Annotated in this window: 41 protein-coding genes; 19 read left to right on the top strand and 22 right to left on the bottom strand. The window is 38.0% G+C overall.

Annotated features, from left to right (window positions below; genetic code table 11):
* Positions 1-455 precede the first annotated feature (455 nt).
* The 7 genes from AC0L7T_RS27425 (at position 456) to AC0L7T_RS27395 (ending at position 9,340) form a co-directional block, all read left to right on the top strand.
* The gene (locus tag AC0L7T_RS27425; protein WP_473339976.1) at positions 456-923 is read left to right on the top strand and encodes a hypothetical protein; all 468 of its coding nucleotides are present in this window, start codon (positions 456-458) and stop codon (positions 921-923) included.
* Between the two features lie 693 nt (positions 924-1,616).
* A complete protein-coding gene (locus tag AC0L7T_RS27420; RefSeq protein ID WP_473339974.1) occupies positions 1,617-2,000 on the top strand; it encodes a hypothetical protein in 384 nt (127 codons plus the stop codon).
* Positions 2,001-2,015: 15 nt separating this feature from the next.
* On the top strand, positions 2,016-4,604 hold the full coding sequence (locus AC0L7T_RS27415) for a DUF4132 domain-containing protein (RefSeq protein WP_473339973.1): 2,589 nt from the start codon (positions 2,016-2,018) through the stop codon (positions 4,602-4,604).
* 610 nt (positions 4,605-5,214) lie between these two features.
* Entirely contained in the window at positions 5,215-6,438 is a 1,224-nt protein-coding gene (locus AC0L7T_RS27410; protein WP_473339971.1) for an Ntn hydrolase family protein, read from the top strand.
* Positions 6,439-7,037: 599 nt separating this feature from the next.
* On the top strand, positions 7,038-7,505 hold the full coding sequence (locus AC0L7T_RS27405; protein WP_473339970.1) for an N-acetyltransferase: 468 nt from the start codon (positions 7,038-7,040) through the stop codon (positions 7,503-7,505).
* Positions 7,498-8,031, top strand: coding sequence for a hypothetical protein (locus AC0L7T_RS27400; protein ID WP_473339968.1), 534 nt, complete (start codon positions 7,498-7,500; stop codon positions 8,029-8,031). The genes AC0L7T_RS27405 and AC0L7T_RS27400 overlap by 8 nt, the downstream gene beginning before the upstream one ends.
* A 580-nt stretch (positions 8,032-8,611) precedes the next feature.
* Complete coding sequence (locus AC0L7T_RS27395) at positions 8,612-9,340, top strand: carbon-nitrogen hydrolase family protein (protein WP_473339966.1); 729 nt, start codon at positions 8,612-8,614, stop codon at positions 9,338-9,340.
* Between the two features lie 150 nt (positions 9,341-9,490).
* On the opposite strand, the gene AC0L7T_RS27390 is transcribed toward AC0L7T_RS27395, so the two are convergent.
* Entirely contained in the window at positions 9,491-10,120 is a 630-nt protein-coding gene (locus tag AC0L7T_RS27390; protein ID WP_473339964.1) for a hypothetical protein, read from the bottom strand.
* Between the two features lie 406 nt (positions 10,121-10,526).
* On the opposite strand from AC0L7T_RS27390, the gene AC0L7T_RS27385 reads away from it, so the two are divergent.
* Positions 10,527-11,984, top strand: coding sequence for a sialate O-acetylesterase (locus tag AC0L7T_RS27385; RefSeq protein ID WP_473339963.1), 1,458 nt, complete (start codon positions 10,527-10,529; stop codon positions 11,982-11,984).
* A gap of 98 nt (positions 11,985-12,082) precedes the next feature.
* Here AC0L7T_RS27385 and phnW read toward each other — a convergent pair whose 3' ends face one another.
* From phnW to AC0L7T_RS27350, 7 genes are all read right to left on the bottom strand, one after another.
* The gene (phnW, locus tag AC0L7T_RS27380; RefSeq protein ID WP_473339962.1) at positions 12,083-13,213 is read right to left on the bottom strand and encodes a 2-aminoethylphosphonate--pyruvate transaminase; all 1,131 of its coding nucleotides are present in this window, start codon (positions 13,211-13,213) and stop codon (positions 12,083-12,085) included.
* A 146-nt stretch (positions 13,214-13,359) separates the two neighbouring features.
* The gene (gene egtD / locus AC0L7T_RS27375) at positions 13,360-14,292 is read right to left on the bottom strand and encodes an L-histidine N(alpha)-methyltransferase (protein WP_473339960.1); all 933 of its coding nucleotides are present in this window, start codon (positions 14,290-14,292) and stop codon (positions 13,360-13,362) included.
* A complete protein-coding gene (egtB, locus tag AC0L7T_RS27370) occupies positions 14,289-15,479 on the bottom strand; it encodes an ergothioneine biosynthesis protein EgtB (protein WP_473339958.1) in 1,191 nt (396 codons plus the stop codon). The genes egtD and egtB overlap by 4 nt, the downstream gene beginning before the upstream one ends.
* Before the next feature lie 113 nt (positions 15,480-15,592).
* A complete protein-coding gene (locus tag AC0L7T_RS27365; protein ID WP_473339956.1) occupies positions 15,593-16,165 on the bottom strand; it encodes a RidA family protein in 573 nt (190 codons plus the stop codon).
* 59 nt (positions 16,166-16,224) lie between these two features.
* Positions 16,225-17,844 carry an aminotransferase class V-fold PLP-dependent enzyme gene (locus AC0L7T_RS27360; protein ID WP_473339954.1) on the bottom strand — a complete coding sequence of 540 codons (1,620 nt, stop codon included), beginning with the start codon at positions 17,842-17,844 and terminating at the stop codon, positions 16,225-16,227.
* Between the two features lie 4 nt (positions 17,845-17,848).
* Positions 17,849-19,069 carry an amidohydrolase/deacetylase family metallohydrolase gene (locus tag AC0L7T_RS27355; RefSeq protein WP_473339952.1) on the bottom strand — a complete coding sequence of 407 codons (1,221 nt, stop codon included), beginning with the start codon at positions 19,067-19,069 and terminating at the stop codon, positions 17,849-17,851.
* Positions 19,070-19,092: 23 nt separating this feature from the next.
* Positions 19,093-20,364, bottom strand: coding sequence for an amidohydrolase/deacetylase family metallohydrolase (locus AC0L7T_RS27350; protein ID WP_473339951.1), 1,272 nt, complete (start codon positions 20,362-20,364; stop codon positions 19,093-19,095).
* A gap of 202 nt (positions 20,365-20,566) precedes the next feature.
* Here AC0L7T_RS27350 and AC0L7T_RS27345 point away from each other — a divergent pair, with 202 nt between their 5' ends.
* A complete protein-coding gene (locus tag AC0L7T_RS27345; protein WP_473339949.1) occupies positions 20,567-21,850 on the top strand; it encodes an Nramp family divalent metal transporter in 1,284 nt (427 codons plus the stop codon).
* Positions 21,851-21,934: 84 nt separating this feature from the next.
* Here the strand turns inward: AC0L7T_RS27345 and AC0L7T_RS27340 are convergent, their stop codons facing one another.
* Together AC0L7T_RS27340 and AC0L7T_RS27335 are read right to left on the bottom strand one after the other, a co-directional pair.
* A complete protein-coding gene (locus AC0L7T_RS27340; RefSeq protein WP_473339948.1) occupies positions 21,935-23,113 on the bottom strand; it encodes a hypothetical protein in 1,179 nt (392 codons plus the stop codon).
* 606 nt (positions 23,114-23,719) lie between these two features.
* Complete coding sequence (locus AC0L7T_RS27335) at positions 23,720-25,474, bottom strand: PQQ-dependent sugar dehydrogenase (RefSeq protein WP_473339946.1); 1,755 nt, start codon at positions 25,472-25,474, stop codon at positions 23,720-23,722.
* Between the two features lie 573 nt (positions 25,475-26,047).
* On the opposite strand from AC0L7T_RS27335, the gene AC0L7T_RS27330 reads away from it, so the two are divergent.
* The 3 genes from AC0L7T_RS27330 (at position 26,048) to AC0L7T_RS27320 (ending at position 34,126) form a co-directional block, all read left to right on the top strand.
* Complete coding sequence (locus AC0L7T_RS27330; protein ID WP_473339944.1) at positions 26,048-29,116, top strand: SusC/RagA family TonB-linked outer membrane protein; 3,069 nt, start codon at positions 26,048-26,050, stop codon at positions 29,114-29,116.
* 11 nt (positions 29,117-29,127) lie between these two features.
* Positions 29,128-30,741 carry a SusD/RagB family nutrient-binding outer membrane lipoprotein gene (locus tag AC0L7T_RS27325; protein WP_473339942.1) on the top strand — a complete coding sequence of 538 codons (1,614 nt, stop codon included), beginning with the start codon at positions 29,128-29,130 and terminating at the stop codon, positions 30,739-30,741.
* Between the two features lie 121 nt (positions 30,742-30,862).
* A complete protein-coding gene (locus tag AC0L7T_RS27320) occupies positions 30,863-34,126 on the top strand; it encodes a VCBS repeat-containing protein (protein WP_473339940.1) in 3,264 nt (1,087 codons plus the stop codon).
* A gap of 89 nt (positions 34,127-34,215) precedes the next feature.
* On the opposite strand, the gene AC0L7T_RS27315 is transcribed toward AC0L7T_RS27320, so the two are convergent.
* From AC0L7T_RS27315 to AC0L7T_RS27305, 3 genes are read right to left on the bottom strand one after another with little or no spacing between them, the layout of a single operon-like run.
* A complete protein-coding gene (locus AC0L7T_RS27315; RefSeq protein WP_473339938.1) occupies positions 34,216-35,316 on the bottom strand; it encodes a bile acid:sodium symporter family protein in 1,101 nt (366 codons plus the stop codon).
* Between the two features lie 6 nt (positions 35,317-35,322).
* Complete coding sequence (locus AC0L7T_RS27310) at positions 35,323-36,405, bottom strand: bile acid:sodium symporter family protein (RefSeq protein WP_473339936.1); 1,083 nt, start codon at positions 36,403-36,405, stop codon at positions 35,323-35,325.
* A 39-nt stretch (positions 36,406-36,444) separates the two neighbouring features.
* On the bottom strand, positions 36,445-36,912 hold the full coding sequence (locus tag AC0L7T_RS27305; RefSeq protein ID WP_473339934.1) for a RidA family protein: 468 nt from the start codon (positions 36,910-36,912) through the stop codon (positions 36,445-36,447).
* Between the two features lie 555 nt (positions 36,913-37,467).
* On the opposite strand from AC0L7T_RS27305, the gene AC0L7T_RS27300 reads away from it, so the two are divergent.
* From AC0L7T_RS27300 to AC0L7T_RS27290, 3 genes are all read left to right on the top strand, one after another.
* Positions 37,468-38,304 (top strand): SMP-30/gluconolactonase/LRE family protein, encoded by an 837-nt coding sequence (locus tag AC0L7T_RS27300; protein WP_473339932.1) that lies wholly within the window; start codon positions 37,468-37,470, stop codon positions 38,302-38,304.
* 30 nt (positions 38,305-38,334) lie between these two features.
* Positions 38,335-40,599, top strand: a complete 2,265-nt coding sequence (locus tag AC0L7T_RS27295) for a PAS domain-containing sensor histidine kinase (RefSeq protein ID WP_473339930.1) — start codon at positions 38,335-38,337, stop codon at positions 40,597-40,599.
* A 168-nt stretch (positions 40,600-40,767) separates the two neighbouring features.
* Positions 40,768-41,808, top strand: coding sequence for a PAS domain S-box protein (locus AC0L7T_RS27290; RefSeq protein WP_473339928.1), 1,041 nt, complete (start codon positions 40,768-40,770; stop codon positions 41,806-41,808).
* A gap of 70 nt (positions 41,809-41,878) precedes the next feature.
* Here the strand turns inward: AC0L7T_RS27290 and rffA are convergent, their stop codons facing one another.
* The 9 genes from rffA to cmk all read right to left on the bottom strand — a co-directional run bounded on the left by rffA (position 41,879) and on the right by cmk (position 50,109).
* Positions 41,879-43,009, bottom strand: a complete 1,131-nt coding sequence (gene rffA / locus AC0L7T_RS27285) for a dTDP-4-amino-4,6-dideoxygalactose transaminase (protein ID WP_473339926.1) — start codon at positions 43,007-43,009, stop codon at positions 41,879-41,881.
* Between the two features lies 1 nt (position 43,010).
* A complete protein-coding gene (locus tag AC0L7T_RS27280) occupies positions 43,011-43,631 on the bottom strand; it encodes a DUF502 domain-containing protein (protein ID WP_473339924.1) in 621 nt (206 codons plus the stop codon).
* A 104-nt stretch (positions 43,632-43,735) separates the two neighbouring features.
* Complete coding sequence (gene nqrE, locus AC0L7T_RS27275) at positions 43,736-44,347, bottom strand: NADH:ubiquinone reductase (Na(+)-transporting) subunit E (RefSeq protein WP_473339922.1); 612 nt, start codon at positions 44,345-44,347, stop codon at positions 43,736-43,738.
* 13 nt (positions 44,348-44,360) lie between these two features.
* On the bottom strand, positions 44,361-45,044 hold the full coding sequence (locus tag AC0L7T_RS27270; protein WP_473339920.1) for an NADH:ubiquinone reductase (Na(+)-transporting) subunit D: 684 nt from the start codon (positions 45,042-45,044) through the stop codon (positions 44,361-44,363).
* A 27-nt stretch (positions 45,045-45,071) separates the two neighbouring features.
* Entirely contained in the window at positions 45,072-45,839 is a 768-nt protein-coding gene (gene nqrC / locus AC0L7T_RS27265) for an NADH:ubiquinone reductase (Na(+)-transporting) subunit C (RefSeq protein ID WP_473339919.1), read from the bottom strand.
* Positions 45,826-47,028: an NADH:ubiquinone reductase (Na(+)-transporting) subunit B gene (locus AC0L7T_RS27260; RefSeq protein WP_473339917.1), complete on the bottom strand. Its 1,203-nt coding sequence runs from the start codon at positions 47,026-47,028 to the stop codon at positions 45,826-45,828. The genes nqrC and AC0L7T_RS27260 overlap by 14 nt, the downstream gene beginning before the upstream one ends.
* A 3-nt stretch (positions 47,029-47,031) precedes the next feature.
* The gene (locus AC0L7T_RS27255; RefSeq protein ID WP_473339915.1) at positions 47,032-48,393 is read right to left on the bottom strand and encodes a Na(+)-translocating NADH-quinone reductase subunit A; all 1,362 of its coding nucleotides are present in this window, start codon (positions 48,391-48,393) and stop codon (positions 47,032-47,034) included.
* A 131-nt stretch (positions 48,394-48,524) separates the two neighbouring features.
* Complete coding sequence (locus AC0L7T_RS27250) at positions 48,525-49,427, bottom strand: 4-hydroxy-3-methylbut-2-enyl diphosphate reductase (RefSeq protein ID WP_473339913.1); 903 nt, start codon at positions 49,425-49,427, stop codon at positions 48,525-48,527.
* Between the two features lie 4 nt (positions 49,428-49,431).
* Positions 49,432-50,109: a (d)CMP kinase gene (gene cmk, locus AC0L7T_RS27245; RefSeq protein ID WP_473339912.1), complete on the bottom strand. Its 678-nt coding sequence runs from the start codon at positions 50,107-50,109 to the stop codon at positions 49,432-49,434.
* Positions 50,110-50,268: 159 nt separating this feature from the next.
* On the opposite strand from cmk, the gene ade reads away from it, so the two are divergent.
* The 4 genes from ade to AC0L7T_RS27225 all read left to right on the top strand — a co-directional run bounded on the left by ade (position 50,269) and on the right by AC0L7T_RS27225 (position 56,913).
* Positions 50,269-51,903 (top strand): adenine deaminase, encoded by a 1,635-nt coding sequence (gene ade, locus AC0L7T_RS27240; protein WP_473339910.1) that lies wholly within the window; start codon positions 50,269-50,271, stop codon positions 51,901-51,903.
* A gap of 73 nt (positions 51,904-51,976) precedes the next feature.
* Positions 51,977-53,257, top strand: a complete 1,281-nt coding sequence (locus AC0L7T_RS27235; protein WP_473339909.1) for a sensor histidine kinase — start codon at positions 51,977-51,979, stop codon at positions 53,255-53,257.
* Positions 53,258-54,227: 970 nt separating this feature from the next.
* On the top strand, positions 54,228-55,151 hold the full coding sequence (locus tag AC0L7T_RS27230) for a sensor histidine kinase (protein WP_473339908.1): 924 nt from the start codon (positions 54,228-54,230) through the stop codon (positions 55,149-55,151).
* Positions 55,152-55,593: 442 nt separating this feature from the next.
* Positions 55,594-56,913, top strand: coding sequence for a sensor histidine kinase (locus tag AC0L7T_RS27225; RefSeq protein ID WP_473339906.1), 1,320 nt, complete (start codon positions 55,594-55,596; stop codon positions 56,911-56,913).
* The last annotated feature ends 758 nt before the right edge of the window (positions 56,914-57,671 follow it).

Genomic DNA, 57,671 nt, shown 5'->3' with positions numbered 1-57,671 from the left:
AATAAATAAAACGGACCATATTGACCCCCTTAAATAAAATAATTGCAGTCCTCTTTCCTTTGGCAAAGTTCAATTTCCTATTAATCCTTTTGTTAGCTAAATTTTGGCTAAAGCCGGATGCTGAGTAACCATCTTTAAAAATGGGCTAAAGCCCATTCCAATTGAGTAGCTATTTTTTGGAATATGGCTTAGTTTCTATCTGGGAAGACTAAGGGGCTTCAACTACAATAAGTAAGGGTGGCAACCCTTGGACAGGTAAGCATTCATCAAATCTCCAAGCCCAAAGTGGTTGAACAAGTGCCTATATTAGTTGGGAAGCTACTTTTTGTTTTAGATTAGGACTTAAGGTTATTATTCATTATCTGTCAGTGGCTGCTAGTTTACTTCATATTATTATCTTTATAGGTATTATTAATGTAGGTTGTCAGGATCTATTTTATGCGTTAATTATAAAAATGAAGAAAGTCACCAGTATAATATTGACCTATAGAGGTGCATTAATGCATATCTGGAACACATATTATGTAATTGACCAATCGGTTGCAGGTGATTTTATTTTCGAGGTTGATAAAGCATTTTCACTTGTAGAAAAAGGACTTTTTGACTCATTAGTTCAGGCAAAAATATTTGACTATGCCCAAGAACCAGATTTTAAGGATTGTTGGGATATTTATGTAGTCCCTAGAAAACGAATAACTCAAACGAAAGCTGGCATAAAAAAAGGGCTTTATTGCGAATGGAAGGACTACGAATTTCAAAATGATAAAACGATATTCAAATTCAACAGGCTTTTCGACTGGGACCAAGAAGGTGAAATGAAAGGAGAATTTGTGAGGGTAAAACCATACAATTCTCAAAACGAAAGACCCTTTACAGATTATTTGTTCAAAATAGACGATGTAGAATTCTATATAAAAAACTAACGCCAACAATTAAGCTACAATGATGCGATTTAAGGCTTCGGTTTATTGTAGTCCTGAGCAGCCAAGATTGGGACTCTGCCTCAGGTAGTCTTCTGCTATGGGGGTTGGATAGGTTTTTTTACTTGGTTAAGGGAATTAGCTGGCATTAAAATTATTAAAATTAGACGAATTGATTGTCTAGTAGCACTTTTAAGTCCTTGGTTCATGATTTTTGAGGGCTCAGATAACCGGAGGCATAGGTGTCACAGTGCTTTTATTTAAGCTTTTTTGATAAATTTGGGGTTAATGTTTAGGATGGGTTTTGTAAATAAAACGGAGCATATTGACCCCCTAAATAGAATAATTTGCAGCCCTCTTCCCCTTGAGTAGCTATTTTTTGGAATCTGGCTTATTAGATATTCAAGACACCTGAGGGGCTTCAATAACAATATCCACGGGTGGCATCCGCGGATAGGTAATATTCCCTGAATTCTCCAACCCCAGTGGGTTGAACAATTGCCTATATAACCTGGAAAGACACTTTTTGTCTTGATTAAGAACACGGGAAATATTACATATCTGTCAGAGGATGATAGTTTGCTTCTTCTTATTATCTTTATAGGTATTAATAAAGTAGGCTATCAGGACAGTTTGATGAAAGTAGTGTGCTATCCTAAAATCGGTTAGATTAGTTTAAAATTTTAAATAAATAAAATGAATACATTGAAAGTCACAGATGAAAGTGCGGCTGGTCATATTTTGCATGAAATATCCTTGCAATTTGAATCGGAATATATAACTGTGTTAGAGCTTATCGAAGCTCGAATAAATTCGGAGATACTGCGATATGAGCAAGATGTAAATAATTATCAGAAAGGCCTTGTTTTGCCACATGACATGGAAAAACGTTTAAACAGGAAAAAAGACATTAAATTGGATCGGGAAAAACAGTTATATGTTGCACTCGAAGCTTTTAGAAATAATGGGTTTTTCATATTGGTAGATGACGAACAAGTAGATAGTCTGGAACAGAGATTTCTAGTTGACGAGTCAACTCATGTTTCATTTATTAAATTAACTCCTATGGTTGGAGGGTAATAAAAATAGAATTAGATGTTCAATTTTTTTAAAAGAATTATAAAATCAAAAAATGATGATAATGAGCTTAAAAAGCTTATTTCCGCTATTCATAATAAAGTTAATTATGTTTATAGTGCCAATGATTTATCAAGAATTGAAGAATATGAAAATTTAAAAAAAATATCAGAAGAGGAACAAAAAGTACTTATTAATAAACTCACGGATATCATCTGTTGTTTTTCTATAAAATTTGCTGAATCTAAGGGTAGGAATTCATTTAACAGTGATGATATAAACTATTTTGGCAGGCCTATTGCATTTGCTATACAAAGTGGCTTACTGCGTAGAAAATTAAATTATAATGAACATGAGTGGATTGAACTTTTGAGAAGCTTTAAAGATAGTTCAGATAAAATATCAAGGAATAATAATGGCTATTTTCATGATTTTCCCATTAATCATGCGATAAAACAAATTGAATATTATTTAAAGAATAATGAGCGATCCAAGACCCTTACTTCGTTTATAAATGAAGCATTGGAATGGGAAGAGTTTAAAAATACCTCAAATAAACAATACTTTGGTAGTGATATGGGAAAGGCCACTAAAAAATTAAGAGCCTTGTTGGTAAAGGAAGGAAATATTCCAGTATTTAGTTTAAAAACCAATGATATCGGAAATGAAGTAAATGAAATTATAAATTCTGTCAAAGAAAATAGAGATGCAATTGATCAAATCTTCTATTTAGCCTCGAATGTTACCAGTTCTAAACCGTCAAAGAAATTTAGTCAAGAAGTAGCCAAACTTCAAGACAAAATAGGCCTAGAGTCATTCAAAAAAATAGCACACAGAGTGCTAGAAACTCCATTAAATCATAATCCCTTTAATGAAAGTACCACACATGAATACAATGGTCAGGTTTATAATTATGTTGAGACCGTTTTCTTGTGTAATCCCAGCCAACAATTTATTAAGGGGATGGTTTGGACAGTAGAACGGTTCTCTGATAAGGAAACCATACGAATACTCAGTAAACTATGTGAAAAGACGTACTTAAAAATCCCAGGAAAAGGGCCAGCCGCGGCATCCATTGGAAATGCATGTGTTTACGTTTTAGGAAATATGAGAGGTAAAGATGGATTAGGAGCTTTGTCTCGGCTTAAACTTAAAATTCGACAAAACAATGTAAAAAAGACGATTGACAATCATTTAACAGAAGGGGCCAAGAAATATAATGTTTCGGTTGAGGAATTAAAGGAGATGGCTGTGCCCGATTTTAATCTTGTAAAAGGGGAAAAAATAATTCAGTTTGATAGCTATTCACTAAAGATATTTAATGAAGGAAGGAAAGTAAGCCAACAGTGGCTCAAGCCGGATGGTCTACCAATTAAAAGTGTGCCCAGTATAGTTAAAAAGAGTACTTCTTTATCTAAAAAACTTAGTGATATCCGAAAGGAAATTAAAGAAATTCAGAAGGTATACAGTGCACAGAAACAAAGAATAGATAATCAATTTATTTTAGATAGGACCTGGGATTTTGTATCATTTGAGAAGTATTATTTAGAGCATGGCTTAGTTGCTCCAATAGCCGAAAAGTTAATATGGACTTTTACAAAAGGAAATATGGTTGCCGATGCCATAACCCTTAATGGTAAATGGTATTCTAAAGAGCATAAATCAATAAATTGGATTGATGAAGAAACAACTGTAAAACTCTGGCATCCGGTAAATTCTGATGAAGAAACCATTATTGCCTGGCGGGAAAAAATGATGGAACTGGAATGGAAACAGCCTATAAAACAAGCATTCAGGGAAATTTATATACTTACAGATGCAGAAGTCAATACACGTACCTATTCCAATAGAATGGCAGCTCATATTTTAAAGCAACATCAATTTAGTTCCTTGGCTAATCTGAGAGGGTGGAAATATTCACTATTAGGTGCTTTTGATGATGGCAGAGATAATGAAATATGCGAAAAGAATTTACCAGAATTTAAGATAACAGCCCAGTTTTGGATTGATGAATTAAGTCAAGACGAGAGTTGGAATGATACGGGTATTTGGCTCTATATATCAACTGACCAAGTAAAATTTACTAAAGAAATCGGTGAGGTAATGGAGTTGGTTGATGTCCCAAAAATCATTTTCACGGAAATAATGCGTGATGTAGATATGTTTGTAGGAGTATGTAGTGTAGGGAATGATCCACAATGGATGGATAATAACGGAGAAAGACAAACAAACCGGGACTACTGGACGTCATACTCTTTCGGAGACTTAACGGAAATTGCAAAAACTAGAAAAGCTATTTTGGAAAGATTGCTTCCTCGCCTAAAAAAAATACGTGATAAAGCGGAAATTGATGGCAAATTCTTGATAATTAAAGGTGAACTTAGAACTTATAAAATCCATATTGGTAGTGGTAATATTTTAATGGAACCAAATGATCAATATTTATGTATTGTCCCATCACGATCTGCAGAAAATTCTACTGATAAAGTTTTTATTCCATTTGAAGGTGATAGAGGCTTATCCATTGTATTAAGTAAGGCGCTTTTATTAGCAGAGGATAATAAAATAACGGATTCTACAATAATGAGCCAGATAAATCGATCATAGAATCAAATAACGCAAATATTGAAATAACTAAGCATTCTGACGGCAGGAATCCTTCTGCACTCTTCGACACCCTTCGGCAGGCTCAGGGACCGTGCTCAGGGGCAAGTTCGTTGCCTTGGGGTTTAGGGTTAGAATGGGGAATGGTTTTCTTTTTTTGTAAAACGGACCATATTGACCCCCTAAAATAGAATAATTTGTAGCCATCTTCCCTTGGGCAAAACTCTTTTCTATATTAATTCTTTTGTTAGCTAAATTTTGGCTAAAGCCGGATGCTGTGTTATCGTCTTTAAAAATGGGATAAAGCCCATTCCTACTGAGTAGCTACTTTTAGGAATATGGCTCATTTGATATTCAAGAAGCCTGAGGGGCTTCAATAACAATATCCACGGGTGGCATCCGTGGACAGGTAAGAATCCCTAAATTCTCCAACCCCTGAGTGGGTTGAACAAGTGCCTTTATAACCTGGAAAGCCACCTTTTGTCTTGATTAAGAACAAGGGCAATATTACATAACTGTCAGTGGCTACAAGTTTACTTCTTATTATTATCTTTATAAGTATAAATAAAGTAGCCTATTAGGCTCTACTCTACGATTTCATCAAGAAACGCTCATGAATGAATACTTAAAATTTTCAGTGTTTTTTATTCTGACTTTTGCAATTCCAGTACATTCATGGTCGTGTACCATTTTCTGCTCAAAAGATGACCATGGATATATCTGGGCGGGTAATAATGAAGATTTTCACTTTTTTGATTTCACCACTCAGATCACAATTGCTCCTAAATCAGATTCAACCCAAGCTTATTTCTTCTTCCATTACAACAATGGCTTTCCTCAAGGTGGAGTAAATGAATCAGGTTTATTCTACGACGGTAACGCGGTAGAATCTTCTGAAATAAAAGATTTTGATATGAAAGAAACCTTCCCGGGTGAAATTCATAAAATATTAACCTTCGTTTTAGAGCGTTGTAAATCTGTTCCAGAGGTGATCAAAATATTCAATAAGTATAAAATTCCTTGGATGCAAGGAGCTCAACTTCACTTCTCAGATAAGAGGGGCAATTTGGGAATAATTACTGCAGATAGTTCATGGTTATCTAATGGAAATTTTCAGATATCAACAAATTACGATCTTAGTCATGATGATGATGATTACAAAAAGTGCTGGCGCTATCCAATAGCCCAATCAATGCTGAATAATGCCAATCCGGGTTTCGAATTATTTAGCAGCATATGCGAATCGACAAGTCAGAGAAAAGATGCTTTTACTATATATTCAAATATTCATAACTTATCTACCGGCGAAATTTGGTTTTACTATGGATGGGACTATGAAAACCCCTATAAAACTACATTTAATGATTTGATTGCTTTGGGCGATACCACTTTTTTAATTCGAAAGCTCTTTGTTAACCAGCCTCTTGTGAAGGCCTATGAAGCCTTTCTCTTGGAAGGTTTTGGTGTTAGTTTGGAAATAGTGAATTCAATTGCTGGTTCTTCACTTAGAGAGGAAAAACTCAAACTATTCTTATTGGGTATTTTGTTTGAACTAGATCAAGCAGATGGTAACCTGGTTTTTTCTAAAGATGAAAATTTAATTAGTCAGGTTATTGAGACTACTAGAGATGCAAATATTCTTTCCATTATTGCAAATCAGAACATTTCAAAGTCCAATAGAGTATCGATTAACAATAAGCTTCGAAGTATTGATAAATCAGGTATTGAAGCTCCAATTATTTATGGAATATTAGTAGTCGTAATATTCGCAGTATTATTTGCAATTATTTGGATTTGGCGAAATAAACGACATCTAACAGGCGATAAAAATTCATAGACTAACTGGGGTGCTTGCAAAAGTTGATTGGATTAGATACTTTCTAGATATTTACAAATATTAAGCCTACGAAGCTTTTGTAATCCAGTAGGTGTAAATCCTACCTAAATAATTTGCTGTTCATTTAGTAGAGTTCCCGACAGTTAAACCCGTGAGGGTTTCGCTGAAGCTCGATATGCTCAAATGTGCAAGCTAAATACATAAGTGTGAACCCGAAGTAGCTTTGAGAAGTGTATTTGTAGATGGGGAGCGTTTTGACGGTCCCAAGCCCTGGAAACTTGCATGGATTAATAGCAGTTTGAAGAGCAATGGTCTACCGGAGTCATAGGGGTGGCGTGGTTATAGATGGATAAATGCAAAACCCTGATGATTCAGGGCAGGCTGTGAGAGGGAGGTCTCTTGCCGCAAAGGGTGGCAACCATAAAGCCTATGCTTAACCGAAGATCAAAGCATATTAACCCCTATCTGATAGTTATACGAGACCGTTGGCAATAATATTGTATACGTCTTCTATCATTCACTTTGGATATTATTTACGATTACTGCAACTATTATAGTTAATTATATGCGTATTTGGTATACTTTTTGTATTTTTGATTATGAATATCATTGAAATCAACTCGGGAAAAACCTATAAAATTGAAATTATCCCTGTAGTTGAGGAGGATTTTAAATCTATCAATAAAGCTCGTTATTGGTTCAATTGGGAAGAAGAAAAGGACTATGGTTTATATAAAATCCAAATAAAAGAACAAAAGGACATTTTAGGTCTGATTTCTTTAGAGGTTATCGAAAGCGAATCTAGAATTTCAATTAGACTATTGGCCGTATCAAAGGAAAATAGAGGGAAAAATAAAAAGTATGATAATATTGTTGGATGTTTAATCGCATTTGTTGGAAAATTGTCTATAAAATTGTTCGAAGAATGGGCATGTATTTCCCTTATTCCAAAAACAAAATTGAAAGAGTATTACATGAAAGAATTTTTCATGCTTGAAGCAGGACAAAGTTTATTTTTAGATGGAGACGAATTAATTCAATTAATTAGAAAATACGATCATGGGTAAAAAGACAGTAAACAACGAATTGGATGAGTTCAAATATTTAATTGACTCACGTAATTTATCTGATGAGGAAAAATTATTAGAACGTGAGGCTATTTTGCGTGCCCGAGAATTAAGGTTTAGAAAAAGGAAAGAAAAAGACATAATTAAATCCAAGTTATTGCAACTTAAATATCGAATGGAGGAATATTTAGAAAATCCGATTTGCCATCATCAGCCTTATTTTCCTAAATTTCTAGAAAGCTATGTTGATATTCTATATGATAAAAGAAAAAATTTTGCATTTGATATAAACATCGAACCAACTACATTAAGTCACGTGATAAATAATCATCGTGAACCTAAAGACATCTTTATATATAGATTAATAGTTCATTCTGAATCTGTTTATAAGAATGTTTGTGAATTTGAAAAAGAATTATGGCCTAAAGTATATTATCAAGATAAAGTTTGTGATTTTCTTTCTTCATCTGAAAAATGGGATAAAACTGAATCAAAGCATGTTAGAAATAAAGAAATTTTAGAATAATACTATTGCCTAATAACCTAGTTTCCTGACGGCTGGACCCCTTCTCCAGGCTCAGGGACCACAGGCTCAGGGATCAGCTTATTAAGTGAAGATTGAGGATTTTTGATTTATATATTTATAACGGAACCTATTGAATCCTAAAATAAAATAATTTGCAGCCATCTTCCCTATGGCAAAGTTCAATTCAATATTAACACTATTTTTACCTTAATTTTGGCTAAAGCCGGATGCTGTATTGCCATCTTTAAAAATGGGCTAAAGCCCATTCCTATTGAGAAGTTAATTTTTGAAATATGACTTATTTGATATTTAAGAAGCCTAAAGGCTTCAATTAACATAAGCTACAGGTAGCACCCGTGGATAGAAAAGCATCTATCAAATCTGGAAGGGGTTGGACAGGAGCCTAGAGCTGGAATTGATATTTTATGATGGGAGCCTACTTTTTGTGCGGAATTAGGAAACAGGGATATTATTCTTTTCCTGCTAGTTGATATCATTTGCTTCGTTGTATCTTTATAGGGAATGGAGAAATGGCTATGAGGCGAGAGTCTAGGGGCAATTCAACCAAACTATTCATGCGATGAAAATTTGTATTGCCCAAACAAGTTCTGAAAAAGGAAACATTCAATTGAACATCCAAAATCACTTGGAATTAATTCTACGTGCCATAAAGCACAATGCGGACTTGATAATTTTCCCTGAACTGTCTATAACCAACTACGAACCTTCCATTGCCAAAAAACTTGCAACAGCTATAGATAACAGCCTTTTCAATCCATTTCAAGAACTAGCGGATAGAAATAAGATTACGATTGGATTAGGCATGCCTACAAAATCTGCTGAAGGAATAAACATCAGTATGTTGATTTTTCAGCCCAACCATAAGGGAGCTGTGTATTCCAAGCAATTATTACATTCAGACGAGCTACCGTACTTTGTATGTGGAAACAAACAAAATTTACTAAATATTAAAAGAAAAAAGATTGCGGTTGGGATTTGCTATGAAACTTTACAAAGAGAACATTTTAAAAATGCCCACCAACAGGGAATTGATATTTACATTGCCAGTGTAGCAAAATCTAAGGACGGTATTGAAAAGTCCTACAAGTATTTTTCCAAAACCGCAATTGAATACAAAACCCCAATTTTAATGTCGAATTGCATTGGCCCTTGCGACAACTTTATTGGTGTGGGACAAAGTGCAGTTTGGAACAACAAAGGTCAAATAATTGGGAAATTAGATGACAAAAATCAAGGGTTATTAATATTCGATACGGTAAATGAAGTAATAGAAATTGAACAAGTATAAATTGAAAAAAAAGGAATTATTTGGTCGATTTTAGAATTAATACCAATTAATTTCGAGATGGGATATTTGTAGTATTTTATGGCCTAACCTATCGGAAAATTTTAGTCCTAAAATCCTATTTCATAATCCGGGATGATAGAGTTAGCTTTATTAATACCTGGCCACAATGCCTACATTGAAATTCCCCATAGGGCCGTAGCCTCCTTCAAAAAAGAAACCGAAATTTTTGACAGGATAAAAACCGACACCGGTCAATAATCCTGCAGCATAATTGAGGTCCTCATTTGTTTGGTAAAGCATATAGTTGACTTGATCTTCAGGCAGATGACTATTCGATCTGTCAAATTTATCATCTACGGTGTTTAAAGTTACACCAGCATAATACTTAATATATACATCCCACTTTTCGGGCTTAAGATGGACTTGCAATTGATTGCTCAAAAATGAGGTTAGGTGTACGGTAGCTCTTAATCCTATAGGGATGAAATTTTGGTCGTAATATAAAACTTTACTGTCTGACCCCACTACAGATAAAAAGGAGTATTGCCTCTTTTGATAACCAACAAATACTCCCGTACTTATAAATTCGCCAAGGCCATAATCTAAAAACAATTCTTTGTACATACTATTGTTGCCTTGAAAATACCTGGTGTTGTTTAAGGTAGTCCCCAGGCCAAATATTTTTTCACCCTTTACTGAATAATTCTCAACATTAGGTTGGGCAATTGCAGTTAGTCCCGTGGCTATAAAAAAGGCGGCGGCTAATACTATCCTGTTCATAATCAAATCCTTAAAATGTGATTCCCTTGCCTATTGGATCCAACTTTTGGAGTTTTGTGCTACGGCAATTATTTTGCTTACTGTGACGTAGATATTAATACCAGTTAAAGTTAAACTAAGTCTTAAATAATTCAAAATAAATCTGGAAACGAGTTTTCGTAAATATATCAAAAGGGGGGCTAAGTAAATATAGGGTGTAAAAACCGATTGTAATTTCGGTTTTGATTTAAGAGAATAGGGAGGATCAAATGGTTTTACCTTATTTTTTTTCCAACGGCTCTTTTTTTATCACCTTGATTTATGCCTTAATAAAAACCTTTCTTCTCTTATACAATCCGATCACTGAATTTTAGGGCAAAAATCGTATATTATCAATTCTTTTTTAAAATAACCAAATCCAAATACGATGAAAAAAATAGTATTATTTGCTGCTTTATTCCTGATCCTGTTTCAGGTAAAGGCAGAATTAGAATTGCCGAAGGTTTTTGCTGACCATATGGTATTGCAGCGAGGCCAGGAAATACCTGTTTGGGGTAAAGCAGATCCTAAACAGTGGGTCAATGTGACCTTTCAGGGTAAAAAATACCGTGTAAAAGCAGATAAAGAAGGACAGTGGATGTTGAAAATGGACGCTTTTCCTAAAGGAGGACCTTATATTCTTTCCGTCAATACCAAAAAGGAATCCCAAGTTTTGGAAAACGTCATGATGGGCGATGTTTGGTTGCTCGGGGGACAATCCAATATGGAGTGGCCTTTGATAAAGACAATTAGTGGTGAAGACAGTGTCAAGGCGGCAAACCATCCTAATATCCGACTTTTTGAAGTTGGACGAAACCTCAGCCTGGAGGAGATAGAAGAAGTTCCTGAGGCCAAATGGTCTATTTGTTCTCCTGAGACAGTGGCCAACTTTTCAGCCATTGGTTATTATTTTGCCAGAAGGATTGAGTCAGACATGGATGTGGCCGTTGGCCTATTGGACATCAACTGGGGTGGTACACTTTCAGAAGCCTGGACCAGTGCAGATGCTTTGTTGACGCATCCTGATTTCAAAGAAAGGGTAACCACAAATCAGACTGAAGGACCTAAGGATTTTTCTGATCCCAACCTAAAACAAAAAAGTCCAAACAGCTGGCCATCCAGCTTGTTTTATGGCATGCTTGAACCAATCATTCCATTTGGGATCAAAGGTGCTCTTTGGTATCAGGGTGAATCCAATGCGCCAAGAGCTTATCAATACAGGGAAATCTTCCCTTTAATGATTGAAGACTGGAGAGCACAATGGGGTCAGGGAGACTTCCCTTTTCTATGGGTACAACTCGCCAATTACAAACAGCCAAAAGCTGATCCTGAGGACAGTGACTGGGCAGAGTTAAGAGAAGCACAAACCATGACCTTGTCTCTTCCCAATACCGCACAGGCGGTGATCATCGATAAAGGTGAAGCTAAAGACATTCACCCTAGAGACAAATGGACTGTTGGAGAGCGCCTTGCCAAAGGAGCAAAGAAAATCGCTTACGGTATGGATGTGGTTTACAGTGGACCTACCTATAAATCCATGGAAATTCAAGGCAACCAAATCCGTATTAGCTTTGACCATATCGGTTCAGGCTTAATGGTTAATGACAAATACGGTTATGTCAAAGGATTTGCAGTTGCAGGTCCCGACAAGAAATTCCATTGGGTATCAGGTCAGCAAGATGGCGATCAAATCGTTTTGGAAACTGGAGACATCAAAAACCCAGTTGCTGTAAGATACGGTTGGGCGGACAATCCTGATGATGTTAATGTATACAACAAAGAAGGGCTTCCTGCCGATCCATTCAGAACAGATGATTGGAATGGCATTACTTATGGTAAAAAATAAGTTAGCTTAATAAAATAAAACCTCTGGATTGCTGCATTATTAAACACAGCAGTCCGGAGGTTTTTTTTATGGTTAAACAGGATTCGAGATAGGATTAGTTACCAAAATTTGATTTTTTCTATAGCAGCGATTAGCCGCTGTATGTCCTCTGGGAATACATGACCAATATGCCCAATTCTAAAAGTTGCGGCTTTGGACACCTTTCCTGGGTAAATTACAAAACCTTCTTCTTTAAGCAAATGATACAATTTATTGAAAGAGAAGTAAGGACTTGAGGGTTCATGAAAAGCGGTAATAATGGGGGACTGATTTTCTTCAGAAAGGAAGGCTTCTATTCCCAGTTTCTTCATTCCCTTTACCAAAGTCTGGTGGTTATTGACATACCTTTTGTTCCGGGCAGAAATGCCTCCTTCTTCTTTTAATTCTTCGAGGGCTTGTAAAAATGCCCTTACGGTATGGGTAGGAGAAGTAAATCGCCATTTTCCAGGGTCATTTTCCATGGCCTCCCATTGGTCGTAAAGGTCTAAGGAATGGCTTTTTGAATTGCCTTTGCATGCTTGAAGAACCTCTCTTCGGGCAATGATAAAACCGAAACCAGGTACGCCTTGAATGCATTTATTGGCGCTACTGATCAGAAAATCAATTTTAGGAGAACGGATGTCAAGCGGTATTCCCCCAAAGCTACTCATGGCATCTAGAATAAAGCACTTGTTGTATTGCTCGGCCAATAATGCAATTGGCGCATAATCATTTAGCATACCTGTGGTGGTCTCACTGTGAACCATTCCTATATGGGTAATGTCTGGATTTTGCTTTAGCAATTCCTCTACTTTTTCCGGTTCAGGTTGCAAGTGTTCTTCCATTTCCAAAACCTCCAAACCGATGCCCATCAAAGAAACAATCTTAGCCATCCGTTTACCATAAGCACCATTTGAAATTACCAAAATTTTATCTTTTGGTTTTAAACAGGTCCACAAGACGGCTTCTACTGAAAAAGTACCACTTCCCTGCATTAAAACGGTAGTGTAGGAATCGCCTCCCTTGCTTAAGGCAAGTAAAGAACTGCGGATATTTTGTACAATTGTTTTGTAGTCTTCATCCCAGGTACACCAGTCGCGGTTCATGGCCTCTCTAACTGTTTTACTTGTACTCAAAGGGCCTGGAGTAAGCAGCAAATAAGGATTTTCAGGTATCATTTTAAAGTAAATTTCTGTGGATTCTTCAATCAAATATAATTGATCTTGGGATTGGATCCTGTCAAAAAGGTATATTATTAATGAATAAAATCTCAGACAGTTTCGCCATCGCTCACTGTCTGAGATTGTCTAAATATATACTTTATTTCAGTAAAAAGGAATTTAAGTTCTTTCTGTTTTTAGTACTCAAAAAGGCTAATGCTAAAATACCTTTGGCTGTCTGTGAAATGGTGTTCCGTCTTAAACCCTGCTTTTTCACGTAAATAATCGAGGTCCGAAAGGTTGTATTTTTGGGAGATCTCCATGTGTACAGGTTCGTTTCTTTCAAAGGCAATTGTTTGACCTGCCACCTGAACATTTTGCTGAACTTTGCTGATAAGGAAACTTTTGGTGGTACCACTTAAGGGATCGTAACTTGCAAAGTGGTCAAAGTCTTCGGGAACAAAATTCCCCTCCAATTCTCTATTGATACGGTGAAGGAGGTTCAGGTTAAATCTTTTGGTGATTCCTTCAGGGTCGTCATAAGCCATTAAAATGGTATGTGGGTGTTTTTTCAAATCTGCTCCAAGCATGAAAAAATCGCCATCAGTTAAATATTGACGAACAAACTGTAGAAATTCTACCGCTTTTTCCCCTTCAAAATTACCGATATTACTTCCCATAAATAGGACAATTTTCGGGTTTTGCCTGGGTTTGATTTTTTCAAGTGTTTGAAAATAATCCCCAGCTATGGGCAATATGTTTAAATCTGGAAACTTATCACCAATCACTTTCTTATTGAATTCTAGAATATCAGAAGAAATATCAAGGGGTAAGTAATTTATTTCTTTCCCAGCTTTAAGTATTGCTTCAAGGAAAATGGCTGTTTTTGTTCCATCTCCTGCACCCAATTCTACGACATCATAATTGTCGTTTGGAAGAAAGTCTATTATCTCATGGCTTCTATTACGTAAAATTTCAGTTTCACATCCCGGCAGATAATAACTATCCATCTGCATGATTTCCTGAAATATTGCAGAGCCTTTATCGTCATAAAAATACTTAGAGGAAAGCTGTTTGGGTTGTGAGGCAAGACCTTTTAGAATGTCTTTCTCAAAAATTTTGTTGGTCATATTGATTGGGCAAGTCTGATTCCTGAAAAAATCCATTGGGAAGGGGGAGCAAAGAAATTACGGTAAGTTTTTCTGCTATGGTTGGCAGCTGTGGCAGCAGACGCACCTCTGAGCACTTGCTGATTGACCATAAATTTACCGTTGTACTCTCCCAAAGCACCTGGGGCCTTTTTAAAACCTGGGTAGGGTAAATAGGCACTTGCTGTCCATTCCCAAAGTTGACCCCAGCTAAATTGGTCGGCCGCTACCTCCCATTCAAATTCTGTGGGCAATCTCATGCCTTTCCATTCCGCAAAAGCATAAGCTTCATAAAAACTTACGTGTTGAACAGGTAAATCCGGATTAATGGGTTGCAACCCGTTAAAGGTATAGTTCTGCCATTCACCTTTTACTTTGTGCCAATATAGGGGGGCTTTTATTCCATTTTTACTGATATGGTCCCAGCCATCAGAATGCCAAAGGTTAAAGTCTGTATAACCTCCAGACACAATAAATTCCATGTATTCCTGATTGGTAACCAGGTTTTTGGAGATACTATAAGGTTCTAAAAAGACGCGGTGTTTTCCTAATTCATTGTCATAGGAGAAGCCATCACCAGAAAAACCAATTTGTTTTATCCCTTCAGTAATTTCCACCCAACCTGCTTCCTGAATTTCAGGCTTGCTGGAAAAAAGGTCTCCATAAATGGGGAAGGTAGGCTGATTGCCCAAAATGTATTTAATGTCGTAGACAAGTAATTCCTGATGTTGTTGTTCGTGGTTGATCCCAAGTTCAAGAATGTCCAGCATTTCTTTGCTGGGCTCATCACTTTCAAATAATGCAAACACTGCATCAGTAACATACTTTCGATAGGACAATACTTCATTCACAGGTGGCCGACTCATCAGTCCTCTGTTCGGGCGCAAGACCCTGTCGCCAGCATTGTTGTAATAGCTATTGAACAAAAAGGCGAAGTCTTCATCGTATACCGCGTAACTACTGGAGAAAGGGATTAATAAAAACTGTTCAAAAAACCAGGTGCTATGTGCCAGGTGCCATTTGGGTGGAGATACTTCAGCTATTGGTTGAGGAACATAATCTTCCACTTGTAGTGGCGCACATATTTTCTCGGTTTGCATCCGACAAGTTTTAAACCTGTCTAAAAGTATTGGGATTGTTAGTGATTGCTGCTTTAATTCCCTTGCCATGAAAACTAATTTTTGTTGGGTTATTGTTTCTAACAAATAAAGATAGGGATGGTTTTCACCATCCCCATCTTTTTAGCAATTATCGGGCTAAAATTCTTATAACTATATATTGATTAGTCATAAAGCTCTACTATCATCTCTATTTCAACAGAAATATTGGATGGCAATGAACCCATACCAATGGCAGCTCGGGCATGCTTTCCTTTTTCGCCAAATACTTCTACCATCAAATCTGAAAAGCCATTGATGACTTGTGAATGTTGGGTAAAAGAAGGATCTGCGTTGACCATGCCTTTGGCACGAACGATGTTTTTAACTCGATTTAGGTCTCCTATTTCAGCTTTCAAAGAGGAAAGTAGCGAGATACCTGCAAAACGGGCTGCTGCTATGCCTTCTTCCAGACTGATTTCACTGCCCAATTTTCCTGTCACTTGAGAACCATCAGGTCTGTCAGGTCCGGTCCCAGCCAGATAAACCACATTGCCTAAAGTTTTTGCCTTAAGGTAATTGGCTGTCGGCGGTTTCGGGGTGATAAGCTCGATTCCCAAATCTTTGATTCTTTGCTCGGCATCTATTCCATCTGTTTTCTGTTCTGTAGCGGCCTCTTTTTTATTGGAGGATGGTGGTCCACCACATCCGGCTAAACATAAGAAAGGAATAAACACTAATAATGCAATTTTTCTCATCGTATGATTTATTTTTTTAATTCAATTTTTTGTGGTGTTTTACTTTTGAAAGCAACGGATCAAGTTGCCAATGGAGGCCCACCTGGTACGGAAATCTTTTGTTTCCGCTGTTTGCTTTCCCATTTTTTGGCAGTAAACTGGGCAGTTAAGTATTCACCCATAAATACCTCTCCTGATATTTGGCCATTTTTTAACTTGCCAGTAAACATGTAAACAACAGAATCACCAGGTTTTCTGAAATGACTTCTGATTTTTATTGTGTCTCCTTCAATGGTACCATAGACATCCTGCTCTGCAAAATCACTTTGATGCGTTCCGTTTAGCCAGTTGCCATCTTGCTCAAGCATCATGTGATGTGTGCTTTCGCTGCTAAAGAAAGTCATTTCTACGTTCCACCTTCCAGAAATGTCTGAAGCTGGTGAAGCCATCGATGTATCAGGTGTAGGTCTCTTTTTAGATAAGGTATCATGTAGTCTTTTTGCCACTACTTTTGCTTCTCCATCCTGCATTTGGCTAGGGGTAACATTGATTGAGGTCAATCCATCTTTGTTACCACTTCCAATTGCAATTCTTGGTTCAGACCTGCCGAATAGCTCAGCAACTTCTTCGCCTGTAATATTCAATTGTGTTGGATCCCAACTAACTATTAATCCTGGAGCTCTATTGTTAAGGCTGTCGGGAAGGGTTATTTCGTGGGTTACACCTTTTATTTTGGTGGCTTTCTCTGCGATTAGGTTTAGCCATTCCATCCATCGGTCCCATTCTTTATCATGGTCTCTGGTAGTCCAGGCTTCTACTGCTGCGAGCATTCCCAGCATTTCCTCTTTCCCTACTTTATTGTCTCTTCCTGGTCCGTGATGCGGAGAGCTTGCCTGCCATGCAGAAAGCATCAGGTCTTTTCTGCCTAGTAAAAGTCCGGCACATTGAGGGCCACACATGGCTTTCCCACCACTGTAAGCTACCATGTCTGCACCACGCTCAAAATGCACTACTGGAATACTAAGGTTTTCAGCTGCAGCATCTACCATAATTGGGATGCTTTGTTTTTTTGCTACTTTGGCAATGGCTTCTACCGACATAGGTTGTCCGGTAGCAGAACTTCCATTTGCCAGCAAATAGATCATGGCAGTTTTAGGATTGATGGCTTTTTCCAACTCTTCCATACTGTGAACTTCTACCACCGTAATCCCAATATTTCTAACCGCATGGTCATAAACATTTCTGGAATGCCTTGGGATGATTACTTCGGTTTTATCCAGTCCGGATAAGTCAGGAATTCTGAGCAATTTTTCAGGATTACCTCCTGTAACACAAGCGGCAGTACCATGCTTCATCGCTGCCGCACAACCTGCGGTGACAATACCGAATTCAGCTTTGGTGATTTCAGAAAGCCTTTCTCCAATGGCAAATGCCAATTCATCGTATTGAACGAAGTTTTTTGAGGCTGCGGCCATGGCTGCGTGTACTTCTGGTCGTTCGATAGAACCACCTATAATCGTGAAAGTACCCCGACAATTGATAATTGGAACCACTCCAATTGATTTATAAATATCCTCATCAAGGGCAAGTGGTCCCTTGGCAACATTTTTATCCGGTGAAGCCATAAGTGGCGACATACTCATAAGGCCTCCTCCAACGGGAAGGATGGCCAGGTTTTTCAACATTTCTCTTCTATCCATAATTTTAGTGGTATTTGTCTGCTGCCAAGCCATTGAGGTCATAGACGACTTTTCCGTCTTTCATGGTCAGCTCTGTTTCTAATTTATATTTACCTTCAATTTTCTTTTTTCCTGCATCAATAAAGCCGAAGTCCCCTTCGAGTAATCCTATTAAAGTTAAATCAGCCACTGCACCTACACTTAGATGGCCCAGATCTTCTCTGTGTATTGCCTGTGCAGTTTTCCAAGAAGCTTTTTCAATAACATCTTCTACGCTCATTCCGATATTAATGAATTTGGACATGACATTCAACATGTTCTTCATTCCGCTATTCATGCTAAAGCGATGGAGGTCTGTACCAAATGAATTGGGAACCAAACCCTGCTGGTAGGCAGGAATGGCTTGACTGAACCAAAAGCCAGCACCGCCATGGCCTACATCGAAATTAATTCCTCTTTCATAGGCCGCCTTCACAAAAGGATGTAACCTGCCCTCTGAATCTATGATGGGTAATCTTTCATCTATTTCTTCAAAGCTATGAGTGATGATGTCTCCCGGGCGCATTTTGTTCAGTTGGTCTTCAAGCGAATACTCCGGCAAGTGACATTCTACCAGTATAGGTTTTCCAGCTCTTCCCGAAGCTAGTAATGCATTGTCAAAAGGAAGCCAGTCGGTGCCCGTATAATGTCCAATTTTAATACCTACCAAAATATCTGGGTACTGCTTCAAAGTCTCATATGCCTTTTCCGCATCCATGTCAGATAGGTTCTCTTGAGTAGAATCACCGCTCATTCCCGTTCCTGATATATTTAGAAACGCTAAAACCCTGGTTTTTGAGGCGTCGATAACATTTGTTTTGAAAGTCTCGAAATTTCGCCATCCAGAGGTGCCTGCATCTACGACAGTAGTGATGCCGGAACGGAAACTGAAATCGTCAGGTGATACACTGTTAAACCCATCCGCAAAAGTTTTGCTTTTGCTGCCTACAAATACATGGGTGTGCGGATCTATCAAACCAGGACTAAGAATTAGTCCTGAAGCTTCAATTACCTTCTTCGCCAGGTTTACAGGAATATTTTTAGAGACAGCTGCTATTTTTCCATCCGATACGGCGACATCCATGGTATCACGGATATCATTTTTTGCATCAATGAGGTAAGCCCCTCTTATGAGAAAATCATATTCCTGGCCAATTGCCTGCAAATTGTAAGCGATACAAAAGCATATAATAAGAAAAAACCTCATGGTTGTCTTTTACGCTATTTTTACTATTTAAACTCTGATTCCCAGTAAGGGACACTCAACCCATTAAGGTCCCATACTACTCTACCGGCTCTGATGGTCATTTCAGTCTCCAATCGTTTGTCTCCATCTATTTTGGTTCTTCGGATGTCCAAAAACCCAAAATCTCCTTTTCTAAGCGTAAAAATAGCGATGTCTGCTTCAGTTCCAACATCCAGGTGGCCCAGCTCTTTTCGGTTTATTACTTGTGCAGGGTTCCAGGTTGCTCTAAGGACCACTTCTTCCATGGTCAATCCCATGTTCATGAATTTTGACAATAGGTTGGCCATGTCTTTAAAACCACTGTTCATGCTTTGGCTATGAAGGTCAGAGCTTATTACATCAGGTAAAAAACCTTGTTGTATGGCTGGGATCGCCTGACGAAAAGAAAAAGCGCCCCCTCCATGTCCAACGTCGAAATTTATACCTCTTTTCTGTGCTTCAAATACAAAGGGTTTGACTTTAAGGTCTTCATCAACGATTGTTTCTCTATTATTAGGCCCATAAGAAAAGGTGTGCGTGAAAATATCCCCAGGTCTAAGGTGCTTCATAAACAATGCTTCAATAGAATTGGTAGGCTGGTGTTCACCAAAATCCACCATTACTGGCACTTCAGCCAATTTCCCTGCTTCCACCGCCAAGTCTACTTGGGTGAAGTCTCCCCAATAATGAGCTGATTTTATTCCTACCAAAATATCAGGAAACATTTTTGTAATCATGTTGGCAGTCATGGTTGGATTCATGTCCGTGACATCTTGCTCTTCCAGTCGGCCGTACATCCCGGTGCCTACTATGTTCAATAGGGCCAGTACTCTGGTTTTTGATTGGTCGATGGTTTGTTTTTTGAATTGACGGAAATTTCGCCAGCCCGAGGAACCCGCATCGACTACAGTAGTTACACCAGACCTGAAAGTAAAACCATCGGGTGGTAAACTTGTCAATGCATTGGCTATGTAGGATTCTGTATCCGCACCATTAAAAACATGAACGTGCATGTCTATGAGCCCGGGAGTGACATAATAACCTTTAAGATCGATGGTTTTTTTCGCTGTGTTTTCTGGAATGTTTTTGGCTATCTTTACAATATTCTTTCCAGTAATGCCAATATCCATGGTTTCACTGATCCCATTTTTGGGGTCTATTACATGGCCACCTTTAAGTAATAAGTCAATTTCTTGTGCATTAGCGCTAAATGAAATCAGTAGGCTAGTGCAAAGGAAAATTGCTAATGATTTATTAAGGAGATTAGTAATAGACATGGGGAGTGAATGAGAGGTTAGGAACTATATCACGAAGGAAAATGGGTTTATCCTTAAAAGAGGATCGGAAATATTGTAAAAAAAATTGTTTAAACAAAGCCATATTTTATTAAAATTTCATCTATCTAATGTAATCTCTTTTTATTCAAAATAAAAATTTACAAATTAACACCTCATTTAAATTTACCCAAAATCAATAACAATGGAGCCAGGCAACAAAACCAGTAACAATACTATTATTCAAAAAATTTGGTTATGGATGCTTGGGATTGGCCCAGGCATTTTCTGTATAGGCTATACCATAGGTACCGGAAGTGTAACCTCTATGGCCAAGGCGGGGAGTGAGTTTGGTATGCAACTGCTATGGGTTTTGGTGTTGAGTTGTGTTTTTGCCTGGGTGCTGATGGAGGCATATGGGAGGTATGCTGTTGTCACTGGGCAAACATCCATTTATAGTTTTAAAACCAAACTAAAAGGAGGCAAATTGATTTCCTTTCTGATTGTTGGAGGCATCATTCTCGCCCAATGGAATTCCTTGTCTGGAATACTTGGTTTAAGTGCCAATGCTATTTATGAAATGATTCTTTTGTTTTTTCCAAACATGGAAGGAGGGAGCTCCTATTGGATAATACTAGGAATTGCCATCGTTTTGATTCTGGTGATGTATGCCTTTTTGTGGGTAGGTCAATATTCGTTTTTTGAGAAAGTACTGGTGGTTTTTGTGACCATAATGGGATTGTCTTTTATCATTTCCATGTTTATGGTCTTGCCTGACCCGAGCCAGATGGCCAGGGGATTGATCCCAAGTGTTCCTCAGGTACCAGGAGGGAAATTACTAGTAGCTGCTTTTGTAGGTACCACCATGGCGGCACCCACTTTTGTGGTGAGGCCACTTTTGATGAAAGGCAAAGGATGGGGACCGGCGAATACCAAGGATCAATCCAGGGATGCATTGACAGGAGCTATTTTGATGTTGATCATCAACCTCTCCATTATGGCTGCCGCTACGGGGGCCTTACATTCAGAGGGCAAGACAATCGAAAAAGTAATGGACATGGTTTATTTGTTGGAACCAGTTGCTGGTAAATTTGCCGTAGCGCTATTTATGACTGGGGCCTTAAGTGCTGGTCTGTCTTCTATTTTTCCTATACTAATGGTAGCACCACTATTAGTGGCAGATTATAAAGAAGGAGAGCTGGATACCGGATCTGTTCGTTTCAAGGTATTAACAGGAATAGCATGTGTAGTAGGATTAACAGTACCAATTTTAGGTGCCAATCCCATATTTGCTCAAATATTGACACAGGTGGCTGCGGTATTTGTATTGCCGCTTGTGATTGCCTGTATCATGTATCTGGTCAATCAAAAATCCTTGATGGGTGATCAGAAAGCCGGACTATGGCTTAATTTTGGATTGCTTTCAGCATTTGTGTTTGCTTGCATCATCTCTTACACAGGAGCCGTGGCATTGATTGAGTTGCTGTGATTGGAATATGAGCGGGACTTTGTAATGTAAATAATAAGGTAGAGGCCCAAGGAAGAAAAGGCGAATGATTGCTACGTCTCATTATTATTCAAAACTCAACTCCATTCTATAAAGGGTCACATAATTTTCTTCTACATCAAATAGATCTGGGTTTTTCAAAGCGATTATTTCATTGTTTTTGTTAACAGCATTGGGGTAATATACGCCCTGAGGGAATTTGACGTTGCTGTCAAGGACATTGTAATCTTTGTCCACGATGACTGCATAAAAGGCATCTTTCTTTTCCATCTCCATTTTGGTTTGATTCGGGAAATTTGTCTTTATATCCTTTTGTTCCTCTTCCGTCAAGCCTTTTCTATAAACTATTACCGTATACTCGTCCATGAATAGGATGTCATTGACGTTTCCTGGGCGTGCGCCACCATTAATATCAAAAAATTGCTCACTATTTTTCATTTCTACGCCCTGGTAATTGTTCATTCCAGAGATTTGCAAATCAATGGCTTTCTCGAATAATATGCCCTCGGGATTTTCTTTGTATAGATAAACAAAGGGATCAAACCATGTTGAGACCAACCAGTCATTCCCTTTATTTTTAATTACTGGAACATAAATGCCGTGATTCATGCCGTCCTTAAAAATGCTTTGTGCGGGAATCTCTAAATATTGTTTGGTCTCACCAGTTTTAGCATTGTGCTTTTCAAGTAGCGACTTACTGTAATAATTTTTATAAAACTGTTCTCCCATACCATCTACGAAGTCTTCATCAACAAGTGGTTTGAGATAATAAAACGCTTCTCCACTTTGCTTAATTAAAGGTAGGTGGGGAGGGAAAAACAAATAGCTATGTGGATATGGGATTTTTGCCTCAGGGCTGATGCTTGAGTCAGGATTAAGTTTCACAAAACCTTTTTCCATGTCATAAATAATGATGGCACCATTAAGAAAACCTGTGCTTCCAGGGTTTGCAAGTGCTTTTGGGCCTTCCTCAGGAATGGTAAAATGGGAAACAATGGCTCCTTTATCATTTACCCGGAAAATCTGGCGTACTCCAATTCCGGCATTTGACAAGAGGTAATTGTTTGATTGTGGATCAAAGCCTTTCAGGTGTAAGGGATCTAAATTATCAAAATTGATTGAGTCCGTAACCGTTATGGAAAATTTTTTTTGCGCTGTATTTTCCTTTGGGCCATTGCAACTCAGAACAAGTCCAAGAATTATAATGAATACTCCACTATTTAAAAAGGTATAGAATCTTCTCATATTAACTCCTTATAAAGCTTAGTGATGTACGATAGCTCACATTTTTAGTGATTGGTCTTAACTAAAGATGTAATCTATTTATAAATAAGGTGGAATAAAAATATTGTGTGTGAATTCAAATACTGCAATTGAAGGGTTGCTGTGTTGGGAAAGGGTGCGACATTCCCAATCAGTAGGAGATTCCTTCGTCTTTCTTGGCGCAAATGCCCTGCAAATCCTCGGAATGATGATTCTTTTTTGTACCGTCACTGCGAACCTTTTTTGGGGTGGTGTTGTATAGGGATAGGGTGTGGCAATCTTATCACGTTTGAGATTCCTTCGGCTTCCTTGGCGCAAAGGCCCCGCAAATCCTACTGATGACAGATTTTAATATTCTCTGGTAAGGTGCCACTGACATTAGCGAAAAGCGGTTTCAATGTTGAACTTACTGGAGGCTAATGTCCTACAAATGCCAACTCAATTACACCCTGGGTCGCACCTCCTGCGTCGGCTTACCTAGGGCTACAAAGATTGCACCCCGCTGGGGTGCGGCATTGTGATATTGTCATCTGGATTGCTGCATTTCGAAAATGTTAAACCTCGCAATGACGATTTTGTTTGGGCCTATTATTTTGAGATTTTAGCCCTGACCTTTGCTACATCTTCTTTTGAGATGGCAGTGGCATTGTTATCGAAGTTCTGCCGGATAAAGGTCAAGACTTCTGAAATCTGCTCATTGGTTAAAAACTGATGGGCTGGCATTACATTGTCGTATGGTTCTCCATTCACCACGATTTCACCATCAAGTCCCTGAAGAACGATATTGATAAGTTTGTCTTTATTTCCGGTTACCCAATCCGTATGTCTTAGGCCCGGGATTCTTCCAGTAGCGCCATTTCCATCTCTTTGGTGGCAAGGGGAGCAATAAGTATTGTATACTTTTTTACCTTCCGGGAGTTGACCTTTGTCTTGGTTGTCTTCTTCAGGGTGTGGGTTGCGAATATTGGCAACCAGCTTTTGTGCTTCCATTTTAGCCAATTCAGCCTCTCCAAATGTGGCTTTGTCTCCTTTATATAGTATCCTCCAGATTTTTCCGACCATTGAATCAGACACATACAAAGAACCATCCGGTCCTTGAGCAAGCCCCATAGGCCTGAATTCCGCATCATTGGTATTTACGATAAGTTCTTTGCCTGCGAAACCATTGGCGAAAACCTCCCAATCTCCACTTGGTTGTCCATTTTTAAAAGGGACAAAAGCCACAAAGTAGCCAGACTGTTGATAGGGTGATCGGTTGGTGGATCCGTGGAAAGCGATGAAAGCACCATTTTTATATCGATCAGGAAATTGGTCTCCCGTGTAGAATAGCAGGTCGTTGGGTGCCCAGTGTCCAGGAAATCCCATAACAGGATCGTCCATGTCTGCGCAACGGCCAACAATTTCACCATCACCTCCATATTCAGGGGCAAGTACCTTTTTGCCCTTGATCTGGTCATAGTAACAGTAAGGCCAGCCATAATCGCCACCTTTTTCTACACGAATAAATTCCTCTGAAGGAAGAACAGCACTTTCCCAAGAGCTAAATGTCTCTGGATACAATAAGTGGAGGTTGTCTCTACCGTGCATGACGAGGTAGATATTTTTGTCTTCCTTATTATAATCCATGGCCACTACACTTCTAATGCCTGTAGCGTACAATTCCCCATCTTTTTGGGTCATGTTTAATTTATCCATTTTGAATCGCCATACCCCGCCATGTTCGATTAATTCTGGACAAGGGTCTAAGCCGGTTGAGCCTGGGATTCCTCCTGGTCTGTTCGCCATGTCCTGACAGGCATTGGAGGGACTTCCAAAGGGTACATACATGTATCCTTCATCATCGAAAGAAATTGGTTTTGTAATGTGCCAATGAATTCCGTGTTCATGGTCATCTGTAAGGATTATCTCCATCGGGCTGTCGGGAACCAGTTTGCCTGGTACCAATTTATTTCTATACACCACTCTAGCAGCACTGTAATATAAATAACCGTCATGGATGCGCATGCCATTGGCAAGGCTTCCTTCATCCTCATAATCTCCGAAGTGGGTAATAATGTTTGCTTTGCCATCACCAGTAGTATCCCTAAGTGCGACATTACTTCCGGTACCTTTGGCATATCTTAGTTTTACATAAATATCGCCATTGGTATTTACTGCCAAGTGGCGCGCTTTACCGATACTATCTACAACTACCAGTGCGCCAAATCCATCGGGCAGGATTATACCATTATTATTAGGATCTGTTTCAGGTAAATTTGAAGGGATGCCACAGGAAAAGAGCAGGATACAAAAAAGATTAAGAAATAGTAATTTTTTTATAAGTGGTAGATGTGAGTTTTTCATTTCTTTTGGGCAAAATTTCATGATAATTGATAAAATTCTAAGAATTTAACAATAAAATTTTTAGAAAGATATGACTATATAGAAATTATTGCAATATTCATAAAATAATACAAATAGAGATTTTATTTTGGGTCTCGGAATAAAAGTGTAGGAAAAAGTTGTCGTAAAGTGTTTAATTTTGAGAATGTCGTATTTTATTAGTAAAAATTATTAGAATACTTGACGGGGGTTGGTAAAATTTTTGCTTTTTAACAGGTATTTTTTTTAAATTAAATTATTTCAAAGGTAAACGGCTTGGATGAGCAAAATATTTTTCAGTATATTAGCATTTAATCCACCCATAAGTTATAAATAACCTTGCATTTTAATTCATAACCAATTGAATGTTTATTAGTTGTCAATACTATAAAAGCATTCATTAAATTATGAGTTAATGGAAGTATTATGTTAGTTGGATTTTAAATTGTCTCGGAGTGGGTCCGAGAGGTATTGCTGGAATTCAGCGATTTTCAAGTAAAAATTAAACATTGGAAAAATTCCAATAGTCATTTAATTAAATTTGTTCATTTACTTATGAAAAAAAGATTACTCGTGTTTTTTCTGGCCTTGTTTACGATACAAGCAATGGCCCAGAATCGGACCGTCACAGGTACTGTGACGGATGCAGACGCTGATGCTCCTTTACCGGGAGTCAGCATATTGATAAAAGGATCCAGTACAGGAACCATCACTGACATGGATGGTAAATATACGCTGGATGTTTCAGGTTCATCTACTGTTTTGATTTTCTCCTATTTAGGATATGGGAAAGTTGAAAGAGCAGTAGGGAATAACAGTGAGCTTAATGTAGCTCTTGCTGGAGAAGAATCAGCATTATCAGAAGTAGTAGTTACTGCTTTTGGTTTAGAGAGAGAAAAGAAAGCATTGACTTACACAACTCAAGAGGTAAATACTGAAGAGCTTACTCAAGCGAGAGAATTGAACGTAGTAAATTCTCTTTCTGGTAAAGTTGCCGGTCTTTCTATTAACCGTTCTGGTAGTGGTGTAGGTGGATCAACCAGGGTAGTATTAAGGGGTAACCGTTCCATTAGTGGAGACAGTCAGCCTCTTTATATAGTAGATGGTGTTCCTGCTAAAGGAATTGAGACACTTAATCCAGATGATATTTCAAGTATAAACGTATTGAAAGGTCCAAATGCAGCGGCCCTTTATGGTAGCCGTGCAAACAACGGTGCCATTGTGGTAACTACAAAAAGAGGATCAACTGAAGGTTTTAAAGTAAGTCTTAATACTTCTTACATGTTCGATCAGCCTTTGATCTTGACTAATTATCAAAATATTTATGGTCAGGGAAGTAATGGAAATTATTCTCCAACTTCTGAATTTTCTTGGGGTCCTAAAATGGATGGTTCTTCTGTAGCGTTTTGGTCTCCGGACCCGAATAGTGGCATAGATACCTATGCGTTTTCACCTCAGCCAGACAATATCAGTGATTTCTATCAAACTGGTCACAATCTTGCTACAACATTGGCTATCAGTGGAGGTAATGACAAAAATCAGACGTATTTCTCTTATACTTTTACTGATGCTGCAGGAGTTGTGCCTAACAATGAATTGGGAAGACACAGTATTAACTTAAGGTTGACCAATAAATTAACTGATAAATTGACTTTAGATTCTAAAATCAATTATATCCGTCAAGATATCAACAACCAACTTGCTCAGGGCGAGAATTATGCTAACCCAACAAGACACATTGTAAGGTTGCCAAGAAATATTAGAACTGAAGATATTTCTAATTTTGAGTACATAGATGAGTCTGGCCAAGCGCGTCAAAACTATTTCAATCCTGGGTCCAATGGTGGAGCAAATCCTTACTGGCCTTTGAATAGAAACCTTAGTAAAGATAGCTTTGACAGAATTATTGCTTTCACTTCATTGAATTATGAAGTGGCTGAAGGCTTGACCATATTAGGTAGAGCTTCTTTGGATCGTACTTTTGCTGTAAATGAAGAAAAACTATACAATGATACTTATATCATTGCGCAGAACGGTAGATTCTCAGTTGGTCAATCAGAAAGTATGGAAATCAATACTGATTTCTTGATCTCTTACGAGAAAACATTGAGTCAAGATTGGTATTTCAATATCAATGCAGGTGGTAACTCAAGAATCAACAGAAATTCCAGCTTAAGTTCAAATACTGGACAGAACATGATTGTTCCTAATTTCTTTGCTTTGAGTAACACACAGCAAGTGAGTTCTTCCTATGGTGTAGGAAGTCCTAAGGATGTGAATTCACTTTATGGATTTGGTCAGTTGGCATGGAAAAATGCGATCTTCTTGGATATTACTGCAAGAAATGACTGGTCATCTACGTTGCCAAGAGAAAACTGGTCTTTTTTCTACCCATCTGTAGGTTTAAATGCTGTAATCTCTGATTTAGTTGAATTCCCTTCCTGGTTTACTTTTGCTAAGGCAAGAGGTTCCTTTGCAGAAGTAGGTAATGATACCAACCCTTACCAATTACAAAGAACTGCTTCATTTGGTGCAGGTGGTTTGGGAGGTTATGTATCCTTGAGTACGCAATTGCCAAATGCTAATTTGCTTCCAGAAAGTACAAGATCTATTGAGGTAGGTACTGACTTAAGATTTTTGGATAACCGTTTGGGTTTAGATTTCACCTATTATAAGACGAACTCATTCAATCAGTTGTTTACTGTTGCCTTGCCTGTAGGATCAGGAGCTTCTAGCTTTTTCACCAATGGTGGAGATGTGCAAAATGAAGGAATTGAAGTAGTGCTTAATATCACTCCTATGAGGAGAGCTGATTTCAACTGGAACATTACTGGAAACTTTGCCAGAAATATATCTATGGTAAATGAGATCAATGACGAACGACCAAGTATAGTTGTAGGAAGTGATTTCTTAAGGGAATTTAGAGTTGAAGAAGGTGAATTGTTTGGAGAAGTATATTCCAGAGGTTATTTAAGAAATGATGACGGCGCTGTAATTATAGGTGCCAATGGTGTTCCTAGAACAACTCCTGGTAAAACTGTAAGGGTTGCGAATTACAATCCTGTTTGGACTGGTGGTATTCAAAATACTTTCACGTACAAGAATTTCACAGCCAATTTCACAATTGATTTCAGACAAGGTGGTAGCATTGCATCTTTCACAAACGCAGTAACTTTTGCTGACGGTGTGACGGAAGAAACACTTTACGGAAGAGATGGAGGATTAATCTTCGGTGACAATTTCATGTCTCATGAAACTGCAGTGATGGAACTTGAGGATGGAACATTTGTTCCTAATACGATCGAAACTACAGCTGAACTGTTTTGGGTAAATATGGGAGGTAGAAATGCTCCAATTGGAGAAGTATTTTCTGTATCTGCTACAAACATAAGAATGAGAGAAGCTGTAATTGGGTATGCTGTTCCTGCTAGTAAATTAGAGGGCTTGCCTTTGAATTCTGTTAGTATTTCTTTCGTAGCCAGGAATTTATTTTTCTTCCTAAACGAAGCTGGAAATATTGATCCGGATGTAACCGTTGGAACATCTGCTTCGGCTCAGGGATTTGATTCCTTTGCACCGCCGACTGCCAGATCTTTTGGTTTTAATCTTAATTTAGGATTTTAAAAAATTTGAAGATGATAAAAATTTCTAAAATAGCAATGGGTTTATCCGTAGCAGCACTATCACTAGGTGCTTGTACGGAAAACTTTGAAGAGTTAAACACCCGACCAGATGCACTTGTTGCAGACAACCTGGATATTGGTCTATTGGGTAATGCATTTGCAAATGCTCAGGCTCGTGCAATGTATCTTGCTCCAGGAGGAGGTACTTCAGGCTTCCAGATTGCCCAAAGTTTATTTGGTGACTTGTACTCTCAGTACTTTGCCACCACTCAGGTAAACTTTGACTCTGATCGTCATACACAAGTAGGTGGATGGTCCAATAGTGCTTGGAATTATTACTATGGACAAGCTGCACCGGTTATTCAATTTGTAGAGGAATTTACTGAAGCGAATGAGCTTCCAGTAGAGAACGCTATAATTAAAATTTGGAAAGTAGCTGGATACCATAGAATTACTGATTATTGGGGTCCTATTATCTATTCCAATTTTGGTAATGGTGAAACCAGTGTCGCATATGATACTCAAGAAGATGTTTACAAGGATTTCTTCAAGTTGTTAGATGAGTCAGTAGCTGTTTTAAAACAGAATACTGGTAAAAGTGCTTTCGTTGGTCATGACCAAATATATGGTGGTTCTGTTGACAAGTGGTTGACATTTGCCAATACACTTAGGTTGAGACTAGCCATGAGAATTAGGTTCGTAGAACCTGCTATGGCTAAAACTGAAGCGGAAAAAGCTGTAGCTGATGGCGTAATGGCCACGAATGCAGATGGCGCACAGATTCAAACTACCGTTAACTCAAGAAACCCTTATTGGATCATTACCAACTGGGGTGAGTACAGAATGAGTGCTTTGATGGAAAGTGTAATGGTAGGTTATGATGATCCTAGAACTGGTATCTTTTTTAGCGAAACAGTTGATTATCAAAACACAGGAGTTGGTATGCCTCACAAAGGCTTGAGAAATGGACTTTCCAGAGAAGAATTGGGTACGCCTAATTTGAATGATCTAAATTCAGATATGGGAACAATCTTCCTAAATGAAGGTAGAGGAGGAAGTGCAGCTGGAGAACCTTGGAGAGTACTTAGTGCTGCTGAAGCTCAGTTTTTATTGGCTGAAGGTGCTGCCGAAGGATGGGCCATGGGCGGTACTGCTCAGGAGTTCTATGAAAAAGGAATTACGCTATCTTTGCAAGAGCCAAGAATTGCTGCTGATGCTGCAACTATCTCTGCTTATTTGAATAGCGATAATACGCCTAGTGATGTAACGTACTCTTACAAACCTGAATGGAATATTGCTGCGAATTCAGATATTCCTGTAAAATTCATGACAGGTGGTACAAAAGAACAACAATTAGAACAGATTGGTACCCAGAAATGGATCGCCATCTATCCTGATGGTTGGGAAGCTTGGGCTGAGTTGAGGAGAACTAATTTCCCAACACCATACCCTCGCTTAAATTCTGACAATGAATATGTACCTGCAGATGAAGTGATGCCTAGGTTGATCTTTGTTTCTGGCGAATATTCCAATAATCGTGAAGCTGTTGAAGCTGCTGAAAAATTTCCTGAATTAGTAGGAGGAAACTTGAATAGCACGAAGCTTTGGTGGGATGCTAAGCCTTAATTAGAATTAATAATAAAGAAGTAAATGAAAAGTGCCGTTTTTAACGGCACTTTTTTTATTTTTACATCAAATTACATTAGCCATGAAAGTTTGTTTACAGTCCCTATTAAGTTTTTTTTTAATGGCTTTCATTTTTTCCTGTCAACAGGAGGACCCAAATGCTTTGTTTACAAAAGTTTCATCGGCTTCATCAGGAATAGCATTTAAAAACCTGGTAAAGGAATCAGATGCCTTTAATGTGCTTACCTATGGTTATTTTTATCAGGGTGGAGGAGTAGCTGTTGGCGATATAAACAATGACGGTTTGCCAGACATTTACTTTACTGGTAATATGATGGCCAGCAAACTTTATTTAAATAAAGGCAATTTCGAATTCGAAGACATTACTACTGCAGCAGGTGTTGGGGCTGAAGGATTATGGAACACCGGCACCACCATGGCCGATGTAAATGGCGATGGACTTTTAGATATTTATATTTGCAGATCAGCAGCGAAGGATCCTGACAAACGAATAAACCAGCTGTATATCAATCAAGGTGATCTCACTTTCATAGAAGCTGCCAAAGATTACGGTTTAGATGATCCTGGATATTCAACGCAGGCTTCCTTTTTTGACTATGACAATGATGGAGATTTGGACATGTTCCTTCTCAACCATTCTACCCAGGAATATGCTGGCTTTAGCAGAATTGATGGTTCTTTTAAAACCAGAACAGGAGATTTTTTAGGTGATAGATTGTATAGAAATGACAATGGCCAATTTATAGACGTTACCAAAGAAAGTGGTATTATTGAGAATGTTTTGGGCTTCGGCCTTGCCGTCACGGTAAGCGATTATGACAATGATGGTTGGCTTGATATCTATGTTAGCAATGACTATAACGAAGAAGATTACCTCTATTATAACCAAAAAGATGGCACTTTTAAAGAAGCGTTAAGAGGCCATATGGGACACGTGTCCCTATTCTCCATGGGGGCAGATGCAGCAGATATGAACAATGACCTGTTGCCAGACTTACTCACCATGGACATGATGCCGGAGTTTAATTTCAACCAAAAAGCAATGCTTGGGCCGGAGAATTACGGAAAATACAGTGAATTATTGAACAAAGGTTTTTATCCGCAAAGCATGCGTAACATGTTCCAGCTCAATCAAGGAGATGGCAACTTTGTTGAAATTGCCCAATACAGTGGGGTTGCCCATACCGATTGGAGTTGGGCCGTTCTGGCAGCGGATTTTGACAATGATGGCTGGAAAGATATTTTTATCAGCAATGGTTACGCACGCAATTACCTGGATATGGACTTTATGAATTATGTGGTAGATGCGCGTATAAAAGCCAATCAAACTGGAAAAGAAGAAGCATTAATGGAATTGATCGATAAGATGCCTCCCATTTATGTTAGCAATTATTTGTACCATAATCAGGGTAACTTAAAATTTGAGAATAAAGCTGAAGAATGGGGACTTGAGGAAGAAACGGTATCCAATGCAGCCGCTTATGCTGACCTGGATGGGGATGGTGATTTGGACCTAATCGTCTGCCATACCAATGACCCTGTAACGGTTTTTAGAAACAATAGTGAAAGGCTTTACAAGCATTCTTTCCTTAAAGTAAGGCTAAAAGGAACAGGTTTAAACAGTAGAGGAATAGGCGCTAAAGTTTTGATTTTTTCAAATGGAAACCAGTATCATCAGGAGCTAATTCCTACCAGGGGATATCAATCCTCTGTGGACCAGGAATTGGTATTTGGCTTGGGTCAAAATACAACAATAGATAGTCTACAGGTTTTTTGGCCAACCGGTGAAACCCAAACCATTGCTCAGGTTTCCATTAACCAAACAATTCTGTTGGATCAGTCTGAAGGCAAAATACAAGAAGCGGCGAAAGTAGAGGCGTTCAAATTGTTGGAAGAAGTAACAGGAGCCTTAGGTATTGCATATACCCATCAAGAAACCAATTTTCTGGATTTTTCCCAGGACAGATTAATGCCCAATGGCATGGGCGCTGTGGGGCCTAAATTGGCCATAGCTGATGTGAATGGTGATCTGTTGGAAGATCTATATATTGGAGGAGGAAAAGATCAGGCAGCCGTTTTATACGTCCAAAATTCCCAAGGTAAATTCTCTGTAAGTAAACAAACGGCTTTTGAAGCAGACAGTCGTTTTACTGACACTGATGCAGTTTGGCTGGACGCAAATGGAGATGGATACCTTGATCTATATGTAGTAAGTGGAGGCACTGACTATCCCAAAGGAAGTGAAATGTACCAAGACAGGCTATACCTCAATGATGGTAAGGGTAATTTCAAAAGAAGCAATGAGTCCCTTCCTCAGATGCCTGTGAGTGGTGGAGCAGTTGCTAGCAGCGATTTTAATGGAGATGGTTTGCCTGATTTATTTGTAGGGGGACGTTATCTGCCAGGCAATTACCCGGAAGCTCCCCGGAGTTATTTGTTGGAAAATGATGGAAAAGGGAGCTTTAAAGATGTCACACAGGACTACAATCCAGCGTTGATGGTGCCCGGTTTGGTGAGTGATGCTTGTTTTGTAGACACGAATGGGGATGGTAAAAACGAATTGGTTATTGCAGGAGAGTGGATGGGAATACAGATTTATAGCCTGGAAGGAGAGCGATTTGTGGCCAAACATACAACACTAACCGAGGCAACAAAGGGATGGTGGTTAAGCCTGTACCCAACAGATCTTGATGGAGATGGGGATATGGATCTCTTGGCCGGAAATTATGGAGAGAACCTGGTTTACAAGGCCAATGCTGAACAACCTTTGCAGGTTGTATATAAAGATTTTGACAATAATGGAAGAACAGACCCAATCCTGACCTATTATAAGGCAGATACAAGTTCATTTGCCTTTAGTAGGGATGAAATAATCGGACAATTGCCAAAATTGAAAGGCAAATTCATGGATTACAAATCATTTGCTGAAGTAAGCGTGGCAGATCTTTTCGGTACATTGGATCTTAGTGGAGCCGACACGCTTCTGGCAGACAACTTGTCTTCATTGGCTTTAATTAATGATGGGATGGGTAATTTTACCATAGATAAATTACCGATGGAGCTCCAGCTTTCCCCTCTTTTTGCAATGAACAAAGCTTTAATCCCTCAGCAGAATCAATCGATATTACTAACTGGTGGTAACATTAGCAAGACGCGTGTAAGTACAGGGCAGTTGGATGCCAACCCAGGATTTGTATTCAGTATAGATGAAAAAAACGTTGCGCTAAAGTCAATCCCAGTTGCGAAAACTGGCTTATTCTTCCAAGAGGAGGTAAGGGATATAAAAACAATCAAGATTAACGAGGAAAGCTACTTTATATATTCCTTTAACAATTCAGCAGTGCGGATATTTAAACTTCGGTAGTTTTAACCCGGACTTTGAGATAGGATTGCCAGCAATTAACCCTTATTTGTAATGGAATGGCTATTGTCATGGGTAACAATAGAGAAAAGCTAAAGCGGCTTTTTTTCTTTTGGTTTGGGATCGTTTTTGTGCCAGTAGGAAGCGAGTACGGATCCGGTAATATTCATAATGATGCTAAAGACCGCAGGAGCCAAACCTACGGTGGCTAATTTACCCATTTCCTTGGCGAGTGCACCAGCCATTCCTCCATTTTGAAGCCCAACTTCTAGTGCGATGGTTCTGGAATCTCTTTCATCAAGGCCCAAAACTTTGCTTGCGGAATATCCAAGAAGGTAGCCCACGATATTGTGGAGGAGTACCAATCCTAGTAAAATAAATCCAATATCCATTAAATTGTCCCGTCCTGATGCAGTGATGAGAACGATTACAATGGCTACAACAACCATTGAAAGAGTAGGCATTACTTTTTGGAGAAAGCTTATTCTATTTCGGAAGAGGTGGTTAACCAATAAGCCGGCGCCAATGGGTATAATGACCATTTTGACGATGCTCCACATCATCACCCCGACATTAATTTCGATCATTGAACCTGCGAGCCATTTCATCAGAAATGGGGTAGCAAAAGGCGCCAATAAAGTTGACAATGCGGTGATTGTTATTGACAATGCAAGGTTGGCTTTGGCCAGGTAACTGATTACATTTGAGGCCACGCCACTAGGTGAGCAGCCTACCAAAATGATACCAGCAGCAATTTCTACAGGCAAACCACTATAGTGGGCAATGGCCCATCCTGATAGGGGCATCAAGGTCAATTGGCACACCAGGCCAATAAATACACCTTTGGGATTTTTGCCAATTTGAACAAAATCCTTCACCGCCATTGCGGTACCCATTCCAAACATGATGAATTGAATGAGCGGGGTAATCAATTGACTAAGGGCATAACCTTTATAAGAAATAAAAGGTTGGGGATAGTAAAGAGCCAAAGTAGCGGCACCGAATATCATCACCGTATAGGTGTAGCCCTTAAGTTTTTTATTTAAGTTAAAAGCGATGCCTACCAATACCATAAATCCTATCAGGAATGGACCTGATGGTCCGTAATTTCCTGATAGGATCAGGTAGATGTAAAGTATTAGTAGCAGTATTGCTGATAGCAATAACAGCCGAAATAGAACTTGCTTTTTCAAAAGTTACTATTCTTTTATTGGCTTTCTATGCCAATAAGAGGCAAGTACGGATCCGGTAATGTTCATTAATGGGCCGAAGACGGCAGGAGCCAAACCTATGGTGGCAAGTTTACCCATTTCCTTGGCAAGGCCCGAGGCCAGTCCACCATTTTGCATGCCTACTTCTAAAGCGACAGTACGTGCATCTCTTTCCGAAAGTCCCAGCCACTTGCTGATCCAAAATCCAAGATTGTATCCCATTACATTATGGATAAATACCAGAACAATTAGCATACCTCCGATGTCCAACAAGCTATCCCTACCTGCTGCAGTAATAACAACGATAATTATACCTATTCCCGCCATTGATACGATTGGCATTGCCTCATCCAGCCATTTGGCTTTACCACTGAGCAACTTGTTGAAAATGAGTCCAGCTCCAATTGGGATGATGACCATTTTGATAATGCTCCACATCATGTCCAGAACATCTATCTCCACAAATTGACCAGCCAATAACTTCATTAACAATGGCGTTAAAAAGGGTGCTAAAAGCGTAGAAATGGCAGTAATAGTAATCGATAATGCCAAATTCGCCTTGGCCAGGTAGCTCATTACATTAGATGCAAGACCACTTGGTGAGCAACCAATTAAAATCAATCCTGCGGCAATTTCTGCGGGAAAATCACTTATACTGGCCAGGATAAATCCCGTAATAGGCATGATGGTAAATTGACTCAATAAGCCAATAAATACCCCTTTAGGCATTTTTATCACACCTGCAAAATCTTTAAAAGCCATTGATGTTCCCATACCAAACATAATTATTTGGATAAGGGGAGTGATCAAGTTACTGTACGAATAGCCTTTATACTCCACAAAATATTCAGGGTAGTACATGGCTGCAGTAACACCTGCAAAAATCATGGTTGTGTAGGTAAAGCCTTTGAGTTTTTCGAAACCTCTAAAACCAATACCCATTAATACAAAAAATAGGATGAGAGGTATTGCCGCATGCTCAATATTGCCGGGAATAATAAATATTAAAGCTAAGAGCAGGCACAAAAGGCCTGCTCCAATAATTGATTTGAAAATCTTTTCTTTTTTCAAGGTAAATCGGGTTAACGGGTTATAAGCTTGATTTGGCCTTTAAATGTAAGCAATACAATCCATTTCCACTAAAGAGTCTCCTGGTACACCTCCATAAGTCGCAACGGTGGTCCTAACTGGGGGCTTACTACCAAATCTTCCTCTAAACACTTCATTCATTCCTTTATAATCGCTCAAGTCATGCAGATAAACATTTACTTTAAGCACTTTATCCATAGAACTACCGGCTTTTTTGAGTTCTTTTTCCAATTCCTTCAAAACATGATCAGTATGGGCTTTAATATCGCCATCAAAGTGGGCTCCTTTACCTGCGATATAAACAGTATTTCCTTGTTTGGTGGCACCAGAAAATAATGGTACATCCTGCTCTTCTACAATGCTGAATGCTTCTTTTTCAGCGTTTTGTGATTCAGTAGTATTGGCTTTTGCTATGGCACTTATTCCTGCCACTCCTGCAAGTGAAGCAAATATTTTTTTAATCGTATTTCTTCTTTTCATCTTTTCCATGATTGTAGATATAGGTTTAGTATTCGTTTTGTGTACATTGAATATATAGGAATATTATTTTTTCTCCAAATGTAATGGGATGAACACAGGCGATAACTTTTTTAGCGGACTTAAACGATGAATGAGAAGCAGGCGTATGGCTGGCTGAAACAATCCATTATTTGGTAGTAGGGAGCTATTTTGACTTCGCTTTGTATACTGTATTTATTGGCTTTATCTTTAGATAGAGGTAGGTCAGGGCTGCTTTTTCAGGCGACATTAAAGGAAAATTATGGATTAGACGATATTTCAAAAGCCCTTTTATTCGAGTGATGATCATTAAAAATTGTCATGGATAAAACACTTTTTTGTATCAAAAAATAAATATATTCGCATGAAATCTAATTAATTTTACTCGAATTCTTGTAATCATAGAATAATACATATATTTTTATTTTTAACCTATACTTAGAAATGGTAAAAAGTCATATTAATCATTGGTTCTTTGTGCTTATAATAGTCTGTGCAGGATCCTGTTCATCCAAATCATCTGAAACTGAAACTGAAATTAAGGAAATGAGTAGTGTAGATACATTGTATAAAAGCCAGTCTTTTACTTCTAATGGTGAGTTTACGGGGGGTATAGAAGGTCCAGCGGTTGACAAAAATGGCGTGCTTTATGTTGTTAATTTTGAGAAGCAAGGGACTATTGGTAAGGTAACACCTGATGGCAAAGCGTCGCTATTTGTCACCCTACCCGAAGGCAGTACTGGAAATGGTATTCGTTTCAATAGTAAGGGAGAGATGTTGATTGCTGATTATACAGGTCATAATGTACTTAAAGTGGACATGGAATCTTTAGCCATTTCTGTTTATGCCCATCATGATGAATTGAATCAGCCAAATGACATTGCCATAATGGACAATGACATTGTATTTGCCAGTGACCCGGATTGGAAAAATAGCAAAGGCCAAATTTGGAGAGTAGGACTTGATGGGAAGTTTGTACTTTTGGAAACTGATATGGGAACGACCAACGGAATCGAAGTGAGTCCTGATAACAAAACACTCTATGTAAATGAATCTGTTCAACGCACTGTTTGGGCTTATGATTTGAATGATGAGGGTGAAATCTCAAACAAAAGATTGATTCATACTTTTGAAGATTTTGGTATGGATGGCATGAGAGTGGATACCGATGGAGACCTATATGTGACAAGACACGGTAAGGGTACGGTGGCAAAGTTGTCCCCAAAGGGAGACTTACTTAAGGAAATTAAAATGACTGGCGATAAACCATCCAATATTGCATTTGGCGGACCAGATGGTAAAAGGGCATATGTTACGTTGCAAGACAATGGAAATATTGATACTTTTTTAGTTGAAAAGCCTGGAAGAGCCTTTGTCAAATAATTAACCCTTTTTTACTAGTAAAAATGTGAAATGCTAGCTTATGAAGCAGATAATCATTGGTCATCTGAAGTAATGAAACATTGTGATATAGCTGCCTGGGAAATTGACTCAGGTAGCCTCACGATGAAATTTTCTTCTTTTGGCCAAAAAAATTTTAATATTAGGAATACTGATTCAATTGCTCTCTCAGCTTTTTTAGAGATGGTTCAGTCACCTTATAGGAAGGTGCTTGCAAGTCATTTTAATAGGCTTATAAATGAAAAGGAGGCATTTTTTGATACAATATACCTTAATGACGAGACGTGCATTAGAATTAAAGGGCGCACAATTAATGAAGGAAAAAAGGTACGATATATTGGTACCGCTGAAGGCATTTATTCTGCCAATGATCAAAGGATTCAAAAGCCAGTAATAGAGGGAATTTCTGGTGCCAATTCCAGGTTTTTATTTGAATCCCACCCTATGCCCATTTTTATTTGGGACTGTGAAACGCTAAAAATAGTAGATTGTAATAAGCTAACAACATTAAAATATGCTTATTCTAAAGAGGAGTTTTTGAATTTAACAATAAAGGATCTCTGGGCAGATAAAGAGGTTTCATCGATGGACTATCTTGTTTCTTCAGATGCCTCAAAAGGCAATGGAGAGCAAGGACGGATTTGCAAGCACATTACGAAAACCGGAGAACTTTTTTATGCTAAGATTTACGGGCAAAATATAATCATTGAAGGTAGAAATTATTCCATAATAAGGATAACGGATTCTACAGATCAAATAGAGGCTGAAGAACAGTTATTGAAAAGCGTAAAGGAACTTTCCGAATATAGATTTGCACTGGATGAATCCTGCTTGGTGATGATCCTAAATCAAAGTAAGAAAGTCGACTACCTAAACCTTAAATTTCAAGATATTTCGGGATTTCAATCACAGGAATTAATTGGAAGTTTTCCTAAAGCCCTGTACGAGGAAAATGAAGGGCTTAAAGAATGTCTGACTGCTGTATCCAAAGGAAAAATCTGGAGGGGAGAACTTAAGGGCATTAAAAAGCAGGGAGGTGTTTTTTGGGTTGACACGGTAATTACACCATTTAATGACAATAAGGGGAACACTTACCAGTACATTTGGATAGGTTATGACATTACTGAGAAGAAACAAGCGGAGGAATCGCTTTTTAAAGAGCGGTATTTGTTAAGAACTATAATTGACAATTTGCCTATACATATTTATGTAAAAAATATTGATGGTAAACATATCATTAACAATAAATATCAATATCAGAACTTTCTTGGAGCTAAATCAGAAGAGGTAACTCTCGGGAAAACCGTGTTTGATTATTTTCCCCGTAAAGTAGCTGAAAAGATGACTGAAGTGGACCGCCAAATAATTGAGGGGGGACAATCTGTCATGAATATGGAAGAATGCTATCATAATACAGATGGCAAATTGGTTTGGTTACTTACCAATAAAGTCGCCCTTAGAGATGCCTCAAATAAAGTTATTGGATTAGTAGGCATGACTAAAGATGTGACGGATAGGAAAAATGAGGAAGCCAATCTAAAGAATTTGAATCAGGAGTTGATCAAGAAGGCAATGGAGCTTGAGCAGTCCAATGAAGAACTTGAGCAGTTTGCTTACATTGCCTCGCATGATTTGCAGGAGCCTTTACGTATGATTACAGGTTTTTTGAGCCTTCTGGAAAAAAATTATTCTGATGCTCTGGATGAGAGAGGAAAGAAATACATGTACTTTGTTGTGGATGGAGCTACTCGCATGAGGGCCATTATCATGGATTTATTGACCTATTCCAGGGTAGGGAAAATAGAAGAAAAAGTTAAGGAGACGGATCTTGCAGAAGTGGTTTCAAATGTATTAAACCTCCAACAAACCTTGATTTCGCAAATGGGAGCTGAAATAAAAGTTGGCCCACTTCCACGATTACGCATTCCAGTTTCCCCCATCCATCAGGTCTTTCATAACCTGATAAACAATTCCCTTAAATATATAGCGGATGGGAAAAGTCCTAAAATTTATATTTCAGCGAAAGAAAAAGATACGTTTTGGGAGTTTTCTGTAAAAGACAATGGGATTGGAATTCCGAAGGGTTTACAGGATAGGGTTTTTATTTTGTTTACCAGGCTTCATTCCAAGAGCAAATATTCTGGCACTGGAATAGGCTTGGCCATGTGTAAAAAAATCATTGAGAACTTAGGGGGAAGTATTGGTTTTCAATCAAAAGAAGGGGAAGGGACTACCTTTTATTTTACTGTTCCCAAGGTTCTTTCGAAAATTTCGTAAATTTGAGAAATGGAAAATTGAAATTCAATTTCAGTTTTCTTGATAGATAAGAAGCACATTGATTGTATTTATTATAAGAATTGGCGTAATTAATAAGGTTATTAATTTTAGGTAGTTAAAATTTAATTAAGGGCTTTATCTGAAAATATTTTTAGAGAGAATTTGACGATGGATCAGGAAGGGTATCATTTATTATTGGTTGAGGATAATTTGGGCGATGTTTTTTTAATTGAAGAATACCTTCATGAGAAAATCCTGAACCTCAAGCTTACCGTCACAAATACTTTTGAGGAAGCCCAAAAGAAACTAACAGATAAGGACCTTCGTTTTGATGGTATAATTTTAGATTTGACTTTACCTGATTTGCAAGGTGAAGCCTTGATTTTAAAAATCAAGGAACTCGCTGGTGATACAAGTATCGTAGTCCTTACAGGCTATTCCAATATAGAATTTGGCATGAAATCGCTTTCTTTGGGCGTGTCAGATTACTTATTGAAAGATGAGTTATCACCTACTTCTCTTTACAAAAGTATTATATATAGCATTGGAAGAAGTCGGATTTCGAAACAACTGAAACATTCTGAATTGAAGTACAAAGAGTTGTTTCATCTCAGTCCTCAGCCGATGTATCTTTATAACCTTTTGACCCTAGAGTTTATGGATGTCAATAAGGCAGCTATCGATCATTATGGCTATAGCAAAGAGGAATTTTTACAAATGGATCTTAAGCATATTCGGCCAGAACTTGAAATACCAAGACTGGAAAGAATGATCAACAGTATCAGGGCTGGAAAAGTTGGAACTGGTCCCAAAATATTTACCCACCAAAAGAAGAATGGTGAGATTATAACTGTGGAGATTAAAAGTAGTTTAATTGACCACGAAGGGGTAAAGGCAGAGGTAGTGCTGGCAAATGACATCACTGAGCGAATGCAATACATCAAAGCAATAGAAGACCAGAATAAACGATTACAAGAAATTGCCTGGATGCAATCACATGTAGTGAGGGCTCCATTGGCACGGTTGATGAGTTTAGTAATGGCTGAGGAAACGTTAGAGGAAGATTTCGGAAAGGAAAATTACCGAAAAATGATAATGGATTCTGCTGAGGAACTTGATGAAATCATTAGGGATATAGTGAAGAAGACAGATAAGGTAAGCTTAGAGGCCAAAATGAAAGAAAAATACGACAAAAGTTCCGAGATATAAAAGTACTATCGCCAGTCTTTCATTTTAAAAACCTTACTTTTTCCCGTATAGTCAAATCCGGATTATATTTTTAGATGCTGATCAGGTTTTTCAAATTTTCAGTGTCCAGACTTGCGTACAGCGGAAACCTAATTAATCTCTCACTGTATTTATCAGCCTGTATTAAATGCTGTCTTTGACTGGGTAGTGCTAAATTGTAAGGACTGGTATGAAGGCTTTGATAATGAAATACAGCCAAAACACCTCTTTGCCTTAGGTAACTTAGTAGTGCATCTCGTTGCTTCAAGCTTTTTGTAAGCCCATAAAACAAATGAAAATTAGGAATGGCATGGTTGGGGATTTTCATCCAGTCCAGGTCGAAATGATCCAATAGGTTTGGCAAATTATTGTTGTGCCAATTCCAGATGCTCTTTCGCTTTTCCTGAATATCATCCATTTGCTCAAGCTGTGCCCATAGCCATGCGGCATTAATTTCCGATGGCGCATAAGCACTACCAAGTCTTACCCATTCGTATTTAATTCTTTCCCCACGATTAAAAGCTTTTTTGTTGGTACCCCTGTTCCATACTTCGTCAGCCTTTTCTATAAAGGTGGTATCATTGATCACCAGCATTCCACCCTCTCCACAGCTGATGTTTTTGGTTTCGTGAAAGGAAAAAGTAGCAAACTGGCCAAAAGTACCCAATGGTTTTTGTTTTTTATCAATGCCCATATAGAAACTGTCAATTGCAGCTGCTGCATCCTCAATCAGGTATAAATTGTACCTCTTGGTAATTTCTGTAAGCAACTCCATGTCACAGGCAATCCCGCCATAATGAACGGCTACTATTGCCCTTGTTTTATCAGTGATCAAATGCTCGATGTGATGTTCATTTATCCCAGGGTAATCTGGCCTGCTATCGGCAAATACAATCTTACAACCCCTAAGTGCAAAAGCATTGGCTGTACTCACATAGGTATAGCTGGGGACGATCACCTCATCTCCTGGTTTAAGATCCATCAACAATGCAGCCATTTCTAATGCCTGGGTACAAGAGTGCGTTAGGTAGGCTTTCCCAAACCCATATTTCTTTTCAAAAAACAGCTGGCAGTTATTGGTGTATTTCCCATCAGCAGCCAACTTGCCCTCTTTACATGCATCCTGAATGTACTGCCATTCATTTCCTGTCGAAAAAGGGCTGTTAAAAGGAATGGTAAACATATTAAATACCGTCTTTAGGCGGAAAAGGCATTTCTTCCACTTTATGTGTTTTGGGATTTTTGTAATAATGCAAGTCAGATACTCCACCAGAAACAATGAACTTCATGACCTCGGTGCTGTTGACATTGTATAATCTCTCCACATTTTTTCTAGGAACCAAATACAAGTTGCCACTAAAATTGTAGGAGTGAGGAAAGTAGACAGCAACCAATTCGTCTTGTCCGATCACTTTTAAATCGTCTTGCGTCATAAAACCCAATCTGGACATATTGTCGGAAAGTTTCACGACAATAGGGGTATTAAATTTCTTCTTATCGCCTACAAAGGCTGACATGAGGTCCTTAATACTTGTGTATAGAATATTTACCAGGGGTATTTTAAATACTAGCTTTTCTAACTCTTCAAAAATTGATTTTGTAATAAAAATACTTGTTAGGTAGCCAACGAGGGTAATAAAGACGAGCATCACCACTATACCGAGGCCAGGAATATTGACTGGAATGATATTGTCTAGAAATTGAACAGTGATGATAATAATGTATGCCGTCAAAAAGAAGGGAACTACAAATAAAAGGCCCCTTAGGAAATACCCTAAAATTCGTTTTGAAGTGAAATTTGACATCTCAAATTGGGTTAGTTTTAATTTATTCTAAAAGCCAAAAAACCCTGCTCACCAAAAAGAGAACAGGGTTTTATTAATTATCGTAATTGAATATTAACCTATTGTTATAAATCAATACCCATAAAAGACATAAATGCGATTCCCATGAGACCTGTTATCAGCATGGTAATGCCAAGCCCTTTAAGGCCATTTGGAACATTAGAGTATTTCAACTTCTCTCGGATGGCTGCTAAAGCTACAATTGCAAGGAAAAATCCAGTTCCTGAACCAAAGCCATAAACGGTTGCTTCAGCAAGCGTATAATCTCTTTGAGCCATGAAAAGTGATCCACCCAAGATAGCGCAGTTTACTGCAATAAGAGGGAGGAAAATACCCAAGGCACCATATAAGGCAGGCGCAAATTTTTCCACAACCATTTCAACCAACTGTACCATGGCTGCAATGATGGCAATAAACATGATGAATCGAAGGAAAGTAAGGTCTATAGTGGCAAAAGATTCACCAAGAAATGACAGCGCACCTTCTTTCAATACAAATTCATTCAATAACCAGTTAAGAGGTACTGTAATTGTTAATACGAAAATAACAGCAGCTCCCAGACCTAAGGCCGTACTTACTTTTTTGGATACAGCCAAGAAAGAACACATACCCAGGAAGTAGGCAAATACCATATTGTCAATAAAAATTGACCTAATTGCTAAACTAAATAATTCCATTGTTCCTGATTTATTAATGTTCTACATATCCTGTTTTGGATCTTTGGACCCAAATCAACAATCCCAAAATAATAAAAGCACCTACTGGCGAAACCATAAGGCCATTGGTAGCAAGATTGAAGTCCTCTCCGAATAAACCCGAGACATAATCAAAAACGGGGATACCAAAAATTGCACCTGAGCCCCATAATTCTCTAAAGAAAGCGACTGTAAGGATGATCCAGGAATAACCCAAGGCACTTCCAAATCCATCTAAGATTGAATCGTAAGGTTTGTTACCCAGTGCAAAAGCTTCTAAACGTCCCATTACTATACAGTTGGTAATGATTAGGCCTACAAAAACGGATAATTCCTTGTACATATCGTAAGCAAATGCCTTCAATACTTCATTTACCAGAGTTACCAAGGTTGCTACTACTGCCAGTTGAACAATGATTCTTACCCTCCCAGGTATTTTATTTCTAAGTAGGGAAATGGTCAGGTTAGACATAACTACCACAAAAATAACCGACAAGGCCATTACCAGGGTAGGTTGCATCTGCGTTGTTACCGCCAAGGCTGAACATATTCCCAATACCTGAATGGTAATAGGGTTATCGTCCACCAAGGGATCAGTAATTAGCTTTTTTCTCCTTTTGGAGAACATAGGCTCTGCATCCTTTACTATTATTGCTTTTTCAGCGGTTTCTGTACTCATAATTTCTTTGTATTGAAATTTTCACAATTAATTCATAGCCACTTTTGAACTACCCTCTTTCTTTTTGTCCATGTAGGACTGATAATAATTCAGGTAGTTTTTAAGCATTTTATTGACACCATTTCCGGTAATGGTTGCACCAGACATGCCATCAATTTTGTGAGGGTCGTTGGAATAATCTTTGCCTTCACCTTTTTGCATGGATACGGATACAAGCTCGCCATCTTCATTGTAGATGGTTTTGTTTTTGTACCTCTGTTGAACATCCAAAGAAGTAATCCTTGCGCCCAATCCTGGGGTTTCCCCTGCATGTGAAAAGGTAACACCTTCTATGGTGTCCATATCCGTTTTCAAGGCTACATATCCCCAAATTTTATCCCAAAGTCCACTTCCGTAAACAGGGAGTACATAGGCGATAGCAGCGTCTTCACTTCCTTCTTCAAGGTAAATAAATACTGGAAATAACCTTTCTTCAGGTTCTTTTTTATAATTCTTACCTACGTCTACTGTTTCAGCGGTAATTTTTACACCATCCTGCTCTTGGACTTCTTCGCCATCAATGTTTACTACAGTAGAAGATATTCTGCTTGCGTAGTATTGATTGACTTCTTCAGGTTTCATCTCAGCTATTTTATCCGCGGGCAAAACCGCACCGAGAATCTGCTTTTTGGTGTCAAGTTCCTCAGCTTTCTTTTGGATAGGTTTTAATAACTCAGAAGTGCCTGATAATAATAAACCCAAAACTACGGTCAAAATGACCGAAAATGTAATGATATAAGCGTTAGACTGTTGCACGTTGTAACCTCCTTTTCTTGTTTGCTTTAACTACATAATAATCAATTAGCGGTGCAAATACATTCATAAATAACACTGCTAACATAATGCCTTCAGGATAGGCCGGGTTAGTTACCCGAATAATAATCGTGAGGACACCTATAAGTAAACCATAAATCCATTTTCCTGATTCCGTTTGTGCGGCAGAAACTGGATCCGTAGCCATAAATACTATTCCGAATGCTACACCTCCCATTACCAAATGATAATGTGCAGGCATGGCCATAAATTCATTTACTGCCAATAGTTGCATTACTGCAGCCATTAAATATGCTCCAGCAAAACCACTTACAATTATTTTCCAACTCGCTACTCCTGTAAACAATAAGATAGCCGCTCCAATCAATACCATTAATGTGGATGTTTCGCCAATTGAACCAGGGATAAATCCCATAAACATGTTTTGAAAGCTAAACATATTGTCCATCAATGCTGCGTTGTGACTGGCAAGATTGGCTACGGCATTTACGCCGTCTTGTCCTGATTGGTAAGCTACTGCAAGTGCCGTTGCTCCTGAAAAGCCATCTACAGGCATTTTGTCTCCCAAATAGGTCCAAACCTGGTCACCAGAAATTTGTGCAGGATAGGCAAAGTACAAAAATGCTCTAGCGGTCATCGCAACATTCAGGATATTCATTCCAGTACCTCCGAAAACTTCCTTCGCAATAACAACTGCAAAGACCGTAGCCAAAGCCACTTGCCATAGAGGAGTAGTTGCAGGCACTATTAAAGGTATTAACATACCAGTTACAAGGAAGCCTTCGTTAATCGGATGCTTCCGTATTACTGCAAATACCGCTTCCACTATTCCTCCTGCAGTGTACGCTACCAATACTATTGGTAAAACTAAAGTCAAACCTAAAACAAACTTGTCTCCAAATGTTCCTGCTTCGCCTACCGCTAAGTAGTGCATGTGCCCGGTATTGTATATACCAAACAACAAACATGGAATCATTGCAATAACCACTGTGATCATCATCCTTTTCAGGTCGATGGCGTCCTTTACTTGCGCTCCTTTGGCAGCTGTAGTATGATTCGGTGAAAACATAAACGTTTCGCCGGCTTCGTACAGGTAATAAAGGTTCTCCAATTTTCCTCCCTTTTGGAATAAGGGTTTCTGTTTATCCAACAGATCTCGTAAAAACTTCATATTTTAACTGTATTGAATAAGTTCTATACCTTTTCTAATTAATTGCTGAACGGGGTGTTTGGAAACATCTACAAATTCACACAACGCAAGATCCTCTTCTACAACTTCGTAAATTCCGAGCTCTTCCATGTCATCAAAATCTTCGGCCATGATGGCTTTTAGCAGATAGACAGGATAAATATCCATTGGTGTGACCTTTTCAAAAACGCCTGTTTGCACAAATGCTCTAGGTTCCCCTCTAACATTGGAATCCAATTCATATTCCTTCTTTGGGAATAGGAAAGACAATAAACCTAGCGCTTTGTGAAAGCTTAGCTTATCTGTTGTAGGCTTCATCCAACCAAGAAATTCATAATAGTCCCCTTCAGGGATTATTGTTAACTGATGTTGATAGAAACCCAGGTAGCCATCATTGTTTATTTTTTCTCCAGTAAGAACATTTCCAGAAACAACCCTTATGTGGTTGGTTTTGGTATTTCCTGTTACGTAGCTGTCTACACAACTTCCAATATAGGTTTGTGCGTAAGATGGATTTTTTACTTCAGAGCCACTGATGGCTATTAATTTTGAAGCGTCATAGATTCCATTGATAAAAAGTTTGCCAATTTGGATTACACCATAAGGATTTATTGTCCAAACAACTTCGCCTTTATTGATAGGTGCAACGTGATGGATTTGTACGCCTACATTTCCAGAAGGGTGGGGGCCTGAAAAGTTAGTCGTTTCAACACCTTCGATGGATGCCAATTCAACAGATTTGTCATCGGAAGACAAACCCAAATAAACCTTGCCTTTTGTAAGTTTTTTTAAGGCATCTATTCCTGCTTGAAAATAGTTGCTTTGCCCTTTTAGTGTGAAATTATAATCTGGGGCCAAAGGATGCGTGTCGAATCCTGAAATAAAGATGGCGCGCGGGGAATCATCCGGATTAGCTACCACTCCATAAGGCCTTTGTATTATTTGGGGCCAAACACCTGAAGCAGTAAGTTTGTCTATAATGGTCTCCTTGCTTGCTGATTTAATTTCTGAGGAAGTGAATTTCTCAAAGTTTTCAAAATTAATTTCTCCGTCAGCTAGGATTTTTATTTCCAATAATTTTCTTTTATCTCCTCGTTTTATTTCAACGATTTCTCCAGATACAGGTGCAACATACATCACCTTTTCCAGTTTTTTATCAATTAAAATAGGAGTGCCTGCCTTTACCGTATCACCTTCTTTTACAAGGACCTTAGGTCGCTGCATTCCGATGAAATCTGTGGGCTTGATGGCAAAGGTTTTGACAGGTTGGTAATCACCGACTTTTTTTTCGGCTTTACCAATCAGGCGTATATCAAACCCTTTTTTAAGCTTGACTTGTTTTGACATATTTATTTTTTGAAACTATTTGATCCTATGAAAAACGCCTCAAATCTAATAAATTACATTAGTTATTAGAAGATAATTCGGCGATTATTTACCTATTTTTATGTATAAAACCCAATTAGCAGGGCTGCTTCTCAAATGATTGCCTTAATACTGTTTTTATCCAGAGATAAAATATGATCTTTTACCTGATCCATCAGCCACATTGGAGTGGATGTAGCCCCACAAATACCAATTTTATCTTCTGGGTTTAGCCATTCCAGGTTTATTTCAGTTTCATTTTCTACGAAGAAACTTCTACTATTGGTGTTTTTACAGACTTGATAAAGCGCTTTACCGTTTGAGCTCTTTTTTCCAGCTACAAAGACAATTACATCGTTGTCCTCAGAGAATTTCTGTAGTTGTGGCTCTCTATTAGATACCTGCCGACAGATAGAATCATTGGCATTGAAATCCATATCATTCAAAATGCCTTTTGCCTCCTTAATTTTTTCTTCAATTTTGGCTTTCAACGCATAAAAACCTTTGGTGCTCTTGGTGGTCTGGCTAAAAAGCGTGACTGGCCTGGAAAAGTCAATTTGGTCTAAATCGTCATCATCCATTACTACAATTGCTTTTTCAAGCGTCTGTCCAGTTAATCCAATCACCTCAGCATGACCCTTTTTGCCATAAATGACAATTTGACCATTTTGATTTTCCATTTTATCAAAAGCGCTTTTAACACGGTGCTGTAGTTTTAAAACTACAGGGCAGGAGGCATCAATTAGTTCAATATTGTTTTTTATGGCTGTCCTATAGGTTTCTGGAGGTTCACCATGAGCCCTGATCAGGACTTTGCAATCATGTAAATCCTCCAATTTATCCCTGTCAATAACCACAAGGCCTTTATGACTTAGGCGATTGACCTCCATGGCATTGTGCACGATGTCGCCCAGGCAATAAAGTTTAGCACTACTCTCCATCTCATCCTCAGCCATTTTAATGGCGTATTCTACGCCAAAACAATATCCGGAATTCTTATCTATAGTAACTTCCATAAAATTAGTTCATTCTCTCCTTAGCCAATTCAATTATTTTTGAGACCTGATCCTTAAATTCAAGATAACTGGTGTCAATTTCAATGGCGTTCAATGCTTTTTTTAACGGGCTTACAGCTCTTCCTGAATCGAATGCATCCCTGGATTCCAGGTTTTCCTTAACAATGTCCAAGCTTATTCTTTCCCCTCTCTCCAAGAGTTCTTTCTGTCTTCTTTCGGCACGAATAGTGGCGTCAGCAGTCATGAAAATTTTCAGTTCTGCTTCCGGAAAAACGACGGTACCAATGTCACGACCATCCATAACTATTCCTTTATCAACACCCATTCTCTGCTGAATGGCTACCATCGCTGCGCGAACATCTGCCAATGCGCTCACTTCACTCACATGTGAAGAGACAGTCATACCCCTAATTTCAGCTTCAATATTTTCACCATTCATGAAAATCTCCTGTATTCCTTTTGCTTCATTGAAATGAAAGGTGATTTTTATGTCCTTAAGGGCTTTTATGATGTCTTCTGAATTAGTAAGATCTGTGTTTTGTCTTAAAAAATAAAGGGTAACTGCCCTATACATGGCGCCAGAATCCAAATAGGTATATTGCAAGCCTTTTGCTACTGCTTTAGCTGTAGTACTTTTTCCGCATCCAGAATACCCATCGATGGCAATGATAATTTTTTTCATCAAAGAAAAATGAAATTGCTTACTGCTTTCCTTTTCAGATGCAAATATAGTATATTTATGACTATTCTTGGCAGGAAGCTTTATTTGAATTGTTTTTTTATTCCCTTTGAAGATACTGTTGCCCAGAAAAAGTAATAGTCATTTAAACTTTTAGGAAGGATGTCAATAACTTTTAAAGTTGAGGGGAAATTTGTAGACATAGAAAATCGGAAAATTGTTCCTGTTGAAATTCAGGTTTCTAAAGGTAAAATAAGAAGTATTGCAGAAATAAGTGCTGCGCCTGATTTATTTATTCTTCCGGGCTTTATAGATGCACATGTTCATATTGAATCCTCATTACTTATACCTTCAGAATTTGCTCGGCTTGCCTCCCTTCACGGAACAGTTGCCACTGTTTCTGACCCACATGAAATCGCTAATGTTTGTGGGCTTGAAGGGGTGAACTTCATGATTGAGAATGGAAATCAAACACCATTTAAATTTTTCTTTGGTGCTCCGTCATGTGTTCCTGCTACGCAATTTGAGACCGCAGGTGCTAATATTGACAGTTCAGAAACGGAAAAGCTCCTGAGGAGAAAAGACATTTATTATTTGGCTGAAATGATGAATTGGCCAGGAGTGCTTGCTGGAGACGAGGAGGTAAAGAAAAAAATTGAATGGGCAAAAAGATTCAATAAACCAGTAGATGGGCACGCACCAGGGCTTTCAGGAGAAAAGGCAGTCCAATACATTGATGCAGGAATCTCTACAGACCATGAATGCGTATCATTGGAAGAAGCCCGTAACAAGGCCAATCATGGAATGAAAATTATCATTAGAGAAGGAAGTGCTGCCAAGAATTTTGATGCGCTAATAGACTTGATTGATGAGTTTCCTGATCAAATTATGTTTTGCTCTGATGATAAACATCCAGATAGTTTATTGGATGGCCATATTAATCAACTGGCGGCTCGTGCCATAAGCAAAGGTAAAGACCTCTTTAATGTGCTTCAGGCTTGCTGTATTGCCCCGGTACGTCATTATGGCCTGGATGTAGGCTTACTTAAAGTCAATGATGCTGCCGATTTTATATTGGTTGATGATTTGATAAACTTCAAGGCGTTTGAAACTTATATCTCTGGTGAGTTGGTGGCCAAGGAAGGAAAGACAAAAATGCTTTCGGTAAACTGTGCACCCATCAATAACTTTAATGCATCCTATGTGACAGCGGAGGATTTTGAACTTCTCCATGAAGGGGGAATGGCAAAAGTAATTCAAGTTCATGATTCACAATTGATCACAACAAGCATTCAAACAGAAGTGCCTTCAGTCAATGGTAAAGTAAGCACTGATATCGAAAATGATATCCTCAAAATTGCAGTTATAAACAGGTACCAACCCAATATAAAGCCAGCAGTTGCTTTGGTGAAAAATTTTGGTTTAAAAAACGGCGCAATTGGTTCTTCAGTGGCGCATGATTCACACAATATTATCATAGTTGGTACCAATGATGAGCTTATGGGAAGGGCTGCAAACCTAATCATCAAAAGCAATGGTGGCTTGTCAGCTGTTAGCCTTGAGAAGGATAGCCTCTTAAAACTGCCTGTCGGAGGCTTAATGAGTAATGAAGATGGTTTTTCGGTGGCGAGAGAGTATATTGAAATTGATAAGGTGGCTAAAGGACTGGGTAGTTCACTGCAATCCCCCTATATGACCTTAAGCTTTATGGCTTTATTGGTAATTCCTCAGCTCAAATTAAGTGATAAAGGATTATTTAATGGGGAGTCGTTTTCGTTCACAAAGGTTTTTGGTTAGGGTAGCGGAATTTATTTAATAACTTATTTTGAGAGTGAATTATTGGGTGAAAATTAAAAGGCAAAGTAGGAATTTGTTCTACTGGGATGGTAATCCATCTATGGAAGTTCAGATTTATAATGCGCTTTTGGTAATTATTTTTTTCATCGGCATTGTCTTTACTGTCTCAAACCTATTTTTAGGCAATTATGCATTGGTTTGGTCAAGTTCGATAGCGGTAATTTTACTGTCAATTTGTTTTTATTTATTAAGAGTCAAAAATGCTTATAAATTGGCATTCTACCTCTCAAGTGTGGGGAGCTATCCTCTTTTATCCTATGCTTTTTTTTACAATGATGGCATCAATGGACCTAATTTTTATATGTTTTTACTGGTTCATTTAATTATCCTCAGCATTTTAAAATTGAAGTTTCATTATATTTGGACTTCCATAAACATGTTGTTTTTTATTGGTCTTTTCTACATAGGTCTTTACCATGAAGAATGGATTCCGAAAAATTATGCGAGCAAAGAGGCTATTTTTTTAGACCATGGCCTTACTTATTTGGTCTCACTTCTTGGGATTTCTATATTGATAAATAGCATAAAGCGATTTTATGCGGTGGAAAAGAATAAAGTAAAAGAAAAGACTATTGAATTGACCCAGATAAATCGTAGCCTTAAAAAAACAAGTGCGCAGAAAGACAATATCATCACAATTATTTCCCATGATCTTAAAAATCCTCTTCAATCTATCATTCAAACTTTAGAGTTAATGGATTCGGGAGACCTCACAGAAGAGGAAAATAAATACCTGCGCATGGAACTGTTAAAAACCACCAACAGGACCTACCAAATGATGGAAAATATTTTGGAATGGTCGTCTTTCGAAATTAAAAATGTGGCTGGGCGAGAAAAAAAGATTCAGATAAAAGAACTCGTTGAAGATACTGTAGATATATTGAAGGTGATTGCGAAACAAAAAAGCATTGAACTTCAGGTCAATTACCAGAAAAACCCTATGGTTTTTCTTGAAACAGATCGGCTGTTACTTATTTTTAGAAACCTTGTACAGAACGCAATCAAATTCACCCCCTCAGGAGGACTTGTCATTATCGATCTTAATTGTTTAAATGAACAGTTTATACTCGAAATAACGGACAATGGAATTGGTATATCGCCAGATCGATTAAAAAACATTTTTGAGCAAGATATAAAATCTACCTACGGAACAGAACTGGAGAAAGGTACTGGTATGGGGCTTCACTTGTGTTTTCAAAGTGCACACAAGTTAAATGGTGAGTTAAAAGTAAATAGCACAGAAGGCGTTGGCTCAAGTTTTAAACTCGTCATTCCTACTGGAATTAATAAATAAGTTTTCTTTTAAGATTTTTGGTACAGTTCATTCATATTTGACTTATTTCAGCTGAATAGGATCAATGTCGCTATCCTATTTGCTAGAATATGCCATTGAATAGGTATCGCTTATTTTCAGGCTTATTGTTTATGATAACCACACTGTCGTTTTCTTCGAATAGACGATCATTTTCGCACTGTGTAGTTCTAAGATGCTTGCCCTCATGGTAAATGCCACAAAACTAAAGCAATGAAAATCCCCCACATAGGAATATATTGGTCGTCGAAATCAGAGGATGGGATACTTTTGTTACCCACGATGATTATTTCCAATTAAAATTAAATGTAATCGGAATAATGACCATTCCTTATTGTTTTGCAATGGTTAAAAGTTAAATTGAAGTGGTAAAATGGCTTAGGGTCTGAGTGGATCACAATAATTACCGTTCAATTCTTAATTTTTATGGCATATTTGGTTATTCCTCGCCACTACCTTTTAGTGAGACTGATTAGATGGGAAGTTGTTTAAGGTCACAAGTTTTCATGAAAAATGAGTGAAAGCTATTTAATAATATACCCTGATAGTGAATAATTGGAGCAAAATAAAAGAGCGAAGTAGGCATTTGTTCTATTGGGAGGGAAACCCTTCAATGGAGGTACAGATTTTTAATGCCCTGTTGGTAATTGTTATTTTAAACAGTCTTGTATTATCTATTTTATTCATTTTTTTAGCCAACTATTTACTTTTATGGGCTACCATAATACCTGGGTTTTGTCTTGCAGGATGTTTGTATTTATTAAGAGTAAAAAATGCCTATCGAACGTCATTTTACCTGGCAAGTTTTAGTTGCTACCCACTATTAGTGTATGGATTTTTAAATAATAATGGCATTAATGGGCCTATCTTCTATGCGTTCTTAATGGTTCATATAATTCTTCTAAGTATTTTAAAAGTAAAGTTTCATTATATATGGACGATAATAAATTTTTTGATTTTTTTAGGCCTTTTCTACATTGGTCTTTACCATGAGGAATGGATAGTAGAAAACTATTCTACCAACGAATCGATTTTTTTAGACCATGGCATTAACTATGGGGTCTCCCTTATCGGGATTTCAGTATTGATGAATAGTTTAAAAAGATTTTATGATAATCAAAGAAATAAGGTAAAGGAACAAACAGTTTCTTTAATTCAGACCAACAGTAGCTTGAAAAAGACCAGTGCTCAAAAGGATAGAATCATTACCATAATTTCACATGATCTTAAAAATCCCTTGCAATCGATTATTCAAACCTTAGAGTTGGTAAATTCCGGAGCGCTTACCACAGAAGAAGTCAAATTTCTTAATGAAGAATTGTTAAATACAACCAACAGAACTTTTCAAATGATGGAGAATATTTTGGAATGGTCTTCTTTTGAATTGAAAAATGAAGCTTCTCAGATAAAAAAAATCCTGATAAAAGACCTGATAGACGACACTTTAGAAATTTTAAAGGTAATTGCCAAACAGAAAGAGATTTCCATAAAGGTCAATTACAAAATGAACCCATTGGTTAATATAGAAACAGACCGCTTATTGCTTATTTTTAGGAATCTTGTTCAGAATGCGATCAAATTCACTTCCTCAGGTGGACAAGTTACCGTAAATATTGATTGTAAGGAAGAAGAGCTAATACTTGAAATAAAGGATACTGGGATTGGAATATCTTCTGATAGATTAAAAACTATTTTTGAGCAAGATATAAAATCTACCTACGGAACAGAGCAAGAGAAAGGAACAGGAATGGGGCTTCACCTGTGTTTTCAAAGTGCCCATAAGCTCAACGGAACTTTGGATGTTGAAAGTACAGAGGGAGTAGGGTCAAAATTTAAACTCGTCATTCCGACAGGTATAACAAAACCTATTTCATGAATGTGCTCCCTGGAGTTTAAAAGAGCATTGCACTTATTAATTCCAGCTGTGCATCTTTACAAGGATACCTCATTTGCTTGATTAGTCTCTCAAATATTAATACCAATGAAAGCCTTCCTCACAGCAGCAAGCATAATCTTCTGAGGCAGTGGATGTTTGTCCGATGCTTGCTAATTGATTAATTTAATCGTAAGATTATATAAGGGTGGAATAAAGGACAATATTGATGGTTTTCCGAAGGCTAAAGGTTATATTAAAATTTACGGCGTGGCTAATGGGCTAGCTTCAGCTTACGATTACCGCTTTGGTCTTTAATTTTTATAGTATTACTGGTTATTCCCCGGCACTAACTGAAGTGGTTAATGTCAATTGATGGGGAAGTCTATTACGTTTACAGAAGTATTCAGCTAAAGTAAAGGGATTTAGTTAACAACTTATTTTTATGTTGAATTATTGGGTAAAAATTAAAAAGCTAAGTAAGAATTTGTTCTACTGGGATGGTAATCCATCTATGGAAGTTCAGATTTACAATGCGTTGCTGGTAATTGTTATTTTTATCTGCATTGTTTTTAGCATTTTAAATCTGATTTTAGGCAACTATGAACTGGTATGGTCAAGTATTACAGCAATTTTTATTCTTGCATTTTGTTTTTATTTGTTAAGGGTGAAGAATGCTTATTTATTGGCATTTTATCTTTCAAGTATAAGTAGCTATCCACTTTTAGCGTATGCATTTTTTAATAATGAGGGCATTCATGGACCTAATTTTTATATGTTTTTAGTGGTTCATTTAATTTTCCTTAGCATTTTAAATGTGAAAGTCCATTTGCTGTGGACTGTAATTAATATGTCGTTTTTTCTAGTTCTTTTCTATATTGGTCTTTATCACGAGGAATTGATACCAGAAAACAATCCAAGCAATGAAGCAATCTTTTTAGATCAGAGCCTTACCTATGGGGTTTCCCTTGTTGGAATTTCCATTTTGATAAATAGCATAAAGCGATTTTATGCCATTCAAAAAGACAAGGTGAAGCAACAAACGATAGCACTAATTAAAGTAAACAAAAGCTTGAGCCAAACCAGTAACAAAAAGGACAAAATAATCACGATTATATCCCATGATCTAAAAAACCCACTTCAATCGATCATACAGACCCTTGAGCTAATAAATTCTGGCGAACTTTCAGATGAGGAGGCGAAATATCTTCGTCAGGAATTGTTAGAAACCACGAATAGGACCTACCAAATGATGGAGAATATTTTGGAGTGGTCGTCTTTTGAAATAAAAAATGCGGCTGGGCGAGAAAAAAAGATGTTGGTAAAAGACCTCTTAGATGATACCGTGGAAATATTGAGGGTGATTGCCAAACAAAAAAACATTCAACTGAAGGTCATTTACCACAAAAATCCTATGGTTTATATTGAAACAGATAGGCTACTACTTATTTTCAGGAACCTTATTCAGAATGCGATCAAATTTACCCCCATAGGTGGACAAGTTACCGTTGATATTAATTGCAAGGAAGAACAGCTAATACTTGAAATAACGGACACAGGGATTGGAATCTCTTCTGATCGATTAAAAACTATTTTTGAGCAAGATATAAAATCCACCTATGGAACAGAACAAGAGAAAGGAACAGGAATGGGACTTCACCTATGTTTCCAAAGTGCGCATAAGCTTAGTGGGCAATTGAGTGTGAAAAGTAAAGAGGGAGTAGGTTCAAGTTTCAAACTTATCATTCCAACAGGAATTGTTTGACCTGAAGTATCCATTAAAAAAGATACAACATGCTGAAATCGCATGAAAATCAATGGTCGGTGATTTTAACTTAAACATAGTGGCGTCAGTGCTTAGCCAATTTTAAAACAGCTTGATTTCTTTGAGAATGAATGACTTTTAATGGAGTAGGGTAAACCCTAGCGTATCATTCCATCTAACTCTTTATAATTTAATATTAATTTCTATAAATTCCAGAAAATCAAATGGAGTGAAATTTTTGTGGCCACGGGTGATGCCTGTGGTTCTGTAATTGCACATTAAATGATTTTTTCGGATTGTAGTTTTATTGTATGCAACAAGGCTTACAAAATCTCAACATATGTCAGATACCAGACTATTTATTTTTCTATATCCTCGAATCCGGGGTTTAATTTTTCCATGTCTGTTAAGAGATGCTTGCTCACCTGAAAAATACTTCAGAACTCTAGTAAATGATATATTGCTCTACATCCGTAAAAGTTAGTAATTCAAAACAGTGAAGGTTAATCATTGCTATTATATGATGCGATTGGCCTCAAATATTCACTTAATAACGTATTAATGAACGATTTTAATGGATTTTCCCTTGGAAGAGATTATATTGAAGTTGATAAAAAAGCAACGGAGCTGGAGTGCTTAATACTAGTGCCCTTTAGGACCTTACATTTTATGGCATTGTTGGTTATTTCCCATCTCTACTTAAGCGATAATGTTTAATGAATGGGGAGTTTTATATATTCTTCAAATTATTTTTTCTT

The sequence above is a fragment of the Cyclobacterium sp. 10D3-21 genome (genome assembly GCF_055809755.1).
This window is presented reverse-complemented; position numbering and strand designations above follow the sequence as displayed.

Bases quoted from the DNA above. Each gene is read 5' to 3' on its own strand.
- AC0L7T_RS27300 (WP_473339932.1), top strand. From the start codon at position 37,468: ATGAGTAGTGTAGATACATTGTATAAAAGCCAGTCTTTTACTTCTAAT.
- AC0L7T_RS27390 (WP_473339964.1), bottom strand. From the start codon at position 10,120: ATGAACAGGATAGTATTAGCCGCCGCCTTTTTTATAGCCACGGGACTA.
- AC0L7T_RS27335 (WP_473339946.1), bottom strand. From the start codon at position 25,474: ATGAAAAACTCACATCTACCACTTATAAAAAAATTACTATTTCTTAAT.
- AC0L7T_RS27280 (WP_473339924.1), bottom strand. From the start codon at position 43,631: ATGTCAAATTTCACTTCAAAACGAATTTTAGGGTATTTCCTAAGGGGC.
- AC0L7T_RS27400 (WP_473339968.1), top strand. From the start codon at position 7,498: ATGGGTAAAAAGACAGTAAACAACGAATTGGATGAGTTCAAATATTTA.
- ade (WP_473339910.1), top strand. From the start codon at position 50,269: ATGTCAATAACTTTTAAAGTTGAGGGGAAATTTGTAGACATAGAAAAT.
- AC0L7T_RS27415 (WP_473339973.1), top strand. From the start codon at position 2,016: ATGTTCAATTTTTTTAAAAGAATTATAAAATCAAAAAATGATGATAAT.
- AC0L7T_RS27345 (WP_473339949.1), top strand. From the start codon at position 20,567: ATGGAGCCAGGCAACAAAACCAGTAACAATACTATTATTCAAAAAATT.
- AC0L7T_RS27385 (WP_473339963.1), top strand. From the start codon at position 10,527: ATGAAAAAAATAGTATTATTTGCTGCTTTATTCCTGATCCTGTTTCAG.
- AC0L7T_RS27260 (WP_473339917.1), bottom strand. From the start codon at position 47,028: ATGAAGTTTTTACGAGATCTGTTGGATAAACAGAAACCCTTATTCCAA.
- AC0L7T_RS27420 (WP_473339974.1), top strand. From the start codon at position 1,617: ATGAATACATTGAAAGTCACAGATGAAAGTGCGGCTGGTCATATTTTG.
- AC0L7T_RS27290 (WP_473339928.1), top strand. From the start codon at position 40,768: ATGGATCAGGAAGGGTATCATTTATTATTGGTTGAGGATAATTTGGGC.
- AC0L7T_RS27295 (WP_473339930.1), top strand. From the start codon at position 38,335: ATGCTAGCTTATGAAGCAGATAATCATTGGTCATCTGAAGTAATGAAA.
- egtB (WP_473339958.1), bottom strand. From the start codon at position 15,479: ATGGCAAGGGAATTAAAGCAGCAATCACTAACAATCCCAATACTTTTA.
- AC0L7T_RS27365 (WP_473339956.1), bottom strand. From the start codon at position 16,165: ATGAGAAAAATTGCATTATTAGTGTTTATTCCTTTCTTATGTTTAGCC.
- AC0L7T_RS27410 (WP_473339971.1), top strand. From the start codon at position 5,215: ATGAATGAATACTTAAAATTTTCAGTGTTTTTTATTCTGACTTTTGCA.
- nqrE (WP_473339922.1), bottom strand. From the start codon at position 44,347: ATGGAATTATTTAGTTTAGCAATTAGGTCAATTTTTATTGACAATATG.
- AC0L7T_RS27320 (WP_473339940.1), top strand. From the start codon at position 30,863: ATGGCTTTCATTTTTTCCTGTCAACAGGAGGACCCAAATGCTTTGTTT.
- AC0L7T_RS27405 (WP_473339970.1), top strand. From the start codon at position 7,038: ATGAATATCATTGAAATCAACTCGGGAAAAACCTATAAAATTGAAATT.
- AC0L7T_RS27305 (WP_473339934.1), bottom strand. From the start codon at position 36,912: ATGGAAAAGATGAAAAGAAGAAATACGATTAAAAAAATATTTGCTTCA.
- egtD (WP_473339960.1), bottom strand. From the start codon at position 14,292: ATGACCAACAAAATTTTTGAGAAAGACATTCTAAAAGGTCTTGCCTCA.
- AC0L7T_RS27340 (WP_473339948.1), bottom strand. From the start codon at position 23,113: ATGAGAAGATTCTATACCTTTTTAAATAGTGGAGTATTCATTATAATT.
- AC0L7T_RS27330 (WP_473339944.1), top strand. From the start codon at position 26,048: ATGAAAAAAAGATTACTCGTGTTTTTTCTGGCCTTGTTTACGATACAA.
- AC0L7T_RS27350 (WP_473339951.1), bottom strand. From the start codon at position 20,364: ATGTCTATTACTAATCTCCTTAATAAATCATTAGCAATTTTCCTTTGC.
- AC0L7T_RS27425 (WP_473339976.1), top strand. From the start codon at position 456: ATGAAGAAAGTCACCAGTATAATATTGACCTATAGAGGTGCATTAATG.
- AC0L7T_RS27360 (WP_473339954.1), bottom strand. From the start codon at position 17,844: ATGGATAGAAGAGAAATGTTGAAAAACCTGGCCATCCTTCCCGTTGGA.
- AC0L7T_RS27270 (WP_473339920.1), bottom strand. From the start codon at position 45,044: ATGAGTACAGAAACCGCTGAAAAAGCAATAATAGTAAAGGATGCAGAG.
- AC0L7T_RS27225 (WP_473339906.1), top strand. From the start codon at position 55,594: ATGTTGAATTATTGGGTAAAAATTAAAAAGCTAAGTAAGAATTTGTTC.
- rffA (WP_473339926.1), bottom strand. From the start codon at position 43,009: ATGTTTACCATTCCTTTTAACAGCCCTTTTTCGACAGGAAATGAATGG.
- cmk (WP_473339912.1), bottom strand. From the start codon at position 50,109: ATGAAAAAAATTATCATTGCCATCGATGGGTATTCTGGATGCGGAAAA.
- AC0L7T_RS27395 (WP_473339966.1), top strand. From the start codon at position 8,612: ATGAAAATTTGTATTGCCCAAACAAGTTCTGAAAAAGGAAACATTCAA.
- AC0L7T_RS27255 (WP_473339915.1), bottom strand. From the start codon at position 48,393: ATGTCAAAACAAGTCAAGCTTAAAAAAGGGTTTGATATACGCCTGATT.
- AC0L7T_RS27250 (WP_473339913.1), bottom strand. From the start codon at position 49,427: ATGGAAGTTACTATAGATAAGAATTCCGGATATTGTTTTGGCGTAGAA.
- AC0L7T_RS27325 (WP_473339942.1), top strand. From the start codon at position 29,128: ATGATAAAAATTTCTAAAATAGCAATGGGTTTATCCGTAGCAGCACTA.
- AC0L7T_RS27355 (WP_473339952.1), bottom strand. From the start codon at position 19,069: ATGAGGTTTTTTCTTATTATATGCTTTTGTATCGCTTACAATTTGCAG.